Annotated in this window: 40 protein-coding genes and 1 pseudogene (1 of these 41 cut by a window edge); 10 read left to right on the top strand and 31 right to left on the bottom strand. The window is 72.8% G+C overall.

Annotation, left to right across the window (positions count from 1 at the left end; genetic code table 11):
- Positions 1 to 362: 362 nt before the first annotated feature.
- The 10 genes from tyrS to argC form a co-directional block, all read right to left on the bottom strand.
- Positions 363 to 1,622 (bottom strand): tyrosine--tRNA ligase, encoded by a 1,260-nt coding sequence (gene tyrS / locus ACFOWE_RS19120; protein ID WP_377289633.1) that lies wholly within the window; start codon positions 1,620 to 1,622, stop codon positions 363 to 365.
- Between the two features lie 190 nt (positions 1,623 to 1,812).
- Positions 1,813 to 2,658, bottom strand: a complete 846-nt coding sequence (locus tag ACFOWE_RS19115) for a DNA-3-methyladenine glycosylase (RefSeq protein ID WP_377289631.1) — start codon at positions 2,656 to 2,658, stop codon at positions 1,813 to 1,815.
- Positions 2,640 to 4,037 carry an argininosuccinate lyase gene (gene argH, locus ACFOWE_RS19110; protein WP_377289649.1) on the bottom strand — a complete coding sequence of 466 codons (1,398 nt, stop codon included), beginning with the start codon at positions 4,035 to 4,037 and terminating at the stop codon, positions 2,640 to 2,642. Before argH ends, ACFOWE_RS19115 begins: the two co-directional genes overlap by 19 nt.
- A gap of 117 nt (positions 4,038 to 4,154) precedes the next feature.
- Entirely contained in the window at positions 4,155 to 5,354 is a 1,200-nt protein-coding gene (locus ACFOWE_RS19105; protein ID WP_377289629.1) for an argininosuccinate synthase, read from the bottom strand.
- Between the two features lie 76 nt (positions 5,355 to 5,430).
- On the bottom strand, positions 5,431 to 5,940 hold the full coding sequence (locus ACFOWE_RS19100) for an arginine repressor (RefSeq protein ID WP_377289627.1): 510 nt from the start codon (positions 5,938 to 5,940) through the stop codon (positions 5,431 to 5,433).
- The gene (argF, locus tag ACFOWE_RS19095) at positions 5,937 to 6,869 is read right to left on the bottom strand and encodes an ornithine carbamoyltransferase (RefSeq protein WP_377289625.1); all 933 of its coding nucleotides are present in this window, start codon (positions 6,867 to 6,869) and stop codon (positions 5,937 to 5,939) included. The genes ACFOWE_RS19100 and argF overlap by 4 nt, the downstream gene beginning before the upstream one ends.
- A complete protein-coding gene (locus ACFOWE_RS19090; RefSeq protein ID WP_377289623.1) occupies positions 6,866 to 8,044 on the bottom strand; it encodes an acetylornithine transaminase in 1,179 nt (392 codons plus the stop codon). The genes argF and ACFOWE_RS19090 overlap by 4 nt, the downstream gene beginning before the upstream one ends.
- Positions 8,041 to 8,994, bottom strand: a complete 954-nt coding sequence (argB, locus tag ACFOWE_RS19085; protein ID WP_377289621.1) for an acetylglutamate kinase — start codon at positions 8,992 to 8,994, stop codon at positions 8,041 to 8,043. Before argB ends, ACFOWE_RS19090 begins: the two co-directional genes overlap by 4 nt.
- Complete coding sequence (gene argJ, locus ACFOWE_RS19080) at positions 8,991 to 10,145, bottom strand: bifunctional glutamate N-acetyltransferase/amino-acid acetyltransferase ArgJ (RefSeq protein WP_377289619.1); 1,155 nt, start codon at positions 10,143 to 10,145, stop codon at positions 8,991 to 8,993. Before argJ ends, argB begins: the two co-directional genes overlap by 4 nt.
- A complete protein-coding gene (argC, locus tag ACFOWE_RS19075; protein ID WP_377289617.1) occupies positions 10,142 to 11,164 on the bottom strand; it encodes an N-acetyl-gamma-glutamyl-phosphate reductase in 1,023 nt (340 codons plus the stop codon). The genes argJ and argC overlap by 4 nt, the downstream gene beginning before the upstream one ends.
- Positions 11,165 to 11,435: 271 nt before the next feature.
- On the opposite strand from argC, the gene ACFOWE_RS19070 reads away from it, so the two are divergent.
- From ACFOWE_RS19070 to ACFOWE_RS19060, 3 genes are all read left to right on the top strand, one after another.
- The gene (locus tag ACFOWE_RS19070) at positions 11,436 to 13,097 is read left to right on the top strand and encodes a class I adenylate-forming enzyme family protein (protein ID WP_377289615.1); all 1,662 of its coding nucleotides are present in this window, start codon (positions 11,436 to 11,438) and stop codon (positions 13,095 to 13,097) included.
- Between the two features lie 80 nt (positions 13,098 to 13,177).
- On the top strand, positions 13,178 to 14,494 hold the full coding sequence (locus tag ACFOWE_RS19065) for an MFS transporter (protein ID WP_377289613.1): 1,317 nt from the start codon (positions 13,178 to 13,180) through the stop codon (positions 14,492 to 14,494).
- A gap of 159 nt (positions 14,495 to 14,653) precedes the next feature.
- Positions 14,654 to 15,232 carry a Uma2 family endonuclease gene (locus ACFOWE_RS19060; protein ID WP_377289647.1) on the top strand — a complete coding sequence of 193 codons (579 nt, stop codon included), beginning with the start codon at positions 14,654 to 14,656 and terminating at the stop codon, positions 15,230 to 15,232.
- A gap of 77 nt (positions 15,233 to 15,309) precedes the next feature.
- On the opposite strand, the gene ACFOWE_RS19055 is transcribed toward ACFOWE_RS19060, so the two are convergent.
- From ACFOWE_RS19055 to infC, 8 genes are all read right to left on the bottom strand, one after another.
- A complete protein-coding gene (locus ACFOWE_RS19055; protein WP_377289611.1) occupies positions 15,310 to 15,558 on the bottom strand; it encodes a hypothetical protein in 249 nt (82 codons plus the stop codon).
- A gap of 140 nt (positions 15,559 to 15,698) precedes the next feature.
- Entirely contained in the window at positions 15,699 to 18,236 is a 2,538-nt protein-coding gene (locus ACFOWE_RS19050) for a phenylalanine--tRNA ligase subunit beta (RefSeq protein ID WP_377289609.1), read from the bottom strand.
- Complete coding sequence (gene pheS / locus ACFOWE_RS19045; protein WP_377289645.1) at positions 18,236 to 19,276, bottom strand: phenylalanine--tRNA ligase subunit alpha; 1,041 nt, start codon at positions 19,274 to 19,276, stop codon at positions 18,236 to 18,238. The genes ACFOWE_RS19050 and pheS overlap by 1 nt, the downstream gene beginning before the upstream one ends.
- A gap of 251 nt (positions 19,277 to 19,527) precedes the next feature.
- Complete coding sequence (locus ACFOWE_RS19040; RefSeq protein WP_377289607.1) at positions 19,528 to 20,610, bottom strand: sensor histidine kinase; 1,083 nt, start codon at positions 20,608 to 20,610, stop codon at positions 19,528 to 19,530.
- Positions 20,611 to 20,660: 50 nt separating this feature from the next.
- Entirely contained in the window at positions 20,661 to 21,494 is an 834-nt protein-coding gene (locus tag ACFOWE_RS19035; protein ID WP_377289605.1) for a TrmH family RNA methyltransferase, read from the bottom strand.
- A 156-nt stretch (positions 21,495 to 21,650) separates the two neighbouring features.
- A complete protein-coding gene (gene rplT, locus ACFOWE_RS19030; protein ID WP_344862576.1) occupies positions 21,651 to 22,031 on the bottom strand; it encodes a 50S ribosomal protein L20 in 381 nt (126 codons plus the stop codon).
- Between the two features lie 24 nt (positions 22,032 to 22,055).
- The gene (rpmI, locus tag ACFOWE_RS19025) at positions 22,056 to 22,250 is read right to left on the bottom strand and encodes a 50S ribosomal protein L35 (protein ID WP_344862574.1); all 195 of its coding nucleotides are present in this window, start codon (positions 22,248 to 22,250) and stop codon (positions 22,056 to 22,058) included.
- A 132-nt stretch (positions 22,251 to 22,382) separates the two neighbouring features.
- Complete coding sequence (infC, locus tag ACFOWE_RS19020) at positions 22,383 to 22,982, bottom strand: translation initiation factor IF-3 (protein ID WP_449301220.1); 600 nt, start codon at positions 22,980 to 22,982, stop codon at positions 22,383 to 22,385.
- Positions 22,983 to 23,354: 372 nt separating this feature from the next.
- On the opposite strand from infC, the gene ACFOWE_RS19015 reads away from it, so the two are divergent.
- Positions 23,355 to 23,726: a PadR family transcriptional regulator gene (locus ACFOWE_RS19015; protein WP_377289602.1), complete on the top strand. Its 372-nt coding sequence runs from the start codon at positions 23,355 to 23,357 to the stop codon at positions 23,724 to 23,726.
- Entirely contained in the window at positions 23,723 to 24,676 is a 954-nt protein-coding gene (locus ACFOWE_RS19010) for a hypothetical protein (protein ID WP_377289600.1), read from the top strand. Before ACFOWE_RS19015 ends, ACFOWE_RS19010 begins: the two co-directional genes overlap by 4 nt.
- On the opposite strand, the gene ACFOWE_RS19005 is transcribed toward ACFOWE_RS19010, so the two are convergent.
- Complete coding sequence (locus tag ACFOWE_RS19005; protein WP_377289598.1) at positions 24,609 to 25,478, bottom strand: shikimate dehydrogenase; 870 nt, start codon at positions 25,476 to 25,478, stop codon at positions 24,609 to 24,611. The two genes, ACFOWE_RS19010 and ACFOWE_RS19005, sit on opposite strands and share 68 nt — an antisense overlap.
- 2 nt (positions 25,479 to 25,480) lie before the next feature.
- On the bottom strand, positions 25,481 to 26,494 hold the full coding sequence (gene mltG / locus ACFOWE_RS19000) for an endolytic transglycosylase MltG (protein ID WP_377289597.1): 1,014 nt from the start codon (positions 26,492 to 26,494) through the stop codon (positions 25,481 to 25,483).
- 928 nt (positions 26,495 to 27,422) lie between these two features.
- Between mltG and ACFOWE_RS18995 the strand changes: the two genes are divergently transcribed.
- Entirely contained in the window at positions 27,423 to 27,614 is a 192-nt protein-coding gene (locus ACFOWE_RS18995; protein ID WP_377289595.1) for a hypothetical protein, read from the top strand.
- A gap of 43 nt (positions 27,615 to 27,657) precedes the next feature.
- On the opposite strand, the gene ruvX is transcribed toward ACFOWE_RS18995, so the two are convergent.
- From ruvX to ACFOWE_RS18965, 6 genes are all read right to left on the bottom strand, one after another.
- Complete coding sequence (gene ruvX, locus ACFOWE_RS18990; protein ID WP_377289593.1) at positions 27,658 to 28,122, bottom strand: Holliday junction resolvase RuvX; 465 nt, start codon at positions 28,120 to 28,122, stop codon at positions 27,658 to 27,660.
- 53 nt (positions 28,123 to 28,175) lie between these two features.
- Positions 28,176 to 30,848 carry an alanine--tRNA ligase gene (gene alaS, locus ACFOWE_RS18985; RefSeq protein ID WP_377289591.1) on the bottom strand — a complete coding sequence of 891 codons (2,673 nt, stop codon included), beginning with the start codon at positions 30,846 to 30,848 and terminating at the stop codon, positions 28,176 to 28,178.
- A 1-nt stretch (position 30,849) separates the two neighbouring features.
- The gene (locus ACFOWE_RS18980) at positions 30,850 to 31,104 is read right to left on the bottom strand and encodes a hypothetical protein (protein WP_377289589.1); all 255 of its coding nucleotides are present in this window, start codon (positions 31,102 to 31,104) and stop codon (positions 30,850 to 30,852) included.
- Positions 31,101 to 31,523, bottom strand: a complete 423-nt coding sequence (locus tag ACFOWE_RS18975; RefSeq protein ID WP_377289587.1) for a DUF948 domain-containing protein — start codon at positions 31,521 to 31,523, stop codon at positions 31,101 to 31,103. The genes ACFOWE_RS18980 and ACFOWE_RS18975 overlap by 4 nt, the downstream gene beginning before the upstream one ends.
- Before the next feature lie 88 nt (positions 31,524 to 31,611).
- Complete coding sequence (locus ACFOWE_RS18970) at positions 31,612 to 33,096, bottom strand: isoprenylcysteine carboxylmethyltransferase family protein (protein WP_377289585.1); 1,485 nt, start codon at positions 33,094 to 33,096, stop codon at positions 31,612 to 31,614.
- 100 nt (positions 33,097 to 33,196) lie between these two features.
- The gene (locus ACFOWE_RS18965; RefSeq protein ID WP_377289583.1) at positions 33,197 to 34,093 is read right to left on the bottom strand and encodes a hypothetical protein; all 897 of its coding nucleotides are present in this window, start codon (positions 34,091 to 34,093) and stop codon (positions 33,197 to 33,199) included.
- A gap of 77 nt (positions 34,094 to 34,170) precedes the next feature.
- On the opposite strand from ACFOWE_RS18965, the gene ACFOWE_RS18960 reads away from it, so the two are divergent.
- Positions 34,171 to 34,854, top strand: coding sequence for a TetR/AcrR family transcriptional regulator (locus ACFOWE_RS18960; protein ID WP_377289581.1), 684 nt, complete (start codon positions 34,171 to 34,173; stop codon positions 34,852 to 34,854).
- Here the strand turns inward: ACFOWE_RS18960 and ACFOWE_RS18955 are convergent.
- Both ACFOWE_RS18955 and ACFOWE_RS18950 read right to left on the bottom strand, forming a co-directional pair.
- Entirely contained in the window at positions 34,851 to 36,170 is a 1,320-nt protein-coding gene (locus tag ACFOWE_RS18955; RefSeq protein ID WP_377289579.1) for a replication-associated recombination protein A, read from the bottom strand. The two genes, ACFOWE_RS18960 and ACFOWE_RS18955, sit on opposite strands and share 4 nt — an antisense overlap.
- Positions 36,171 to 36,200: 30 nt before the next feature.
- Positions 36,201 to 36,671 (bottom strand): DUF2231 domain-containing protein, encoded by a 471-nt coding sequence (locus ACFOWE_RS18950; protein WP_377289577.1) that lies wholly within the window; start codon positions 36,669 to 36,671, stop codon positions 36,201 to 36,203.
- Between the two features lie 206 nt (positions 36,672 to 36,877).
- Here ACFOWE_RS18950 and ACFOWE_RS18945 point away from each other — a divergent pair, with 206 nt between their 5' ends.
- A complete protein-coding gene (locus ACFOWE_RS18945) occupies positions 36,878 to 37,771 on the top strand; it encodes a peptidylprolyl isomerase (RefSeq protein WP_377289575.1) in 894 nt (297 codons plus the stop codon).
- Between the two features lie 202 nt (positions 37,772 to 37,973).
- Here the strand turns inward: ACFOWE_RS18945 and aspS are convergent, their stop codons facing one another.
- Genes aspS through ACFOWE_RS18930 form a run of 3 tightly spaced genes read right to left on the bottom strand, consistent with a single transcriptional unit; the run spans position 37,974 to position 41,697 of the window.
- Positions 37,974 to 39,737, bottom strand: a complete 1,764-nt coding sequence (gene aspS, locus ACFOWE_RS18940; protein ID WP_377289573.1) for an aspartate--tRNA ligase — start codon at positions 39,735 to 39,737, stop codon at positions 37,974 to 37,976.
- Positions 39,734 to 40,996 (bottom strand): histidine--tRNA ligase, encoded by a 1,263-nt coding sequence (gene hisS, locus ACFOWE_RS18935; protein WP_377289571.1) that lies wholly within the window; start codon positions 40,994 to 40,996, stop codon positions 39,734 to 39,736. The genes aspS and hisS overlap by 4 nt, the downstream gene beginning before the upstream one ends.
- Positions 40,997 to 41,001: 5 nt before the next feature.
- The gene (locus ACFOWE_RS18930) at positions 41,002 to 41,697 is read right to left on the bottom strand and encodes an MBL fold metallo-hydrolase (protein WP_377289641.1); all 696 of its coding nucleotides are present in this window, start codon (positions 41,695 to 41,697) and stop codon (positions 41,002 to 41,004) included.
- Between the two features lie 147 nt (positions 41,698 to 41,844).
- Between ACFOWE_RS18930 and ACFOWE_RS18925 the strand changes: the two genes are divergently transcribed.
- Together ACFOWE_RS18925 and ACFOWE_RS18920 are read left to right on the top strand one after the other, a co-directional pair.
- Positions 41,845 to 42,663, top strand: a complete 819-nt coding sequence (locus ACFOWE_RS18925; protein ID WP_377289569.1) for a peptidylprolyl isomerase — start codon at positions 41,845 to 41,847, stop codon at positions 42,661 to 42,663.
- Positions 42,664 to 42,731: 68 nt separating this feature from the next.
- Positions 42,732 to 43,073: pseudogene (locus ACFOWE_RS18920) on the top strand (DUF349 domain-containing protein); it runs 881 nt beyond the window's last position.

Below are 43,073 nucleotides of genomic sequence, written 5' to 3'. Positions count from 1 at the left end.
CCGTTTCGCACGATCCCGGTCCGACCGGAACCGCTCCGTCTCCGGAGCAACCCTTCGAACTTACCGTGACATCCTCTCCGTGTCGAATCAACCGATTTTTCGGTGGCTCAGACACGGCGAAGCGCCGGGGTCCGATGGGGTTCTCCCCGGGGCCCGTCCGCCGATCCGGCGTCCGGTTCGCTCCCGGGGCATCGAGAACTTTATGTCGCCCCCCGGGAGCCGTCAAATCAGCCAGAACGCCCGGATTCGCAGGTCAGAGCGGCGTTCCCCGAGCATGCCGACCCATCGCTACCGGAACGTTACCGTCCAACGACGAACGCCCCGGCCGGAGCCGGGGCGTTCACCGCACGGGCGGACGACGGTCAGACGACCTCGACGGCGCCGAATCTCTTGCCGCGGCGCAGCACCAGGTAGCGCCCGTGCAGCAGGTCCTCGTTGGCCGGCACGTAGGCCTCGTCGGTGACCTTGACGTTGTTGAGGTACGCCCCGCCCTCCTTCACCGCGCGGCGGGCGGCGGACTTCGACTCCACCAGGCCACTCCCGGCCAGCATGTCGACGAAGGGCACCCCCAGAGCCGACACCTCCATGCGGGGCACCTCGGCCAGGGCCGCCCCCAGCGTCGACGCCGGCAGGTCCTGCAGCGAGCCGCGCCCGAACAGCGCCGCCGACGCCGCGATCACCGCGGCGCATTCCTCCGCGCCGTGCAGCAGCGTGGTGAACTCCTCGGCCAGCGCGCGCTGCGCCTCCCGGGCTGCCGGGCGCTCGGCCGCGGCCTTCTCCAGCTCCTCGATCTCCTCGCGGGACCTGAAGCTGAAGATCTTGAGGAACTTCACCACGTCGCGGTCGTCGGCGTTCAGCCAGAACTGGTAGAACGCGTACGGCGAGGTCATCTCCGGGTTGAGCCAGACGGCGCCGCCGGCGGTCTTGCCGAACTTCGTGCCGTCGGCCTTGGTGATCAGCGGCACCGTGAGCGCGTGCACGTGGTTCCCGGTCACCCGCCGGATGAGGTCGGTGCCCGCGGTGATGTTGCCCCACTGGTCGCTGCCGCCGATCTGCAGCGTGCAGCCGTGCCGCCGGTGCAGCTCCAGGTAGTCGTTGGCCTGCAGGATCTGGTAGCTGAACTCGGTGTAGCTGAGCCCCTCACCGCCCAGCCGGGCGGAGACCGACTCGCGCGCGAGCATGCGGTTCACCGGGAAGTGCTTGCCGACGTCGCGCAGGAAGTCGATCGCGGACATGTCCGCGGTCCAGTCGAGGTTGCTGACCAGGATCCCGCCGGACTCGGAGGAGAGGTCGAGGAACTTCTCCACCTGGACCCGGATGCGCGCCACCCACTCGGCCACCACCTCGGAGGAGTTGAGGGAGCGCTCCGTGCTGCGGCCGCTCGGGTCGCCGATCAGGCCGGTCGCCCCGCCCACCAGGCCGATGGCGCGGTGTCCGGCCTTCTGCAGGCGGGCCAGGGTCAGCAGCGGCACCAGGTTGCCGACGTGGAGCGAGGGCGCGGTCGGGTCGAAGCCGCAATAGACCGTGATCGGACCCTCGGCCATCGCCGCCCGCAGGGCGTCGATGTCGGTGGACTGCGCGATCAGGCCGCGCCAGGCGAGGTCATCCAGAATGTCGGTCACGATCCTTGCTTTCCCGTGCTCGTGTTGTGGTTACGGCTTCCCGTACAGCCTGCCTGATCCCCGTGCCATTCCGCCACTTGGAACCACTCGGAACCACTCGGGACCACTCGGGACCACTCGGGACCGCCGTGGCGCCATCGGGCGGACCGGCCGGCCGGGGCGGGACCCGCGGAAGCGGAGAGGCGTGCGCTCACTCCGGCCGGCGGTCCGCCGGAGCCGCGGCGTCCCTCGGGCGGCGGGGGACGTGGACCCGGTACGGCGAGACGGTGGGGTCGCCGTCGATCCAGAAGCGCCACGGGGTCTCCTTGCCCGCCGAGACCCCGGTGCGCGGCCCGGATCTGACCAGGCCGGGCGCGGGCGGCTCCCCCTCCAGCACGGCGAGCCACCCGGCTCCGCCCCGCGCGGCGGCGGGATCGGCACCGTCCGGCGCACCGGGCGAGCAGGCGTCGCGGCCGTTGTCCTCGCGGGCGAAACCGAGCGCCACCGCCAGGCGGGCGGGGCCGCGGGCGAGCTCGCGTCCGGGGACGGCCCGGCCGGTGCCCGCGCCGCGGCGGGCCAGGGCGACCTCGGCTCCGGCGATCACCTCGCCGGCCCGGAGCAGCACTCCCGACCCCGTGCCCTCGGGCAGGCAGACGAGGTTGGCGCAGAAGTGCATGCCGTAGGTGAAGTAGACGTACAGGTGCCCGGGCGGCCCGAACATCACCGCGTTGCGCGGCGTCATGCCGCGGTAGGTGTGGGCGGCCGGGTCCTGCCCCGGCAGGCCGTACGCCTCCACCTCGGTCAGGCGGAGCGCGACCGGCCCGTGCACGAGCACCCGGCCCAGCAGGTCGGGCGCGACCTCGTGCGCGGGCCGGTCGAAGAAGCCACGCGGCAGCGGCGCGGACCCGGTGAGCGGGTGCGCGCCGGAGCCGGCCAGGGCGGCCGCGACCGGCCCGGGGGGCACCCGCCCGCCGGGCCCGTCCGGGACCGCCCCTCCGGCTCCGGGGGACGGACGCCCGCCGGACCCGCCTGGGGCCGTCAGTCCCCGCTCGCCCATGCCGCCTGGGTGTCGACCGTCTCGCGGAGCGCGATCAGCTGGTCGCGGACCCGGTCGGGGGCGGTGCCGCCGTGGGCCTTGCGGGCCGCCAGCGCGCCCGGCACCGACAGGACCTCGCGCGAGTCCGGCGTGAAGTGCGGCGAGACCTTGGCGAGCTCCTCGTCGCTGAGCTCGCCGAAGTCCTTGTCGTTGACCTGGCACCAGACGACCAGGTGGCCGACCGCCTCGTGCGCCTCGCGGAACGGCACGCCCCGGCGGACCAGCAGCTCCGCCAGGTCGGTGGCGAGGGCGAACCCGTCGGGCGCCGACGCCTCCAGCTTGGCGGTGTTGACCCGCATGGTGGCGACGAGACCGGCCATGGCCGGCAGGACCAGCAGCAGGGTGTCGACGGAGTCGAAGACCGGCTCCTTGTCCTCCTGCAGGTCGCGGTTGTAGGTCAGCGGCAGGCCCTTGAGCGTCGTCAGCAGCGACATGAGGTTGCCGATGAGGCGGCCGCTTTTGCCGCGGGCGAGCTCGGCGACGTCCGGGTTCTTCTTCTGCGGCATGATCGACGAGCCGGTGGAGTAGGCGTCGTCCATCTCGATCCAGCGGAACTCCTGCGAGGCCCACAGGACGATCTCCTCGCCCAGCCGCGACAGGTGCGTGCCGATCATCGCCGCGCAGAACAGGAACTCCGCGGCGAAGTCGCGGTCGGCGACCGCGTCCATCGAGTTCGGCGCGGCCCGCTCGAAGCCCAGCTCGGCGGCGACCGCCTGCGGGTCGAGCGGGAGCGACGAGCCGGCCAGGGCGCCGGAGCCGAGCGGGGAGACGGCCGCGCGCCGGTCCCAGTCGCGCAGCCGGTCGGCGTCGCGGGCGAAGGCGTGCACGTGCGCCAGGAGCTGGTGGCCGAAGGAGACCGGCTGCGCGTGCTGCAGGTGGGTCATGCCCGGGGCCGCCGTCTCGGCGTGCTGCTCGGCCTGGCTCATCAGCGCGGTCTCCAGCTCGACCAGCCGGGAGACGATGAGCCGGACGTGGTCGCGGAGGTAGAGCCTCAGGTCCGTGGCGATCTGGTCGTTGCGGCTGCGTCCGGCGCGGAGCTTGCCGCCGAGCGTGCCCAGGCGCTCCAGCAGGCCGCGCTCCAGCGCGGTGTGCACGTCCTCGTCGGCCACGGTCGGCCGGAACTCGCCCGCCTTGCAGGCCCGCTCCAGGTCGTCCAGGGCGCCGAGCATGCGCTCCAGCTCCTCGGCGGTGAGCAGTCCCGCGCGGTGCAGCACGCGGGCGTGCGCCCGCGAGGCGAGCAGGTCGTACGGCACGAGCCGCCAGTCGAAGTGCACGCTCACCGAGAGCCGGGTCAGCGCGTCGGCCGGGCCTCCCTCGAACCTTCCGCCCCACAGCCGCATCGGCTTGCCACCATCAGTCACCGTCTTCTCCCTCCCAGTTCAATCCGCGACCCTACGGGACGTCCGGTGGCTCCCGCGCCCGGGTCGGGCGAGATCCACCGGACATCCGTCATGCGATCAGCCCAGTCGGGAGTCCCGGGCGGCCGCGATCTTCGACGGGAGGCTCCACAGCTCGACGAAGCCCTTGGCGAGGGACTGGTCGAAGGTGTCGCCGGTGTCGTAGGTGGCGAGGTTGAAGTCGTACAGGGACGCCTCGGAGCGCCGGCCGGTGACGGTGGCGCGGCCGCCGTGCAGGGTCATCCGGATCTCGCCGGTGACGTGCTGCTGGGCCTCGGCGATGAAGGTGTCCAGGGCCTTCTTCAGCGGGGAGAACCAGAGGCCGTCGTAGACGAGCTCGCCCCAGCGCTGGTCGACCGAGCGCTTGAACCGGGCCAGGTCCCGCTCGACGGTGACGTTCTCCAGCTCCATGTGCGCGGTGATCAGCGCGATGGCGCCGGGCGCCTCGTACACCTCGCGGGACTTGATGCCGACGAGCCGGTCCTCGACCATGTCGAGCCGGCCGACGCCCTGGGCGCCCGCCCGCCGGTTGAGCTCGGCGATGATCTGGAACGGGGTCAGGTGCCGGCCGTCCAGCGCCACCGGGACGCCCTTGACGAAGCTGATGATGACCTCGTCGGCCTCGCGCGGCTCGGCGGGGTCGGCGGTGTAGGAGTAGACGTCCTCGGTCGGGCCGTTCCAGATGTCCTCCAGGAAGCCGGTCTCGACGGCGCGGCCCCAGATGTTCTGGTCGATCGAGTAGGGGTTCTTCTTCGTGGTCTCGATCGGGAGGTTCTTCTCCTCGGCGTAGGCGATCGCCTTGTCGCGGGTCCAGGCGTAGTCGCGGGCCGGGGCGATGACCTTCAGCTCGGGGAAGAGCGCGGCCAGGCCGGCCTCGAAGCGGACCTGGTCGTTGCCCTTGCCGGTGCAGCCGTGCGAGACGTGCGTGCCGCCGAACTGCTTGGCGGCGGCGGCCAGGTGCTTGACGATCAGAGGCCGCGACAGCGCCGAGACGAGCGGGTAGCGGTCCATGTAGAGGGCGTTGGCCTGCAGGGCGGGCACGCAGAAGTCCGCGGCGAACTCCTCGCGGGCGTCCACCACGACGGACTCGACGGCGCCGCAGTCGATGGCGCGCTTGCGGATGACCTCCATGTCCTCGCCGCCCTGGCCGACGTCGACGGCCACCGCGATGACCTCGGCGCCGGTCTTCTCGGCGAGGAACGGGATGGCCACGGAGGTGTCGAGGCCGCCGGAGTAGGCGAGTACGACCCGGTCAGTCATGATCGATTGCTCTCTTTCGAAACGTTCGGAAGTCTTCTTCTCTGGTTCGCGCCTGGGACCGCCCGCCGGTGGCGGGCTAACTACGTCGGTCGGCCAGGCGCAGGAGGGCCTCGGCGACCGGCGTCCCGCCCGCCGGGTCGCGGGTGACGACGAGGATCGTGTCGTCCCCGGCCACCGTGCCGAGGATGGACTCCCAGTCGGCGTGGTCGATGGCGGAGGAGAGGAACTGCGCGGCCCCCGGCGGGGTGCGGACGATCACCAGGTTGGCGGAGGCCTCGGCGGAGACGAGCAGCTCCTCGGCGAGCCGGCCGAGCCTGGCAGCCGGGCTCTCTCCCCCGGCGCCGATCCGGTGCAGCGGGATCCGGCCGCCGCCCTCGCCCGGCAGGGCGTAGACCAGCGAGCCGTCCTCGGCCCGGAGCTTGAGGGCGCCGAGCTCGTCCAGGTCGCGGGAGAGCGTGGCCTGGGTGACCTCGACCCCGCTCTCGGCCAGGAGCTTGGCCAGCTCGGGCTGGGACCGTACGGCCTGCCGCTGGAGCAGCTCGGCGATGCGGGCCTGGCGGGCCACCTTGGTCATGGGGATCGTCATGTGGTCTCCCGGGTCCGGGTCACCAGCCAGTGCAGCACGGCCTTCTGGGCGTGCAGGCGGTTCTCGGCCTCGTCCCACACCCGGCTCTGCGGGCCGTCGAGCACCTCGGCGGAGATCTCCAGGCCGCGGTAGGCGGGCAGGCAGTGCAGCACGATCGCGCCGGGGTCGGCGGCGGCCAGCACTGCCGCGTTCACCTGGTACGGCATGAGCGCGGCGACCCGCTCGTCCTTGCCGTCCTGTCCCATGGAGACCCACGTGTCGGTGGTGACCACGTGGGTGCCGGCGGCGGCCTCGAGCGGGTCGCCCACCACGGAGACCTCGGCTCCGGTCTCCGCGGCGATCTCCGCGGCGCGGGCGAGGATCGCCGGGTCGGGGCGGTAGCCCTCGGGGGCGCAGATCCGCACGTTCATCCCGGCGGTGGCCCCGCCGAGCAGGTAGGAGTGCGCCATGTTGTTGGCGCCGTCGCCGTAGTAGGTCAGCGTGAGGCCGGCCGTGGCGCCGAACTGCTCCCGGACGGTCTGCAGGTCGGCGAGGATCTGGCAGGGGTGGAAGTCGTCGGTGAGCGCGTTCACCACCGGGACGGACGAGGCGGAGGCCATGGCCTCGATCCTGTCCTGCCCGAAGGTCCGCCACACGATCGCGGCGACCTGGCGCTCCAGGACCCTGGCGGTGTCCTCGACCGACTCGCCCCGGCCCAGCTGGGACGAGCCGGCGTCGATCACCAGGGGGAGGCCGCCCAGTTCGCCGATGCCGACCGCGAAGGAGACGCGGGTCCGGGTGGAGTGCTTGTCGAACAGGACGGCGACGGTCTGCGGGCCGGCGAAGGGGCGGTGGCCGTACCGGTCCTTCTTCATGGCGGCGGCCAGGTCGAGCACCTCGGCCTGCTCGGCCGGGGACAGGTCGTCGTCGCGCAGGAAGTGCCTGGTCATCCGGCGGCCTCCTCGAGGATCGCGGGCAGTGCCGCGGTGAAGGACGCGGCCTGCCCGGAGGTGATGACGAGCGGCGGGGCGAGCCGTACCGCGTTCGGCTGCAGGGCGTTGACCAGGAAGCCGGCCTTCTGCGCGGCGGCCTGGACCTGGGCGGAGCGGTCGGCGGTGAGCACGAGCGCGAGCCAGAGGCCGCGGCCGCGCACGCCGGCCAGGAGCGGGTGGCCGACCGCGGCGATGCCCGCGGCGAGCTCGGCGCCGACCGTGCGGACGTGCTCCAGCAGGCCGTCGCGCTCGATCGTGTCGAGTACGGCGAGCGCGGCGGCGCACGAGACGGGGTTGCCGCCGAAGGTGGAGCCGTGGTCGCCCTTGGCGAAGATCGTGCCGGCGGGGCCGAAGCCGACGCAGGCGCCGATCGGCAGGCCGCCGCCGAGGCCCTTGGCGAGGGTCAGCACGTCGGGCAGGACGCCCTCGTGCTGGTGCGCGAACCAGTGGCCGGTCCTGCCGATGGCGGACTGGATCTCGTCGGCGACCAGGAGCGCGCCGGCCGCCGAGCAGATCTCGCGCGCGGCGGCGAAGTAGCCGTCCGGCGGGGGCACGACCCCGGCCTCGCCCTGGGTGGGCTCCAGGAAGACGGCGGCGCACTCGTCGGTGACGGCGTTCTTCAGCGCGTCGGCGTCGCCGTACGGGACGAAGCGCACGTCGACCGGGAAGGGGCCGAACTGGTCGCGGATCGCGGCCTTGCCGGTCAGCGAGAGGGCGCCGATGGTGCGGCCGTGGAAGCCGTTCTCGGCGGCGACGAAGTAGGTGCGGCCGGTGCTCTTGCCGTACTTGAGCGCGAGCTTGAAGGCGCACTCGTTGGCCTCGGTGCCGGAGTTGGCGAGGAAGACCCGGCCCTCGCCGCCGAGCAGGCCGATCAGGCGCTCGGCGAGCAGCACCTCGGGCTCGTGCAGGAACAGGTTGCTGGTGTGCGCGAGGGTGGCGGCCTGCGCGGAGACGGCCTCGACCAGCGCCGGGTGGGCGTGGCCCAGGGAGCTGACCGCGATGCCGCCGATCAGGTCGAGGTAGGCGCCGCCGTCGGTGTCCCAGACGGTGCAGCCCTCGCCGCGGGCCAGCGCCAGGGGGGGCACGCCGTAGTTGGGCATGAACGCCGCCTCGAAGCGGTCGCGCAGGCTCATGTGTCACTCCCGTTCAGTCTGATGGTGGCGGTCAGCCTGCGCTTGACCAGGTCGGGCGCGGCCACGGCGCGGGCGGAGTCCGGCAGGACCATCGTCCCGATGCCCTCGTCGGTGAAGATCTCCAGCAGGACCGCGTGGGGCACCCGCCCGTCGAGTACGTGGGCCTGGGGCACGCCGCCGCGCACGGCGTTCAGGCAGGCCTCCATCTTGGGCGCCATGCCGCTGGACAGGCTCGGCAGGAGCTTCTCGAGCTCGCCGGCGGACAGCTGCTCGATCACCTCGTCGCTGGCGGGCCAGTCGCGGTACAGGCCCTCGACGTCGGTCAGGACGATCAGCTTGGACGCGCTCAGCGCCACGGCGAGCGCGGCGGCGGCGGTGTCGGCGTTGACGTTGTAGACGGTGCCGTCCTCGCCGCGGGCGACCGAGGAGACCACCGGGATCCGCCCGTCGTCCAGCAGCGCCTGCACGGCTCCGGCCTCGACGGAGACGATGTCGCCGACCTGGCCGATGTCGACCGGCTCGCCGTCGACGACGGCGTGCTTGCGCACGGCGGTGAACAGGTGGGCGTCCTCGCCGGACATGCCGACCGCGAACGGGCCGTGCCGGTTGATCAGGCCGACCACGTCGCGGTTGACCTGGCCGACCAGGACCATGCGGACCACCTGCATGGCCTCGGGGGTGGTGACGCGCAGCCCCGCGGTGAAGGTGGACTCGATGCCGAGCCGGTCGAGGTGGGCGTTGATCTGGGGGCCGCCGCCGTGCACGATGACGGGCTTGAGCCCGGCGTAGCGCAGGAAGACGACGTCGTCGGCGAACTTCTCCCGCAGGTGCTCCTCGGTCATCGCGTTGCCGCCGTACTTGATGACGACGGTCGCGCCGTGGAAGCGGGCCAGCCAGGGAAGCGCCTCGACGAGCGTGGTGGCCTTGGCCAGGGCGTCGGAGGTCCTCATGACGAGTACGCCGAGTTCTCGTGGACGTAGGCCGCGGTCAGGTCGGTGGTGTGGACGGTGGCCGTGTGCGGTCCGGCGGACAGGTCGACGGTGACGGTCACGTCGCGGGGGCGCAGGTCCACCTTGGAGCGGTCGTCGCCGACCGAGCCGCCGCGGCAGATCCAGATGCCGTTGATGGCGACGTTGAGCCGCTCGGGCTCGAAGACGGCGTCGGTGGTGCCGACCGCCGAGAGCACCCGGCCCCAGTTGGGGTCCTCCCCGTGGATGGCGCACTTGAAGAGGTTCGACCTGGCGACGGCCCGGCCGACCTTGACCGCGTCGTCCTCGGAGGCGGCGCCGACGACCTCGATGGCGATGGCCTTGGTGGCGCCCTCGGCGTCCACCAGGAGCTGGCGGGCGAGGTCGGCGCAGACGGCGCGGACCAGCTCGGCCAGGTCCGCGAGGTCGGGGGCGACGCCGGAGGCGCCGCTGGCCAGCAGCAGCACGGTGTCGTTGGTGGACATGCAGCCGTCGGTGTCGAGCCGGTCGAAGGTGACCCGGGTCGCCTCGCGGAGCACCGTGTCGAGCTGCTCGGAGGTCACCTCGGCGTCGGTGGTGATCACGCAGAGCATGGTGGCCAGGCCGGGGGCGAGCATGCCCGCGCCCTTGGCCATGCCGCCGACGGTGTAGCCGCTCTCGGAGCGCCGGAAGGAGATCTTGGAGACGGTGTCGGTGGTGCGGATCGCGTCGGCGGCGGCCAGGCCGCCGTCCCGGCTGAGCTGGGTGACGGCGGTCTCCACGCCGGACAGCAGGGCGTCCATCGGGAGCCGCTCGCCGATGAGGCCGGTCGAGCAGACCGCGACCTCCCCGGCCGAGTCGTCCAGCGCCGCGGCGGCCTTCTCCGCGGTGGCGTGGGTGTCCTGGAAGCCGAGCGGGCCGGTGCAGGCGTTGGCGCCGCCGGAGTTGAGGACGACGGCGCGCACGCGGCCTCCGGCCAGGACCTGCTGCGACCACAGGACGGGGGCGGCCTTGACGCGGTTGGCGGTGAAGACGCCGGCCGCCGCGCGGGACGGGCCGTCGTTGACGATCAGGGCCAGGTCGCGGGCGCCGCCGGACTTGATGCCGGCGGCGATGCCCGCGGCCCGGAAGCCGAGGGGGGCGGTCACACTCATGGGGCGACTCCGTTGAGGGGAAGGCCGAGCTCTTCGGACAGGCCGAGCGCGAGGTTGGCGCTCTGGACGGCGCCTCCCGCCGTGCCCTTGGTGAGGTTGTCGATGGCGATGACGGCGACGACGCGGCCGGCGCGCTCGTCCAGGGCGACCTGGAGCGCGGCGGTGTTGGCGCCGAGGGTCATCGCGGTGGCGGGCCACTGGCCTTCGGGCAGCAGCCGCCAGAACGGCTCGTCCTTGGTCGCGGCCGCGTACGCCTCGCGCAGGGCCGCCGCGGTGAGGCCGGGGGCGGCGGGGGCGGTGCAGGTGGCGAGGATGCCGCGGCTCATGGGGGCGAGCATGGGGGTGAAGGAGACCGTCACCGGCCGGCCCGCGACGGCGCTCAGGTTCTGCTCCATCTCGGGGGTGTGCCGGTGGACGCCGCCGACGCCGTAGGCGCCGACCGAACCCATGACCTCGCTGCCGAGCAGGCTCGGCTTGAGGGACCTGCCCGCCCCGCTGGTGCCGCTGGCGGCGACCACGACGACGTCGGGCTCGGCGAGGCCGGCGGCGAGGGCGGGGAACATCGCGAGGGTGACGGCCGTGGGGTAGCAGCCGGGGACGGCGATCCTGCGCGCGCTCCGGAGCCGGTCGCGCTGGCCGGGCAGCTCGGGCAGGCCGTACGGCCAGGTGCCGGCGTGGGCGCCGCCGTAGAAGTGCTCCCAGGCGGCGGGGTCGGCGAGGCGGAAGTCGGCGCCGCAGTCGACGATCAGCGTGTCGCCGCCGAGCTGCTCGGCGAGGGCGGCGGACTGCCCGTGCGGGAGGGCCAGGAAGACCACGTCGTGGCCGGCGAGGTTGCCGGCGGTGGTGTCGAGCAGGATCCGGTCGGCCAGCGGGGCCAGGTGGGGCTGGTGCGCGCCGAGCGCGGTGCCCGCGTTGGACCCGGCGGTCAGTGCGCCGACCTCGATCTCCGGATGGGACAGGAGCAGGCGCAGGAGCTCACCTCCGGCGTAGCCACTGGCGCCGGCGATCGCCGCTCTCATCGCGCCCCCACTCTCTGCATATTCATGCATAGACTCTCATGCACTTGCAGGATAGATTATGCATGTACGAGGATTTTCATGCAACCTCACGTGATCCCCGTCTCACCCTTCGGACAGGGCGTCTTCCACTGCAGGGCGCAGGCACACCCACGCCTTCGGCTGCATAACGATTCACGTCGGATGCATCGTGATATTTCGCCCCTGTTGCGCGTACCTACCGGTCGGTATCGTGACGCTTCCCGGTTCTCCACACCCTGGGAGTCACGAACGCATGACTGTCACCAACGCCGAGGTCCAGGCGCAGCTCACCGGTCCCGGGCAGCTTTTCGAGATGGAAGAGGCGCCGGGTCTCGGCGGCACGATCAGAACCTGGAAGCACGCCCCGGGCACCTTCCGGACCCTCCTTGAGAACAGCCGCTTCCACGGGGAGAACGTGTTCCTCGTCTACGAGGACGAGCGCATCACCTACGAGGAGCACTTCCGCCGGGTGGCGACGCTGGCCCGGCGCCTGGTGGAGGAGTACGGCGTCGCCAAGGGCGACCGGGTCGCCATCGCCATGCGCAACTACCCCGAATGGGTGATCTCCTTCTCCGCCGCGCTGGCCGCCGGGGCGGTCGCCGTGCCGCTCAACGCCTGGTGGACCACCCCGGAGCTGGAGTTCGGCCTCTCGGACTCCGGGGCCAAGGTGCTGATCGCCGACGGCGAGCGCGCCGAGAAGCTCGCCGGGACGTCCGTACCGCTGATCGTGACGCGCGGCGAGGCGCCCGAGGGCGCCCGCTCCTTCGCCGACGTGCTCGGCGAGGTCCGCCCGGACGTGACGCTCCCGCAGGTCGAGCTCTCCCCCGAGGACCCGGCCACGATCTTCTACACCTCCGGCACGACCGGCGTGCCGAAGGGCGCGCTCGGCAGCCACCGCAACGTCGGCCAGTCCCCGCTGACCGTCGCCTACAGCCTGCTGCGCAGCGTGGTGCGGACCGGCAAGGACCCGGCCGCGGCCGCCGGCCAGCGCCGCATCACCCTGCTGACCGTGCCGCTCTTCCACGTCACCGGCTGCTTCGCCGTGATGACCACCACGATGTTCAGCGGCGGCGGCCTGGTGCTGATGTACAAGTGGGACGCCGGGCGGGCCCTGGAGCTGATCGAGCGCGAGAAGGTCACCGTCTTCAGCGGCGTGCCCACCAACGTCTGGCAGCTGCTGTCCCACCCCGACCTCGACAAGTACGACATCTCCAGCCTCAACTCCCTCGGGTACGGCGGCGCCCCCGCCCCGCCCAAGCTGCTGGAGCGCATCACCGAGCAGCTCCCGGCCCGCCAGCCCTCCAACGGCTACGGCATGACCGAGACCACCGCCCTGGCGATCAACAACAGCGGCCCGGACTATCTGGCCAAGCCCGACAGCATCGGCCTGCCGATGCCCGTGGTCGACGTCAAGATCGCGGACCCGCTCGGCGAGGAGCTCCCCCGCGGCGAGGTCGGCGAGCTGTGCATGCGCGGGCCGAACGTCATCCTCGGCTACTGGAACCGCCCCGAGGCCACCGCCGAGACCTTCGTCGGCGGCTGGTTGCACACCGGCGACCTGGCCCGGATGGACGACGAGGGCTTCGTCTACATCGTGGACCGGGCCAAGGACATGGTCATCCGCGGCGGCGAGAACGTCTACTGCGCCGAAGTGGAGGCCGCGCTCTTCGAGCACCCGGCGGTGGACGACGCCGCGGTGATCGGCATCCCCCACGACGAGCTGGGCGAGGAGGTCGGCGCGGTCGTGCGGCTGAAGTCCCCGGCCTCCCCCGAGGAGCTCCAGGCGTTCCTGCGCGAGCGGATCGCGCCCTTCAAGGTGCCGGTGCGGTTCTGGGTCCGCGAGGCCGAGCTGCCCCGCAACCCCGGCGGCAAGATCCTCAAGACCCACCTCCGCAAGGAGGTCCTGGGCTCCTGACGGGGAGCCACCGGGTCAGCGCCCGGACCGTCCGGAAACCCGTTTGCCTCCGGGCGGTCTGGGCCTGAGACTTACTGTCCGTGCCAGAAAATCCCGATCGACCGTTCCTGCGCCTGCTCCGCCACCTGCGGATGGACCTGAGCCCGCTCCGCGACTCCCGTGACTTCCGGCTGCTCTTCGGCTCCGGGGTGGTCACGATGTTCGGCACCTTCCTCACCCTGGTCGCGGTCCCGCTGCAGATGAAGCAGCTCACCGACTCGCCGCTGGCGGTCGGCCTGGTCAGCGCGGCCGAGTTCGTGCCGATGGTGGTCTGCGGCCTGTGGGGCGGGGCCATCGCCGACGCGCTGGACCGCAGGAAGATCATACTCTGGACCGAGGCGGGGCTCTGCCTCACGGTCCTGATCCTGCTGGTGAACGCGCTCCTGCCCGACCCCCAGGTCTGGGTGCTGTACGTCGTCGGCGCGCTCTCGGCCGGCTTCGGCAGCCTGCAGCGGCCCAGCATGGAGTCGCTGATGCCGCGCGTGGTCCGGCACGACCAGCTCGCCGCCGCCGCGGCGCTGAGCGGCTTCCGCTGGAACCTCGGCGCCATCGTCGCCCCCGCCCTCAGCGGCCTGATCGCCGCCTCGTACGGCGTCGCCGCCGCCTACGCGGTCAACGTGGCCACCTTCCTGATCTCGCTGGCACTGCTCTGGCCGGTGCGGGCCCCGGCCCAGGCGGAGGACGCCCCCCAGGAGGCCTCCCTGCGGGCGCTGGCCGACGGCGTGCGCTACGCCGTGCGCCGCCCCGACCTGATGGGCACCTACCTGGTGGACGTCGCGGCGATGGTCTTCGCCTTCTCCACCGCGCTCTACCCGTTCCTCGCCGACCAGGTCGGCTCCCCCGGCGCGCTCGGCCTGTTCTACTCCGCCGCGGCCGTCGGCTCGCTCATCGCCTCGCTCACCTCCGGCTGGACCGGCCATGTCCACCGGCACGGCCTGGGCGTGATCATCGCCGCTCTCGTGTGGGGCGTCGCGGTGGCCCTGGCCGCCGTCATGCCGAGCATGTGGGGCATCCTGGCCTTCTTCGCCGTGGCCGGGGCCGCCGACATGATCAGCGGCGTCTTCCGGGCCACCATCTGGAACCAGACCATCCCCGACGCCTACCGCGGCCGCCTGGCCGGCATCGAGCTGCTCTCCTACACCAGCGGCCCGATGCTGGGCAACGCCCGCGCCGGGCTGATGGACCACCTCGGCGGCACCCGCTTCGCCCTCGGCGCGGGCGGCCTGCTCTGCGTCGGCGCCGTCGCCGCCCTGGCCGGGCTCCTGCCGAAGTTCCGCGACTACGACGCGCGCACCGACGAGCACGCCGTCCGGGAGCGCGCCCGCCGCGAGGAGCTGACCCGGGTAAAGGCCGCGTGACCGGCGGCCCTCCCCCACCCGGAGGACTCGCGGGTGTCCCGGCCGGAACGCGCCGCACGGCCCTGGACGCGCCATGACCGCTCCGTGATGCCCCTGACGCGCTCCGTGCCGGTTGCTACGCTGGACGCCATGACGGCCGTTGAGGTTCGGAGCGTGGAGATGACCCATCCTTCGCTGCCCGAGTGGGTGTTCCCTCCCCCCGGGGGCTTCTCGGCGGAAGACCTCGATCGCATTCCGGATTTGCCTGCGCACACAGAGTTGATTGATGGAAGCTTGGTCTTCGTGAGTCCCCAGGCTTCCTTCCACACCCGGGCGGTGGACCTTCTTGTATCCGGCCTGCGCCGGACCGTCCCCGCCGAGCTGCGGGTACGTCGCGAGATGAGCGTCGTCCTGGGCCGGGACCAGCGGCCGGAGCCGGATCTCAGCGTCGTGAGGGCCTCGGCCGAGCAGAGCCCGGAGCAGACCTTCTACCGGGCCGAGGACGTCGTGCTCGTGGTCGAGGTCGTCTCACCCGAGTCGAAGACCCGCGACCGCAAGCGCAAGCCGTCGCTCTACGCCTCGGCGGGCATCCCGCACTTCTGGATCGTGGAGAGCGACGACGGCCGGCCCGTCGTGCACGCCTACGAGCTCGACGAGGTCACCGGCGGCTACGTGATCACCGGCATCCACCACGAGCTCCTCAAGGTCTCCTCCCCCTTCACCGTCGACATCGACCTGACGGAGATCGACCTGCTCTGAGGCCGCCCGGGACCGTCCGGGGCCGCCGCAGGGGCCCCGCCCGCCGAGGCCCCGGGCCGCCCCGAGCCGGCCGCCGCTCAGTCCTCCGTCTCGCGCCAGCCGCCGTACTGCTCCGCCAGCTCGTCCATCCAGGCCCGGTCGTCGGCCGTCAGGACGCCGTCGGGGTCCTCGACCGCCACGACCCACTGGGCGTCCTCCGCGTCGTCCTCCCCCGCCAGGGTCTCCCGCACCACGGCGGGCGCCTCCAGCGCCGGGAACTCCTCCGCCACCGCCTCCGCGACCTCGTCGGCGTCGTCGCGGCCGGCGAACACCAGCAGGTGCCTCATCTCGTTCCTTCTCTCGCTTGCGTCGTGGGGGGCGGGCGCCGGGATCGCCGGTCACCGCCCCGCAGACCATGATGATGACCGTCCGGGCGCATGCGAAGGCCCCGGCGGGCAACGCCGCCGAGGCCCTCGTCAGGTGTCCGTCAGGCTCCGCGGAGCCGGGCTCCGGTCCGCTCGGCCGCCAGGGCCACCGCCGCGTCACGGGCCGCGGTGGTCTCCTCGACGGTCAGCGTCCGGTCCGGCGCGCGGAAGCGCAGCGAGTAGGCCAGGGACTTCTTGCCCTCGCCGACCTGCGCGCCCGTGTAGACGTCGAACAGCCGGATGGCCTCCAGCAGCTCGCCGGCCCCCGCACGCAGCGCCGCCTCGACCTCGGCGACCGGGACCCCGGCGTCGACGATCAGCGCCACGTCCTGGGTGGCCACCGGGTAGCCGGAGATGGCGGGCGTCTGCGCCGGGCCGCCGAGCAGGTCCTCCAGCCGGGTCAGCTCCAGCTCCATCGCGCAGGTGCGCGGCGGCAGGCCGTACGCCTCGACGACGCGGGGGTGGAGCTCACCGGCGTGGCCGACGAGCGTCTCACCCGCGTACAGCGCGGCGCAGCGGCCCGGGTGCCAGGGCTCGTGCCGGTCGGCGCGGACGTCGAGGGCGACGCCGGCCTCGCGGGCCACCGTACGGGCGGCCTCGACGGCGTCCGCCCAGGTGGCCGGGCGGCCCTTGCCCCACCAGCCGGAGCGCTCGAACTCCCCGGCCAGCACCACCGCGACCCGCCTCGGCTGGCCGGGCAGCGCCCGCTCGATCGAGGCCAGCTCGGCGTCGGTCGGCCGCCGCTCCACGCCCAGCACCGGGGCCTTGGCCGGCGCGTCCGGCGCGGGCCGGTAGACCAGGCCCGTCTCGAACAGCGCAACGTCGCCCGCGCCCCGGCCGACGTTGCGGACCAGGGTCTTCAGCAGGCCCGGCAGGAGCGTGGTCCGCATCAGCGGCTCGTCCTCGCTGAGCGGGTTGGCCAGCCGTACGGCGTGGCGGCGCGCGTCGCCGGCGGGCAGCTGCAGGGCGTCGAAGTCGCGCTCGCCCACGAACGGGTAGGCGAGCACCTCGGCGTATCCGGCGGCGGCCAGCGCCCGGCCGACCCTGCGGCGCAGCCGCTGGCCCTCGGTGAGACCGGCCCCGGCCGGGGCGGCGGGCAGGACCGAGGGGATCCTGTCGTATCCCTCGAGCCGGATGACCTCCTCGGCCAGGTCGTTCGGGTCGGTCAGGTCGGGCCGCCAGGAGGGCGGGACCACCGTCAGCATGTCGTCGCCGGTGACGGCGAGCCTGGCCGCCGTCCCGTCCGCCGCGGGGGCGCCCTGGGCGCCCTGAGCTCCCGCGCCCTCGGTGACCGTGCAGCCGACCTGCTCCAGGCGGCGGATCACGGTCCCGCGGTCGTAGCGCACGCCGGCGACCCGGCCGGGGTGGCCGCTCGGGATGGCGATGCGGACCTGCTCGGCCTCGGCCTCGGCGCAGGTCACGCCCGGCTGGACCGTGCCGCCGCCCAGCTCCGCCAGGAGCGTGGCGGCGCGCCAGGACGCCCGCAGCGGCAGCTCCCGGTCCACGCCCCGCTCGAAGCGCTTGGAGGCCTCGCTGACCAGGTTGTGGCGGCGGGACATCCGTGCGATGCCGGTGGCGGAGAAGTGCGCGGCCTCGATGACGATGTCGGTGGAGTCGTCGGAGATCTCGGTGTGCAGCCCGCCCATGGTCCCGGCCATCGAGATCGCGCCCGAGGCGTCGGTGATCAGGATGTCCTCCGGGTGGAGCTTGCGCACGACGTGGTCGAGCGTCTCCAGGGTCTCCCCCGGCTCGGCCCGGCGGACCACGATCTCGCCGCTCAGCCTGCTCCGGTCGAAGGCGTGCAGCGGCTGGCCGAGCTCGAGCATCACGTAGTTGGTGACGTCGACCGCCAGCGAGACCGGGCGCATGCCCGCCCGCGTCAGCCGGGCCCGCATCCACGGCGGGCTCGGCGCGTGCGGGTCGAACCCGTGGATCTCCCGGAGCACGAAGCGGTCGCAGGCGGTCGCGTCGGCGATCGAGGCCGGGTAGGACGGGCCGGGCTCCGCCGGCGGGAAGACGTCGGCCGGGTCGCGGAACGGCACCCCGAAGGCGGTGGCGACCTCGCGGGCCACACCCCGGATGGACAGCGCGTAGCCGATGTCCGGGGTGATCTCCAGCTCGATGACGTCCTCGCGCAGGCCGAGCAGCTCGACCACGTCGGCGCCGATCGGGGTGCCGGAGGGCAGCACCATGATGCCGCCGTGGTCCTCGCCCAGCCCCAGCTCGCGCTCGGAGCAGATCATGCCCTCGGACAGGCGGCCGTAGGTCTTGCGGGAGCCGATCTCGAACCCGCCGGGCAGCACGCCGCCGGGCAGCACGACCGCCACCCGGTCGCCGACGGCGAAGTTGGTCGCGCCGCACACGATCTGGCGCGGCTCGGCCTCGCCCACCTCGACCCGGCAGTGGCGGATGGGCTTCTTGAAGCCGGCCAGCTCCTCGATGGAGAGCACCTCGCCGACGACCACGTTCTTGACGTCGTGGCCGTGGGAGGTGATCGACTCCAGCTTGAGCCCGGCGGCGGTGAGCTCGTCGGCGATCTCGTGGGCGGTGGCGGCGGGGAGATCGACGTACTCCCGCAGCCATGAGAGCGGGACCTTCATCAGACCTCCGTTCCGAACGGGAGCGTGAAGCGCACGTCCCCTTCGATCATGTCGCGCATGTCCTCGGCGTTGTGGCGGAACATCAGCGTGCGCTCGACGCCCATGCCGAACGCGAAGCCGCTGTAGCGGTCCGGGTCCACCCCGCAGGCGATGAGCACCCGCGGGTTGACCATGCCGCAGCCGCCCCACTCGATCCAGCCCTCGGACTTGCAGGTGCGGCAGGGCGGGTTGCCGGGGACCGCGGAGGCGCCCCGGCAGACGAAGCACTTCAGGTCCATCTCGGCCGACGGCTCGGTGAACGGGAAGTAGTTGGGCCGGAACCGGGTGGTGATGCCCTCGCCGAACATGACCTCGGCGAAGCGGTCCAGGGTGCCCTTCAGGTGGGCCATCGTCAGGCCCTCGTCGACCGCCAGCCCCTCGACCTGGTGGAAGACCGGGGTGTGGGTGGCGTCGAGCTCGTCGGTGCGGAACACCTTGCCGGGAGAGATCACGTAGACCGGCAGCTCACGGCTGAGCAGGGCCCGGATCTGCACCGGCGAGGTCTGGGTGCGCAGCACCTTGCCCGAGTCGGTGGACTCCACGAAGAAGGTGTCGTGCTCCGAGCGCGCCGGATGGTCGGGCGCGATGTTGAGGGCGTCGAAGTTGAACCACTCGCCTTCCAGCTCGGGGCCCTCGGCCACCTCGTAGCCCATCGCGACGAACGCGTCGGCGATGCGCTCCTGCAGCGTGGTCAGCGGGTGGCGGGCGCCGCGCGGGGCGCGGTCCCACGGGAGCGTGACGTCGACGGTCTCCTCCACGAGGACCCGTTCGTCGCGCTCGGCCTCCAGCTGGGCCTGGCGCTCGGCGAGGGCGTCGGCGATGGTCCTGCGGGCGCCGCCGACGCGCTTGCCCGCCTCGGCGCGGGCCGCCGGGGGCAGCACGCCGATCTCGCGGTTGGCCAGGGCGAGAGGCGAGCGGTCGCCGGCGTGGGCGAGCCGTACCTGCTTCAGTTCGTCGAGGTCGCGCGCAGCCTTGACGGCTTCGAGCGCTTCGGCCTGCATGCGCGCCACCTCGTCGGCGTGCAGCGGCGTCACCTCGACCGGGTCGTAGTTAGACAAGAGAGCTCCCAATCCAGGGCTTGAGCGGCCACGAGTCTAGTCGCTGAAGCGGTCGGGCCCGGCCCGGGAGCGCCGCGGGAATCCCGGCTGGTCCGGGGATTCCGGCACAGGGCCGCGGATGGGTCCCGGGAGCGCGGCGCGGGCGGGCTCGACCGACGACAGAGTGCCCACCGGGGCGCTTCGCCTCCGCCGTCTCAGGCGAAGTCGGGCGTGCCGGTGGGCACGGTAAATCGGAACTCCGCCCCGCCTTCGGGGCCGCGCTGCACGGAGATCGTGCCTCCGTGGGCCTCCACCAGGCCCTTGACGATGAACAGGCCGAGTCCGGTCCCGCCGCGGCGGCGGGCGTTGCCCCGCCAGAACTGCCGGAACACACGCGTGGCCAGCTCGGGCGGGATGCCCTCCCCCTGGTCACGGACGGACACGGTGACTCCCCATTCGTTTGGTTCCATGGCTATTGTCACCGTACCCCGGCCGTGGCGCACCGCGTTTTCCAGCAGGTTGGACAGAACCTGGTCGATCTTGTCCTGGTCGAGCCAGGTCTCGGGCAGCTCGCCGCGGACCGCCAGGCGGAAGCGGTCCTCCGGCTCTCCCGCGGCGATCCGCCCGGCGATGATCTTCCTGGCCCGGGCGGGGAGGTCGACCACCTGCCGGTGGATCTCCAGCCGCCCGGACTCGATGCGGGAGACGTCGAGCAGCTCGGTGATCAGCCGGGTGACCCGGTCGGCGTCGGCGTTGACCGTCTCCAGCATGACGAGCTTCTGGTCGTCGGTGAAGCGGGTCCACTTGGCCAGCAGCGTCGCGGTGAAGCCCTTGACGCTGGTCAGCGGGGAGCGCAGCTCGTGGGCGACGGTGGAGACCAGGTCGGCGCGGCTGCGCTCCAGACGGGCCCGGGCCCCGGCGTCCCGCAGGGAGACGACCACGCGGACGACCTCACCGGCCCTCTCGGGCCGGCGCACCAGCCGGGCGGTGACGAGCAGCTCGTGCCCGGCCGGGGTGCGCAGCGGCAGCTCCGGCTGGCGGGTGCGGGTGGGCAGCCCGCCGTAGGGGTCGAGCCACTTCCACCAGTCGCGGCCGTCCTGGTCCCGCAGGGAGAGGGCGTCCCGGATGTGGCGGCCCTCGGCCTGCTCCCGGGTGACGCCGGTCAGCCGGGCGGCCGCCCGGTTCACGGCCAGCACATGGCCGTCCCGGTCGGCGACCACGAGGCCGTCCGGAAGATCGTCCACGTCGACCACCCATGGGGAGCCAGCGCCCCGCTCGTCGGTGTGTTCGCCGTGCACGACCCCGCCTCCTCGGACTCCACCGCCGACAATAGCGGGTTTCCCTCCCCCTACGGCAGCCTCGGAGCGGGGCCGGACTCGGAACCGGCCCGCTGGGACCGGGCGGACGCGTACAGGCACACCGCGGCGGCGGTGGCGAGGTTGAGACTCTCCGCCCGGCCGTAGATCGGCACCTTGACGACCTCGTCGGCCAGGCGCAGGAGCTCCGGCGGCAGCCCCCACGCCTCGTTGCCGAAGATCCAGGCGGTCGGCCCGGACAGGTCCACGTCGTCCAGCGTGCGCTCGCCGGCGCCGTCGGCGGCCAGCACGCGCAGCCCGGACTCCTTCAGCCGCGCCACGGCCTGCGCCGCCGGCGTCCCCACGGTGACCGGGAGGTGGAACAGGCTGCCCGCGCTGGCCCGCACGCACTTTCCGTTGTAGGGGTCCACCGAGGCGTCGGTGAAGACGACCGAGTCGGCGCCGGCGGCGTCGGCGGAGCGCAGCACCGTGCCGGCGTTGCCCGGGTCGCGCACGTGCGCCAGGACGGCCACCAGGCGCGAGCCCGCGGTCACGGCCTGCTCCAGCGGCACGTGCAGGAAGCGGCAGACGGCCAGCAGGCCCTGCGGGGTGACGGTCTGCGCGAGTTCGGACATGACCTCCCCGCTGACCCGGAAGACCGGCACTCCGGCGTGGGTCGCCGCGAAGAGGATGTCGGCGTGGCGCAGCTCGGCCTCCGCCGTGGTGAACAGCTCGGCGACGACGCCCTCCAGCGCGAGCGCCTCGCGGACCGCCTGCGGCCCCTCGGCCAGGAAGGACCGGTCACGGTCGCGGAAGGCCCGCTTGGCCAGCCGCCGCGCGGCCTTGACCCGCGGCGACTTGATGTTCGTCAGCTCGGAACCCGCCATAACCGTCCTTTGCAGAAACCCCGGGCACCCCGGGAACCCCGGGAACCCTGCAATCTCATAAACCCTCGGAATGCGAACGCGGCCCGCAGCGTGATCGCTGCGGGCCGCGTTCTGCGCCGGAGCCGGCCCGGCACCGGCGGCGCGTACGGCCGTCCGTTAGGCGACCGGCGCGTTCACGTCGGCCGGGAGCGCCTTCTTGGCGGCCTCCACCAGCGTCGCGAACGTGGCGGCGTCGTTCACCGCGAGGTCGGCGAGGATCTTGCGGTCGACCTCGATGGAGGCCAGGCGCAGACCCTGGATGAGCCGGTTGTAGGTGATGCCGTTCTGGCGGGCAGCGGCGTTGATGCGCTGGATCCAGAGACGGCGGAAGGCGCCCTTGCGGTCCTTGCGGTCGCGGTAGGCGTAGGTCATCGAGTGGAGCATCTGCTCCTTGGCCTTGCGGTACAGACGCGACCGCTGGCCCCGGTAACCGCTCGCCCGCTCGAGAACGACCCTGCGCTTCTTCTTGGCGTTGATCGCCCGCTTCACGCGTGCCATGTGTATCTATCTCCCCGGGATCGGTTACTTGGCGAGCAGCTTCTTGATCTTCTTGGTGTCGGCGTCGGACAGCACGACCTCGGGCTTGAGACGGCGCGTCAGAGTGGACGACTTCCACTCGTTGTAGTGCGCGCGGTTGGCGCGGCGGCGCTTGATCTTGCCGGAACCGGTGAGCCGGAACCGCTTCTTCGCACCACTGTGCGTCTTCATCTTCGGCATCTCAGCCGTCTCTCCCTCGATCGTGCCGATGTCCCGGGCCGGTGACCCGAGTCAAGGGCATGCCTGACTGCGAGACCGGACCCGGTCCCGGATTCTCATCTCGCGGCTGCCTGAGCGTTCAGGCTATGCGAGTCACTCCTGCGGAGCGGCCGCCTCGTCGGAGACGGGCGCACTGCCCTCCGCCGGCTCCTCGTCTCGCCGCGCCTTGGCCGCGGCCTTCTCGGCCTTGGCCTCAGCCTTCTTCTTGTGCGGGCCGATCACCATGATCATGTTACGGCCGTCCTGCTTGGGCTGGGACTCCACGAACCCGAGGTCCTTGACGTCCTCCGCCAGCCGCTGCAGGAGCCGGAAGCCCAGCTCGGGACGGGACTGCTCCCGCCCGCGGAACATGATCGTGACCTTGACCTTGTCTCCCGCCTTGAGGAACCGCACCACGTGACCCTTCTTGGTCTCGTAGTCGTGCGGGTCGATCTTCGGCCGGAGCTTGATCTCCTTGATGATCGTGTACGCCTGGTTACGGCGCGCCTCGCGTGCCTTCATGGCCGACTCGTACTTGAACTTGCCGTAGTCCATGAGCTTGCACACAGGCGGGCGAGCCGTGGCCGCGACCTCGACCAGGTCGAGGTCGGCCTCCTGAGCCAGCTTCAGAGCATCGCCGATGGAGACGATGCCCACCTGTTCGCCGTTCGGGCCGACGAGGCGCACCTCGGGCACACGAATACGGTCGTTGATGCGGGGCTCGGCGCTGATGGGGCCTCCTAGGTTGCGATCCGCTGCCGCCCTCGCGGGCGGCCGCCACGTGCTCGATCGTGCCGGGAGGTCACGCGGCCCGCTCCCCTCAACAGGGTGCGAAACGCGAATTGCCCCGCACGTCGCGCATGCGGGGCCACTTGAGCTCACAGACCCTAGGCCGTAAGCCCTGCCGGAAAGATCCGGCGTGATCCTTGACCTGCCGACCCAGCGGTCGACCAGGTGGGAGGAAGACCTCCGCTTGCGCGTCCGGCAGGCATGCCGGACCGATCGAGTAGTCACACTACCACGCCCGTGGACGGAAGCCGAATCTCCCCCTTGTCCATATACAGATGGTCGATATATAAAGATCACATGAGTGAACGCCCGATGCAGGAACCCACGTTCCTCATCCTCACCGCCCTGGCCGCGGGCCCTCAGCACGGCTACGGGGTCATCGCCGACGTGGCGGAGATCTCCGGCGGCCGGGTGCGGCTGCGCGCCGGGACCCTCTACGCCGCCCTGGACCGGCTCCGCTCCGAGGGCCTGATCGCCGACGACCGCGAGGAGGTCGTGGACGGCCGCGTCCGGCGCTACTACCGGCTGACCGACGCGGGCGGCTCCCGGCTGGCCGCCGAGGCCGAACGGCTGCGCCGGCACGCCGAGGCCGCCTCCGCCCGCCTGCGCGCCCGCCCTGCCCACGGCAGCACGCTCTCCCGCCGCGGTCTCGCGGGAGGCGCGGCATGAGCGGCCTGGAGGACCGCTACCGCAGGCTCCTGGCCTGGTATCCGGCCGACCACCGGGCGCGCCACGGCGAGGAGATGATCGGGGTGCTGCTCGCCGGCGCGCGCCCGGGGCAGCGGCGTCCCGGTCCGCGCGACGTCCTGGACGTGGTCCGCGGCGGGCTCCTGATCCGCACCCGCCGTCTTCTCGGGCCCGGGTCCGCTCCGCTCTGGCGCGACGCGCTGAACGTCGCCGCGGTCACCGCCCCGCTCTACTTCCTCATCGTGCACACCGGCCCCGCGGTCATCACGCTGCTGAACGACGGAATGCATCCGGCCCACCGGCCGGCCGTCGCGGCGGTGACGCTGGCGCCGGACGCGCTGACCCTGGCGCTGGCGCTGCGCGGGCCACGCCGGGCGGCGATGACCTGGGCATGGCTGTGGGCGCTCTTCGGCCTGATGGTGTACACCGCCACGATCACGGCCGTGCTGGGCGAGGGCGCCTTCATGGCGGAGTGGTTCGGCGCCGCCAACATCGCCCTCCAGACGGCGCCGGCGGTGATCATCGCCCTGCTGCTGACCTTCGCCCCGGAACCGGCCGCGGGCGCGGAACTCATCGGACGCGGGACGCTGCTGCGCTGGACGGCGGCGGCCCTGGCGGTCCTGGCCGTGGCCAACGTCCTCTGGTTCGCGTTCATGCTCGACTTCTTCGTCGAGCAGCTGGCCGTCCCCGCGCTGCTCGCCATGGCCTGCGGCGCCGGCAGCCGGACCCCCGTCGGCCGCCGCACGCTGCTGCTCCAGCTGCCGCTGGTGGCGCTGCTGTACGGTCAGCAGCTCCCCCGGCACCTGGAGGCGCGGGGCTGGTTCCCCCTCCTCGTCGAGGTGCTCCTCGTCGCGGTCGTATTCATCACCGCCCGGCGCGGTTTCCGGCCGTACGGCTCGGGGACGGCCGGCTCTCCCGAGCGGCTCGTCTGAGGATCTCCGCCTCCCCGGCCGCGCGCATCGCCTCCACCGGCACGTCCGTGCGGCCGGTCATCAGCTCGACCTGGCGGACCGCCTGGTGCAGCAGCATCGCGAAGCCCCCCACCACGGTCCCGCCCGCCTGCCGTACGGCCTGCGCGAGAGGGGTCGGCCAGGGGGCGTAGACCACGTCGAAGAGCGCGGGCGCCCGGGAGGCCACCAGGCCGGCGAAACCGTCGGCCGCCCCGGACGGCAGGGTGGAGACGACCAGGTCGGCGTCGAGCACCGTCTCCAGCTTGTCGAAGGTCTGCACCGTCAGGGCGGTGCCCAGCCGCTCGGCGGCCTCGGCGGTCTCCCCCGCGCGGGACGGGTCGCGGACCACCAGGGTGGCCTCCGTCAGGCCGAGCTCACGCAGGGCGGCCAGCGCGGAGGCCGCCGTGGCTCCCCCGCCGAGCACGGTCGCGCTCCGCGGCGGGGCCGCCCCGGCCTCCTCCAGCGCCGCGACGATGCCGTACACGTCGGTGTTGTCGCCGTGCCGGGCGCCGTCGGCGAAGACCACGGTGTTGGCCCCGCCCACCGCGACGGCCAGCTCGGTGACCGTGTCGAGCAGCGGGATCAGGGCCCGCTTGAGCGGCATGGTCAGCGAGAGCCCCGCCCAGCCGGGCCCGAGCCCGTCGAGCAGGGCGGGCAGCCCCGCCTCGTCGCACTCGATCGCCTCGTAGCTCCAGTCGTCCAGCCCCATCGCCGCGTAGGCGGCACGGTGCAGGTACGGCGAGAGCGAGTGGGCGATCGGAGAGCCGAGAACCGCTGCCTTCATCATCATCCCGTCCGGGTCTTCTCGAACTTGGCCTTGAGCCGGAGGAAGTCCGCCTCGGTGCTGGCGAACTCCGTGACACCGCGTTCCGGGTCGGTGGCCACGAACCAGCGCCAGTCTCCCGCGGGCGGGTTGAGCGCCGCCTGGATGGCCTGGTCACCGGGGTTGCTGATCGGCCCGGGCGGCAGTCCCGTCCGCCGGTAGGTGTTGTAGGGGGAGGTGCTCTGCAGGTCGGCGTTGGTCGCGGCGATGCCGTACTTCTTCAGCCCGTAGAACACCGTGCTGTCCATCTCCAGCTTCCGCCCCTCCTCGAGGCGGTTGTAGATGACCCGGGCGATCTTGCCCATGTCGTCGGCCTTGCCGGACTCGGCCTGGACGATGCTGGCGATCGTGATGATCTCGTGCGGGGTGCGGCCGAGCGCCTTGGCCCCGGCGACCAGCTTCTCCTTCTCCGCGGTCTCGTTGAAGCGGTCGACCATCGCGGTCAGGATGTCGGTGGCCGACATCTTGGGCGTGATGTCGTAGGTGGCCGGGAACAGATAGCCCTCGAGCCTGCCCCTGGCGTAGGACGGCAGCCCCAGGGCCTCGGTGTCCCGCGCGGCCTTCTGGAACTCCGCCGCGGCCATGCCCGTCGACTTGGCCAGCGTCGTGATCGTGTCGGACAGGCGCAGCCCTTCCTTGAGGGTGACCCGTTCCATCAACTGCTTGCCCGGGTCGAGCAGATCGACCGCCGCGGCGGCGGACATCTGCTTGCGCAGGCGGTAGACGCCCGGCTGGAGCGAGGAGCTCTTGCCCGCGGCGGCGACGGCGTTGGTGAACGCCTTGGCGCTCTTGACCACGTCCTGCTCCACCAGGGTCTGCGCGACCTCGGTGGCGGTCTGCCCCGTCTCGATCTCCACGGTGACCTCGCCGCTGCCCTGGCCGGCGTAGTCGTCGGGGGTCATCACGTCGCTCAGCCAGGTGTAGCCGTAGTAGCCGCCGGCGCCGAGGCCGCCCACCAGGATGAGCACCGCGAGCATCGGAGCCAGGAAGCCGCCCCGGTTCCGGCGCCGTTTCCGGCGGCGGCCGCGCCTCCCGGCGGAGCCGCGGCCGGAGGACGCGCGTGACCGGCGCCGTGATCGACCGTCGTCGTCCTCGGCACCGGCCAGGAAGTCCATATCAAGGTCATTCATAGATTCGCTGGCCAATCTCCCGGCGCGGATGCCCCGGCGTCAAGTCAGGATGTCGAACCATGGGGATTCACCGGGCCGGACATGCCCGCGAGCCGGGCTCCTCCGCCCGGCCTGAGGGTGCTGAGCGCCGCGCCGGGCGGGACGGGGGAACACATCGCCACTCATCACCACACCTCAGCGGCATGTTCGGTTCTTCCCGATATTTCACGAACCCACTCTCTTAGTCATGGAATTTCGCGATTCTACGCGCTGGGACACCGGCGCCGGACCTCCGTCAGCTCCCTCCCGCACCGTGCGGCGCCACCTCCAGCGTTCCCGCTCCGGGCCCGCCGCCACCACCCCGCGGCGGCACGCCACGGGGCAGGCGACCCGCTCCAGGAGGTCCGGCCGCACCGGCGGGAGCAGGCGCCACCGGATGATCGCCGCGAGGATCATCATGCCATCCGGGTCGATACTTCACATCGGCCCCATTTGCTCATATTCCGGTCTTGGAGGTGGAGCCGTCGTCCCGGACCCGAGCCGGCGTCCCGGCGTCCTGACGTCCTGACGGCCGCCATCCGACCAGGGGCACTCGGCCGGGCCACGCCGTACGCGGCGATCACCACGGCGGTGGTCCCCGCCCGCCGCCTGGTTCCAATATCGTGATCGCGTGACCGGAGTCTGCACAGTGTTCCCGGCCTCCGCCGGTGACGGGAACGTCGTGGGTTAGATCCACGCGGCGTCATGGGAGGCCGCCTGCGCCGGTTTCTTCGCCCCGGAGTTCTTCGCCGAGGCCGTGAGCCACCGGCGGGGCAAGTGGCACGGCGTGCTCGCCGGGGGCGAGGGCGCCGTCCTGCCGGCCGCGCTGGACGGGCGGCCGCCGGCCTTCTCCTACTACGGCCCCTCGCCGGCGAGGCCCGGGTCGGCGGAGATCTTCGGCGACGGCGACCCGATCGACCAGGTCGAGCACGAGCTCGTCCACCGCTGACCGCCGCCGGGGCCCGGCGCCGCTTCCCGGCCCCTCGCCCGGGTCACTTCCCGGGCTCGTCGCCCACCGGCCGCCCCGGCGGCCTGCCGGTGGCGCGTTCGGCGTCGAGGGCCGCCTGGAGCAGCACGATCGCCGCGGCCTGGTCCACCACGCCGCGCTGGTTCTTCGCCTTCACTCCGCTGGCCCGCAGGCCCTGCTGGGCGGTGACCGTGGTGAGCCGCTCGTCGAAGAGCCGGACCGGGACGGGCGTGAGCCGGGCGGCGAGCCGGCCCGCGAACTCACGGGCGAGCGCGGCCGCCTGGCCCTCCCGGCCGGAGAGCGAGGTGGGCAGGCCGACCACGACCTCGACCGCCTCGCACTCCGCCGCGATCTCCGCGATCCGGTCCAGGTCGCCCCTGCCCCGCCGTACCGTCTCGACCGGGGTGGCCAGCAGTCCCGAGGGGTCGCTGCGGGCCACGCCGATGCGGACCGAGCCGACGTCGACGCCCAGCCGTGTGCCGTGTCTCATGGAGGTCTCCTCCGCCCGCGGGCCGCCTCCCGGCCCGCGGGCGTCTCTCGCCGTCAGGCGAGCGTCTGCGCGATCGCCTGCTCGACGGCGCCGAGCGCGTCGCCGATCGCCTCCGGACGGGCGCCGCCGCCCTGGGCGATGTCGTCCTTGCCGCCACCGCCGCCGCCGAGCGCCTTGGCGGCGACGCCGACGAGGGCGCCCGCCTTCAGCTTGCGCTCACGGCCCGCCTCGTTGACCACGGCGACGACGACCGGACGGTCGCCGGGGACGCCGGCCACGACGACGGCCGCGGCGCGGTCGGCCGGGAACCGGCCGCGCACGTCGAGGGCGAGCTTGCGCAGGTCGTCGGCGGAGGTGCCGTCGGGCGCGCGGTGCGTCACGACGGAGACGCCGTGCACGTCGCGGGCCCCGGCGGCCAGCTCGCCCGCCACCGCGAGCACCTGGGCCGAGCGGAGCCTCTCCAGCTCCTTCTCGGCGGTGCGCAGCCGGGTGACGATGCCCTCGATGCGCTCGGGCAGCTCCTCGCGGCGCGCCTTGATCTGCTCGGACAGCTGCGCCACGAGCACGCTCTCGCGGGCCAGGAAGCGGAAGGCGTCCAGGCCGACCAGGGCCTCGACCCGGCGCACGCCGGCGCCGATGGAGGACTCGCCGAGCACCTTGACCAGGCCGAGCTGGCCGGAGCTGGCGACGTGGGTGCCGCCGCAGAGCTCGCGGGAGTAGTCGCCGACCTCGACGATGCGCACGACGTCGCCGTACTTCTCGCCGAACAGGGCCAGCGCGCCCATCGCCCGGGCCTCGGCCTGGGAGGTGTGGAAGGCGTTGACCTGCAGGTCGTTGATGAGGACGGCGTTGACCTCGTCCTCGACGTCGCGCAGCACGCTCGGCGGGACGGCCCCGGCCGCGGTGAAGTCGAAGCGGAAGCGGCCTGGGGAGTTCTCCGAGCCGGCCTGCGCCGCGCTCTCGCCCAGCGCGTTGCGGAAGCCGCGGTGCACCATGTGGGTGGCGGTGTGGCTGCGGGAGATGGCCCGGCGGCGCTCGACGTCGATCTCCGCCTGGACCTGGTCGCCCACCCGGATCTCGCCGCCGCGGACCTTGCCGCGGTGCACGACCAGGCCGGCGACCGGCGACTGCACGTCCACGATCTCGACCTCGGCGCCGTCGGCGCGGACGACGCCCTGGTCGGCGAGCTGGCCGCCCCCCTCGGCGTAGAAGGGGGTACGGCTGAGCACGACCTCGACCGTGGTGCCCGCGCCCGCCGCGGGCACCGAGGCGCCGTCGACGAGCAGGCCGACGACCTGGGACTCGGCGCTGACCTGGTCGTAGCCGAGGAACTCGACCTTGCCGGCCTTCTCCAGGATCTGCCCGAAGACCGAGATGTCGGCGTTGCCGGTCTTCTTCGCGGCGGCGTCGGCCTTGGCGCGGTCGCGCTGCTCCTTCATCAGCCGGCGGAAGCCCTCCTCGTCGACCTTGAGGCCCTGCTCGGAGGCCATCTCCAGGGTCAGGTCGATCGGGAAGCCGTAGGTGTCGTGGAGCTGGAAGGCCTGCTCGCCGGGCAGCACGGTCGCGGACCTGCGCTTGGTCTCCTCCACCGCCGCGTCGAAGATCGCGGTGCCGGTGCGGAGCGTGCCGAGGAAGGACGCCTCCTCGGCGTCGATGACGCCGTGGATCTGCGGGGCGTCGGACTTGAGCTCGGGGTACAGCTCGCCCATCACGTCGATCGCGACGGCGGTGAGCTCGTGCATGTAGCGATCCTCGCCGGAGCCGAGCAGCCGCAGGTTGCGGATCGTGCGGCGCAGGATGCGGCGGAGCACGTAGCCCCGGCCCTCGTTGCCGGGCAGCACGCCGTCGGCGACCAGCATGGTGCCGGTGCGGACGTGGTCGGCGACCACGCGCAGGCTGACGTCGGCGCGCTCGTCGCGGCCGTAGCGGGTCTTGGTCAGCTCGGCGGCGCGGTCGAGGATCTTGTAGGTGGTGTCGATCTCGTAGATGTTGTCGACGCCCTGCAGGATCGCGGCCATGCGCTCCAGGCCCATGCCGGTGTCGACGCTCTTGGCGGGCAGGTCCCCGAGGATCGGGAAGTCCTCCTTGCCGCTGCCCGGGCCGCGCTCGAACTGCATGAAGACGTTGTTCCACACCTCGAGGTAGCGGTTCTCGTCGGCGACCGGACCGCCCTCGCGGCCGTACTCCGGGCCGCGGTCGTAGTAGATCTCGGTGCAGGGGCCGCAGGGGCCGGGCACGCCCATCGACCAGAAGTTGTCGGCCATGCCGCGGCGCTGGATGCGCTCGGCGGGGACGCCGACCTTCTTGTTCCAGAGCTCGGCGGCCTCGTCGTCGTCGTGGTAGACGGTGACCCAGAGCCGGTCCTCGGGGAAGCCGAACCCGCCGTCGGCCTCGGAGCGGGTCAGCAGCTCCCAGGCGAACGGGATCGCGTCGTCCTTGAAGTAGTCGCCGAAGGAGAAGTTGCCCAGCATCTGGAAGAAGGTGGCGTGCCGGGTGGTCTTGCCGACCTCGTCGATGTCCGGGGTGCGCACGCACTTCTGCACGCTCGCCGCCCGCTTGTAGGGGGGCGTGCGCTGGCCCAGGAAGTAGGGCTTGAAGGGGACCATGCCCGCGGGGACCAGAAGGAGCGTCGGGTCCTCGGCGATCAGGCTGGCCGAGGGCACGACGGTGTGCCCACGCTCCTCGAAGAAGCGCAGGAAGCGGCGGGCGATCTCTGCCGACTCCATGTCAGCGGCCATCCTTTACGTCGTAGTTGTAGATGTCTTCCAGCCTGTCGAGGCCGAACCGGGACCGCAACTCGCTTTCCCGCACGGCCGCGTCGTCCAGGGCCTCGGCGGCCGCGTCCCTGGCCTCCGCCAGCAGGCCCGCGGCGCCCCGCGCCGCGCGCCGCGCCAGGTGGTCGGGGTGCAGCTCGGCCAGCCTACGCCTCGCCCACAGCGCGCAGAACGCGCCCAGCGACATGTAGAACAGCCGCCGGATCACCGCGGCCGCCTCTCCAGCGCCCGGGCCTCGACCTGGCGGGCCGTCAGGCGCCGGGAGCGGGACCCGGCGGGCACGCGGGCGCCGATGGCCCGGTAGAGGCCGTGGCCGAGCGCCGCCACCTTGATCATAGGACCGGTCACCAGCACCTGGGTCACGTTGCTGACCCGGGCCACGTGCCCGCTGATCTGCTTGACGTCGCGGACGACGGCCTCGACGGCGACGAGCTGGCGGTTCGTCTCGGTGACGGTGACGGCCGCGTCCTCCAGCAGCGGCACGGCCCGCTCGCTCAGCTCGGAGACCATCTTGGTGGTCTCGGTGAGCAGCCGGGACAGTTTGAGCAGGACCATGGCCAGAAAGCAGACCAGGACCACCCACGCCACGGCCACGATCAGTCCGGCGACCTCTCCCGCGGTAAGCATGCGCAGATCTCCCTGTCTCACCCGGCTCCGGAATGGCAAGACCCTACCGTGTCCCGCCCCGTTCCCCCGGCATGCCGCACGCGGCGGGCTATCTCCGGATATGCGGAGCCGGTCCACCGGATGTCGCGGTGCTCCCGCCTCGACCGGGTCCTGCCTGCACGTCCGGGGCCGCGTACCCCCGCGCCCCCGTCTGAAACACCCCGTCCGGTCCCGCCTCCGGGACGGTCTCCGGAGCGCCGTGCGGCTCCCGCTGCGCCCGACCGGCCCCCGGCATCTCACCCGCCTTCAGCGCCTCACCCGCCTTCAGCGCCTCACCGGCCCCCGCCGCCCGCGGCCCGGCCCCGAAGGCGTCGGCGCACAGCTGCGCGAACCGGGTGACCCCCGGCAGCAGGAGCGCCCAGCCCACCAGGGCCCAGCCCAGGTGGATGTGGACCAGGGCGTGCGCGAGCGCGGCCACCCCCTCCGCCGTGCGGCCGTCCGCCGCCTCGTAGGTGATCCGGCGCGTCCCGGAGCGGGTCTCGGCCGCCAGCACCCGGAGCCCCGCCGGGGAGCGCCTCCTGATCCAGGCGCCCACCTGGGAGCACTGGCCGCAGACGGCCGAGACGTACACCGCCGCGCCCGGCCCCGGCATCCGGGCCGGGCGCGGCCTCGGCAGCCAGGGCCGCACCCGGCGGCGGTACTCCTCCCACTCCGCGCCGAAGCGCCCCGTCAGCTGCTCCCCCTCGTGCCAGGCCGCCAGCCCCGCGCCGTAGGTGAAGGCGACGGCCGCGGCGGCGAGGAAGACCGGCTCGAAGGGGGCGAGCACGAGGTAGCCCGCCGTCATGGAGACCTGCATCGGGTTGCGCACGTAGGCGTAGGGCCCACCGGTCACCAGGCGCTCCGGCGGGTCGTACGGCAGCGGCGTGCCCCCGCCGGCGGCCGCGAACTCCCGGACCGCGGCCACCCCGAGCAGCAGCGGCACGGCGAGCACCTGGGCGAGCAGGCCGAGCGCCCACTCCGGCTGCCGCCACACGCCGGTCAGCGCGACCGGCAGGACCAGCCCGAGCCCGGCGGCCAGCACGACCTGCATGCTGGCCCGGGCCCGGAGCCGGGCGCCGGCGGCGGTCCAGCGGGCCAGCAGCAGGCCGGGCACCAGGCCGGCCGCGACGGCGACGGCCTCCCCGGTGAGCCAGTCGCCGCCCAGGGCGACGACGGGGGCCGCCAGCGGCATGAACGCCAGGTCCAGCCAGACCAGGACGGCCGCCGTGGCGGGCAGCGGGACGGGACGGGCCGTGCGCGCGGTGGCGAGCGCGGGGACCGCGCCCCACAGCAGCGCCCAGCCCAGCAGCAGGTCCACCGGGAGGCCGTGCACGACGGCGCCCTCGGCCGCGAAGCGCCACCAGCCCGTCGCGCCGGCGAGGAGGTTCACTCCGGTCAGCGCCAGCAGGTTCCACGCCGTGGCGAGGATCGCGGCGGCGATGTCGCGCTCCGCCGGGCCGCGGAGCCGGGCCGCGACCGCGACGGCCAGCAGCGGCGCCATGATCGCCACTCCGCGGACGAGAGCCGGATCCGCCGCGTATCCCGTGGCGTTCACCCGGCCTCTCCCCTCCGGGCGGTTCCCCGCCCGCGCCGCACGCCGTCCATCCGGTCCACAGGGTCCACCGGGTCGGCCAGGCTCACGGGGTTCACGGGACTCATCTGGCGAACGTCTCGGCGAGGTACCCGGCGGCCTCGCCGGCGGCGTACCGCTGGAGGGGACCGAAGTACCAGCCGGGGTCGAAGGTGCGGCGGTAGCGCAGCGTCACGGTGAGCCGGTCGCCGCTCCAGGCGAACTCGGCCTCGCGCAGGTCCATCCAGCGCGCCAGAGTGGTGTCGCGCACCACGGCGAAGGCGACGCGGCCGGGGCCGCGCCCGGTGACCTTCAGGGTCATGGCGCGCGCCTCCGGGACGGCGCCGATGCCCAGGGAGCGGCGCGGGGTGAAGGTGATCTCCCGGGTGTCCCCGACCTCCAGGCCCTCGCCCGCCGAGCGCACCGGCCGGGGGAAGCCCAGCCTCAGGAACGTCGATCCGACCGGCCCGAACTCCGGGACGCCGGCCAGGGCCCGCTCCACGTCCGCTCCGGCGACCTGGCGGGTGGCGGTCACCTCGGTGTCGCGGGGCGGGGCCGTCAGCTCCGCGCCGCCCGCGGCGAGGGCGAGGAGCACCAGCGGGGTGGTGAGCGCGTGCGTCCCCCGGTCGCGCAGGGAGTCGGCGACGAGCCCGATCACCAGGCCCACCAGGTAGAACAGCGGGGCCGCCATGACCAGGCAGACGATCCCCTCGCCGAGCAGCGGTCCGGCGAGGGCGAGCCCGGCGGTGATCGCGGCCATGACCGTCCCGGTGGCGCTGCGCGGCCGGGCCCGCAGCACGACCGTGATCGCGATGACGGCGGGCACGCCGACGTAGAACAGGGCGGTCTGCTCCAGGTGCCCGGCGTGCAGCGTCCGGTAGAGCAGGAAGGCGGCGAACAGGGCGAGCAGCAGGCCCGCGAGGGTCCGCCGCGCCCGGCTCCGGTGCCGCGGATCGGGGAGGGGGCCGGTGTCGTCGTCCATGGAGTCCTCTTCACCAATCGGTTTAATCACTTGATTAAACCGTATGATTAGCGCAAACGAGACGCAAGGGGGTCCCGGTGGGGAAGCAGACCGGTGAGGAGACACGCCGGCGGCTGGTCGAGGCCGCGGCGGAGGTCCTGCTGGCCGACGGATACGCGGGCACCAGCGCCCGCGCCGTCGCCAAGGCGGCGGGAGTGAACTCGGCGCTGGTCTTCTACCACTTCGGCGGGGTCGACCAGCTGCTGCTGGCCGCGCTGGACCGCTCGTCCGAGCAGCGGATGACGGCCTACCGGGAGGCGGTGGCCGGCGCGCGCACGCTGGAGGAGCTCGTCGAGGCCGCCAACGCGATCTACCGGGCCGACCTGGAGGGCGGGCACATCACGCTCTTCTCCGAGCTCGTCGGGGCCGGCATCGCCAAGCCGGAGCTCCGCGCGGAGATCACCAGGCGGGCCGAGCCGTGGATCGAGTTCGTCGAGCAGACCCTGGAGCGGGTCATCGGCGGCTCGCCCCTGGCCCGGCTCCTGCCGCCCCGCGAGCTGGCCTACGCCGCGATCACGTTCTACCTCGGCGTCAACCTGTTCACGCACCTGGACGCCGACCGGTCCCGGACCGAGGCGGTGTTCGACCTGGCCGCCCGGGTCGCCCCCCGCGCCCGGCTGCTGACCGTACGGCTCCCGCGCCGCCGCTCCAGGACGGCGGAGCGGCCCGGTTCCGCGGCCGGGGAGGAGACCGGGCCCACGGCCGGGGAGGAGCCCGCCTAGTCTCCCTGGCCGCCGCGGAGGAAGGCGCGGATCCTGGCCCAGCGGTCCGCGAAGCCCGCCTCGGCGCCGTGCCGGGTGGGCCGGTAGTAGCGGCGGCCGCGCAGCGGCTCCGGGAGGTGGTCCTGGCGGACCAGGCCGTGCTCGAAGTCGTGCGGGTACTTGTAGCCCTTGCCGTGGCCGAGCCCGGCGGCCCCGGGGTAGTGGGCGTCGCGCAGGTGGCCGGGGACCTGTCCGATGTCGCCGCGCCGCACGTCGGCCGCGGCCGCGTCGACGGCGGTGATCACCGCGTTGGACTTGGGGGCCAGCGCGCAGTGGATGACCGCCTGGGCGAGGTTGATCCGCCCCTCGGGCAGGCCGATGAACTCCACCGCCTGGGCCGCGGCCACCGCGGTCTGCAGGCAGGTGGGGTCGGCCATGCCGACGTCCTCCGAGGCGAAGATCACAATGCGCCGGGCGATGAAGCGGGGATCCTCCCCCGCCTCGACCATGCGGGCCAGGTAGTGCAGGGCGGCGTCGGCGTCGGAGCCGCGCATGCTCTTGATGAAGGCGCTGACCACGTCGTAGTGCTGGTCGCCCTGGCGGTCGTAGCGGACCGCCGCCTTGTCCACCGCGCGCTCCACCACCTCGACGGTGACCTCACCGTCGGCGATCAGCGCGGCGGCCTCCAGATAGGTGAGCGAGCGGCGGGCGTCTCCCCCCGCCAGCCGGACGAGGTGGCCGGCCGCCTCGGGCGTCAGGCGGACCTTCCCGTCCAGGCCGCGGGGGTCGGCGACCGCCCGCTCCAGCACCGCGCGGACGTCGTCGTCGGACAGGGGCTCCAGGGTCAGCAGCAGGGAGCGCGACAGCAGCGGCGAGATGACGGAGAAGAACGGGTTCTCCGTGGTCGCGCCGATGAAGGTGACCCAGCGGTTCTCCACCGCCGGCAGCAGGGCGTCCTGCTGGGCCTTGTTGAACCGGTGCACCTCGTCGACGAAGAGCACGGTCTGCCGGCCGGACATGCCCAGCTCGCGCCGGGCCTGCTCGATGGCCGCGCGGACCTCCTTGACCCCGGCCGAGACCGCGGACACCTCGACGAACCGGCGCCGGGTCACCCCGGCCACGACGTAGGCCAGGGTGGTCTTGCCGGTGCCGGGCGGCCCCCACAGGAACAGGGACATCGGCGCCTCGGCCTCGACGAGCCGGCGCAGCGGCGTGCCCTGGCCCAGCAGGTGCCGCTGGCCGATCACCTCGTCCAGGCTCCGCGGGCGCATCCGGACCGCGAGGGGCTCCTGGCCGCGGTGGGCCTCCTGGGCCGCCGAATCGAACAGGCTCTCCACGCCCCCGACAGTACCGCCGCCCGCGGGAGATCAGCTTCCCCAGACGGCCTCGGCGCCACTGTGCCCGGCGCGCGCCACGTAGTAGGCCGCCACCGCGGCCGCCACCACGGCCAGGCCGCTCACCGCCAGGGAGACCGGCCGGCCGTACCGGTCGGTCCCGCCGGGCCGGGCGACGTGCACCAGCCCCAGCGAGGCCAGGCCGAGGACGAGCGCGGCCAGCGCCAGCGGCGTGCCGAAGCCCTCGTGCTCGGCGATGCGCTCGCCCAGCCGCCCGCTCGCCGAGGAGAACCGGGCGTCCTTCAGCGCGGCGCCGCTCTGCCGGGCGGCGAGGGCCGCGACGGGTCCCGCCACGGCCAGGCCCAGCAGCGCCCAGGCCAGCGCGGCGCGCGTGCGCGGGGCCAGTGCGTAGACCACCGCCGCCACCGCCAGCAGCGGCGTCAGGACCACGGTCGCGTGGACGATCAGGGGGTGGGCCGGCAGGCCCAGGATCTCGTCGAGCACGGGGGGACTCCAGTCGTGCGGGCTATGTCGTCACCAGGGACGAATCCCATCACGCGGGGGATCTGGAACGCGTAAAGAGCACCCGGCTCGTCCCCTCTGCCCCATCCGTAAGCCTGCGCCACTTACATTCAGCACACGCCGGGGCCGGTACGCTTTCGCACAGTTGGTTGACAGTCACACAGACGGTGATCCTGGAGGACATTGCGGTGAGCGGCGAAGACCGCCAGAGCCAGCTGGCGCGGGAGCACAGGGAGCGGCAGGCCCAGCGTGCTGAGCAGGCGAGCAAGGCGAAGCGGAACACCTTCATCGGAGCCGGCGCCGCGGTGGTGGTCGTGGTCGGAGGCGTGGTCGCCGCCTCGGTCCTGCTCGGCGCGGAGGACGGCACGCGGAACGCGGCCGCGACGAGCTCGCCCAGCCCGTCGCAGAGCGCCTCGCAGAGCGCTTCGCCGGCTCCCTCCCCCTCGCTGAAGCCGGGCGCCGTCACCTGCGAGTACCGCAAGGACACCAGCGACATCCCCGTCAAGTTCGTGGGCTACCCGTCCAAGAAACCGAACCTGGACCTGAAGACGATGACGATCACCACCAACCACGGTGACATCGTGATCGACCTGGCGACCGCGGCGGCCCCCTGCACCGTCAACTCGATGGCCTTCCTCGCCAAGAAGAACTTCTACGACGGCACCAAGTGCCACCGCCTGGCCACCCCGGAGAACTCCGGCCTGGCCCTGCTGCAGTGCGGCGACCCGAAGGCCAAGGCCGACGGCAAGAACTCCACCGACGGCCAGGGCAGCTCCGGCTACGTCTTCAACGACGAGAACCTCGGCGGCATGTCGTACGGCAGGGGCACGGTCGCCCTGGCCCAGGCCCCCGACGCGGCCAACCAGAACGGCAGCCAGTTCTGGATCTCCTACGCCGACGACACCACGCAGCTCGACTCGGGGGCGGCCTACACGCCGTTCGGCACCGTCTCCAAGGGCATGGAGATCGTCGACAAGATCGTCAAGGGCGGCTGGATCACCAACCCCGACGACGTCACCGGCGACGGCGGCTCGCACGCCCCGAAGATCCCGGTGCTCATCAAGGACGTCAAGCTCTCCTGAGGCGGGCGCACGCGACGCCCCGGCGGTGGAGCCCACCGCCGGGGCGTCCGGCTTCCCACGGCCTTCCCCAGGCCTTCCCCGGGGCTTCCCGCCAGGTGGACACCCGTCCGTGGACACGGCGGCGCCCCGGCGGGCGTGATGCCCACCGGGGCGCCTGTCACGAGCGAGGGCCGGCCCCGCGGGACCGCAGGCCGGGACGCGATCAGGCCCCGGACGCCTCCGCCTCCTTGGGCTTGGCGTCCACACCGGCCTCCTTGCGCTGCTCGGCCGTGATCGGGGTGGGAGCCCCGGTCAGCGGGTCGAAGCCGGAGGCCGTCTTCGGGAAGGCGATGACGTCGCGGATCGAGTCGCCGCCCGCGAGCAGCATGCAGATCCGGTCCCAGCCGTAGGCGATGCCGCCGTGCGGCGGCGGGCCGTACTTGAACGCCTCCAGCAGGAAGCCGAACTTGCTCTCGGCCTCCTCCTTGGAGATGCCGAGCACGTCGAAGACACGCTGCTGCATCTCGGCGCGGTGGATACGGATCGAGCCGCCGCCGATCTCCATGCCGTTGCAGACCATGTCGTAGGCGTAGGCCAGCGCCTCGCCGGGACTGTCCTGGAAGGTGTCGGCCCACTCGGGCTTGGGCCCGGTGAACGGGTGGTGGACGGCGGTCCAGCCGGACTGGCGGCCGACGTCGTCGTAGACCGGCTCGAACATGGGCGCGTCGACGACCCAGAGGAAGTTCCACGCCGACTCGTCGATCAGGCCGCAGCGCCGGCCGATCTCCAGGCGGGCCGCGCCGAGCAGGTCGCGGGACTCGGCGGGCTTGCCCGCCGCGAAGAAGATCGCGTCGCCGGGCTTGGCGCCCACCTCGGCGGCCAGCCCCGCGGTCTCGGTCTCCGACAGGTTCTTGGCGACCGGGCCGCCGAGCGTGCCGTCCTCGCCGACGAGCACGTAGGCCAGGCCCCGGGCGCCGCGCGACTTGGCCCACTCCTGCCAGGCGTCCAGCTCCTTGCGGGTCTGGGAGGCGCCGCCGGGCATGACCACGGCGCCGACGTACGGCGCCTGGAAGACGCGGAAACTCGTCTCGGCGAAGAAGGAGGTCATCTCGACCAGCTCGCAGCCGAAGCGCAGGTCCGGCTTGTCGGAACCGTAGCGGGCCATCGCCTCAGCGTAGGTCATCCGGGGCAGCGGCATCGGGATCTCGTAGCCGAGCGTCTCCTTCCAGACCCGGCCGACCAGCGCCTCGCCCAGGGCGATGACGTCGTCCTGGTCCACGAAGGACATCTCGATGTCGATCTGGGTGAACTCCGGCTGCCGGTCGGCGCGCAGGTCCTCGTCGCGGTAGCACTTGGCGAGCTGGTAGTAGCGCTCCAGGCCGGCGACCTGCAGCAGCTGCTTGAACAGCTGCGGCGACTGCGGCAGGGCGTACCAGCTGCCGGGCTGCAGGCGGACCGGGACCAGGAAGTCGCGGGCGCCCTCCGGGGTGGAGCGGGTCAGCGTCGGGGTCTCGACGTAGACGAACCCGTGCTCCTTCATCACCTCGTGGGCCAGGTAGGTGGCCTGGGAGCGGATCCGCATGGCCTGCGCGACCTGCTGGCGGCGGATGTCGAGGTAGCGGTACTTGAGCCGGGCTTCTTCGGAGATGCCCGCAGCGCCTTCGATGGGGAACGGGAGCGGGGCCGACTCGCTCAGCACCTCGACCTCGGCGGCGACGACCTCGATCTCGCCGGTCGGCAGGTCGGGGTTCTCGTTGCCCGCGGGGCGCACCCGCACCTCGCCGACGACCTTCACGCAGTACTCGGCGCGCAGGCCGTGCGCGTCGTCCTCCTCGCGGAAGACCACCTGGGCCGTGCCGGAGGCGTCCCGCAGGTCGATGAAGACCACGCCGCCGTGGTCACGGCGGCGCGCCACCCATCCGGCCAGCGTCACCTGCTCGCCCGCGTGCTCCTTTCGGAGCGACCCGGCGGTGTGCGTGCGAATCACGAAAGCTTCCCCTTCAGGATTTCGGCGACCTCGGCCAACGGCACCTCGGTCTGCTCTGCGGTGGTCAGGTCCTTCAGCTGCACGGCCCGCGCCTCGAGGTCGCGCTCGCCCAGGATCAGCGCGTAGCGCGCCCCGGACCGGTCGGCGCCCTTCATGGCCCCCTTGACGCCCTTGCCGCCGAACGACATGTCGGCGTCGAGGCCCGCCCGGCGCAGCTCGGTGACGAGCTGGAACATCCGGCGGCGCGCCGCGTCGCCCAGCGGGACACCGTACACCTGGACGCGTCCGCGCGCCTCGTCGCTCTCCAGCAGTCCCTCGGCCTCCATGGCGAGGACGGTGCGGTCCACGCCGAGCGCCCAGCCGACGCTCGGCAGCGCCGGGCCGCCGATCATCTCGCTCAGCCCGTCGTAGCGGCCGCCGCCGCCGACCGCGGACTGCGAGCCCAGGCCGTCGTGGACGAACTCGAAGGTCGTGCGGGTGTAGTAGTCGAGCCCCCGGACCAGCCGGGGGTCGTCGGTGTAGGCGATGCCGGAGGCGGTCAGCAGGGCGCGGACCTCCTCGTGGTAGGCCTTGCACGCCTGGCACAGGTGGTCGACGACCAGCGGCGCGCCGGCGAGCTGCGCCCGCACCTCGGGCCGCTTGTCGTCCAGCACGCGCAGCGGGTTGATCTCGATGCGCTCCCGGGTGGCCTCGTCGAGGTCGAGGGCGCGCAGGAAGTCCTGGAGCGCGGCCCGGTAGGCGGGGCGGCACTCCTTGCAGCCCAGCGTGTTGAGCAGCAGCCGGACCCCGGTCAGGCCCAGGCCGGCGAAGCCGTCGTGGGCCAGCAGGATCAGCTCGGCGTCCAGCGCCGGGTCCTCGGCGCCGACGGCCTCGGCGCCGACCTGCGAGAAGTGCCGGTAGCGGCCCTTCTGCGCGCGTTCGTAGCGGAACTGGCTCCCGGAGTACCAGAGCTTGACCGGCAGCTGCCCGTTGTGCAGTCCGTGCTGGAGCACGGCCCGCATGACCGGGGCCGTACCCTCCGGGCGGAGCGTGATGGAGCGCCCGCCCTTGTCGGTGAAGGTGTACATCTCCTTGGAGACGACGTCGGTCGACTCCCCGACACCGCGGACGAACAGCGCGGTGTCCTCGAAGGTCGGCGTCTCGACGTAGCCGTAGCCCGCGCGGCGGACCGGGGCGACGAGCGTCTCGCGCACGGCGAGGACGCGCTCGGAGCGCGGCGGGAGCCAGTCGAAGGTGCCCTTGGGCGCCTGGAAGGTCATGGTGTCTAGATTCCCCTGGTGGGACCGGCGAACGGGGCGGCCTCCGCGAGGTACGGGTTGGTGGCGCGCTCGGTGCCGATCGTGGTCTGTGGTCCGTGGCCGGGCAGGACCACCGTGTCGTCCGGCAGCGGCAGGCACGTGCCGGCCAGGCTGCGCAGGATGGTCGGGTAGTCGCCGCCCGGCAGGTCGGTGCGGCCGATGGAGCCGGCGAACAGCAGGTCGCCCGAGAACATCACGTCCGGGATCTCGTCCGTGCGGGGCAGCCTGAACGTCACCGACCCCCTGGTATGGCCCGGCGTGTGGTCGACCACCAGCTCCATGCCCGCGAGGCGGAGCACCTCGCCGTCGGCGAGCTCGCGCACGTCGTCGGGCTCGGTGAAGGTCAGCCCGCCGAACAGCTGCTGCCGCGCCATCAGCGACAGCCCCTTGCCCGGGTCGGAGAGCAGATCCCGGTCCTCCGGGTGGATCCACGCCGGGACGTCCCGGGCTCCGCAGACCGGGGCGACCGACCACATGTGGTCGATGTGGCCGTGCGTGACCAGCACCGCGACCGGCTTGAGCCGATGCTCGCGCAGCACGTCGTCCAGGTCGCCGACGGCGTTCTGCCCCGGATCGACGATCACGCACTCCTCGCCCGCGGCGGGAGCGACGACGTAGCAGTTGGTCTGGAAGGACCCTGCGGGGAAGCCGGCGATCAGCATCTGCCTCAGCTGTCTCGTCAAGAATGCGGATGGGAATGTAACCGAAGGGTACCGGTGAGGGTCTGCGGGCTGCGAACCATGACCCTCCGGCCGATACGATTCGCCCACCTCGATATCGATACTTCAGGCTCCCGGGAGGGCTGAGCTGTGAGCGGCAAGGACCGCCAGAAGCAGTTGGCGCGCGAGCACTACGAGCGGCAGATCCAGCGGCGCACGGAGCGCGAGGCCAGGGCCAAGCGGATGACGATCATCGGCAGCGGCGTGGCGACGGTCGTGGTCGTGGGAGCCGTGATCGCCGCGACGGTCCTGCTCGGCGGGGGGGACGACGCCCCCGCCACCACCGGCCAGCCCACGGCCTTCGACCCCGCCAGCGGCACCTGCGGCTACGCGGCCGCCACCGAGGGCCAGGTCAAGGACGTCGGCATGCCGCCGGCCAAGGTCGACACCTCGCCGGAGACGATGACCCTGAAGACCAACCTCGGCGACATCGTCATCAAGCTCGACCCGGCGAAGACTCCCTGCACGGTCAACTCCTTCGCCCACCTGGCGGGCAAGGACTACTTCGACGGCTCCAAGTGCCACCGCCTGGGCTCCGACCGGTTCCCGATCCTGCAGTGCGGCGACCCGCTGGCCAAGGCCGACGGCGAGGGCGCGACCGACGGCCAGGGCGGTCCCGGCTACCGCTTCGTGGACGAGAACCTCGCCGGCGCCAAGTACACCCGCGGCGTGGTGGCCATGGCCAACAGCGGCCCGGACACCAACGGCAGCCAGTTCTTCATCGTCTACGGCGACGCCTCCAGCCTCACCGCGAACCCGAACTACACGCCGTTCGGTACGGTTACCAAGGGTCTGGAGATCGTCGACGAGGTGAACAAGGCCGGCGTCATCGGCGACGGGGGCGACGGAACCGGAGCCCCCAAGAAGACAGTCGAGATCAAAGACGTGACAATATCCGCCAAGGGCTGACGTAATACAACCGAACACATCCGGGGCCGAGGGCTCCGGAAGGGCTGACGAAAGTGCGGGAGGACACGGTGAGCACCGACCCGTGGGGCCGGGTAGACGACGACGGCACCGTCTACGTGCGTACGGCTGAGGGAGAGCGGGCCGTCGGGTCCTGGAAGGCCGGCGAGCCGGAGGAGGCCCTGGCCTACTTCCGGCGCAAGTTCGACGAGCTGGCCGGTCAGGTCACGCTGCTGGAGCAGCGGGTGCGCGGCACCGACCTGGCTCCCGCCCAGGCCGAGGCGTCCATCGCCAAGATCCGCGAGTCCGTCACCGACGCGCACGCGGTCGGCGACCTCGACGCGCTGCTGAAGCGGCTGGACGCGCTCAGCGAGCTGGTCGCCCAGCGCCGCGAGGAGGTCAAGGCGGGCCGC

Origin of the sequence: Planomonospora corallina (assembly GCF_042650625.1) — a bacterium.
In the GTDB taxonomy this organism is placed as follows: Bacteria; Actinomycetota; Actinomycetes; order Streptosporangiales; family Streptosporangiaceae; genus Planomonospora_B; species Planomonospora_B corallina.
The sequence above is the reverse complement of the archived record's forward strand: the minus strand, read 5'-3'. Positions and strand labels throughout refer to the sequence as shown.

Excerpts from the sequence above, each read along its gene's own strand:
- ACFOWE_RS19115 (WP_377289631.1), bottom strand. The coding sequence starts at position 2,658 with ATGGGCGAGCGGGGACTGACGGCCCCAGGCGGGTCCGGCGGGCGTCCG.
- argH (WP_377289649.1), bottom strand. The coding sequence starts at position 4,037 with ATGCGGCTGTGGGGCGGAAGGTTCGAGGGAGGCCCGGCCGACGCGCTG.
- ACFOWE_RS19105 (WP_377289629.1), bottom strand. The coding sequence starts at position 5,354 with ATGACTGACCGGGTCGTACTCGCCTACTCCGGCGGCCTCGACACCTCC.
- ACFOWE_RS19100 (WP_377289627.1), bottom strand. The coding sequence starts at position 5,940 with ATGACGATCCCCATGACCAAGGTGGCCCGCCAGGCCCGCATCGCCGAG.
- argF (WP_377289625.1), bottom strand. The coding sequence starts at position 6,869 with ATGACCAGGCACTTCCTGCGCGACGACGACCTGTCCCCGGCCGAGCAG.
- ACFOWE_RS19090 (WP_377289623.1), bottom strand. The coding sequence starts at position 8,044 with ATGAGCCTGCGCGACCGCTTCGAGGCGGCGTTCATGCCCAACTACGGC.
- argB (WP_377289621.1), bottom strand. The coding sequence starts at position 8,994 with ATGAGGACCTCCGACGCCCTGGCCAAGGCCACCACGCTCGTCGAGGCG.
- argJ (WP_377289619.1), bottom strand. The coding sequence starts at position 10,145 with ATGAGTGTGACCGCCCCCCTCGGCTTCCGGGCCGCGGGCATCGCCGCC.
- argC (WP_377289617.1), bottom strand. The coding sequence starts at position 11,164 with ATGAGAGCGGCGATCGCCGGCGCCAGTGGCTACGCCGGAGGTGAGCTC.
- ACFOWE_RS19070 (WP_377289615.1), top strand. The coding sequence starts at position 11,436 with ATGACTGTCACCAACGCCGAGGTCCAGGCGCAGCTCACCGGTCCCGGG.
- ACFOWE_RS19060 (WP_377289647.1), top strand. The coding sequence starts at position 14,654 with ATGACCCATCCTTCGCTGCCCGAGTGGGTGTTCCCTCCCCCCGGGGGC.
- ACFOWE_RS19055 (WP_377289611.1), bottom strand. The coding sequence starts at position 15,558 with ATGAGGCACCTGCTGGTGTTCGCCGGCCGCGACGACGCCGACGAGGTC.
- ACFOWE_RS19050 (WP_377289609.1), bottom strand. The coding sequence starts at position 18,236 with ATGAAGGTCCCGCTCTCATGGCTGCGGGAGTACGTCGATCTCCCCGCC.
- pheS (WP_377289645.1), bottom strand. The coding sequence starts at position 19,276 with ATGCAGGCCGAAGCGCTCGAAGCCGTCAAGGCTGCGCGCGACCTCGAC.
- ACFOWE_RS19035 (WP_377289605.1), bottom strand. The coding sequence starts at position 21,494 with ATGGCGGGTTCCGAGCTGACGAACATCAAGTCGCCGCGGGTCAAGGCC.
- rplT (WP_344862576.1), bottom strand. The coding sequence starts at position 22,031 with ATGGCACGCGTGAAGCGGGCGATCAACGCCAAGAAGAAGCGCAGGGTC.
- rpmI (WP_344862574.1), bottom strand. The coding sequence starts at position 22,250 with ATGCCGAAGATGAAGACGCACAGTGGTGCGAAGAAGCGGTTCCGGCTC.
- ACFOWE_RS19015 (WP_377289602.1), top strand. The coding sequence starts at position 23,355 with ATGAGTGAACGCCCGATGCAGGAACCCACGTTCCTCATCCTCACCGCC.
- ACFOWE_RS19010 (WP_377289600.1), top strand. The coding sequence starts at position 23,723 with ATGAGCGGCCTGGAGGACCGCTACCGCAGGCTCCTGGCCTGGTATCCG.
- ACFOWE_RS19005 (WP_377289598.1), bottom strand. The coding sequence starts at position 25,478 with ATGAAGGCAGCGGTTCTCGGCTCTCCGATCGCCCACTCGCTCTCGCCG.
- mltG (WP_377289597.1), bottom strand. The coding sequence starts at position 26,494 with ATGCTCGCGGTGCTCATCCTGGTGGGCGGCCTCGGCGCCGGCGGCTAC.
- ruvX (WP_377289593.1), bottom strand. The coding sequence starts at position 28,122 with ATGAGACACGGCACACGGCTGGGCGTCGACGTCGGCTCGGTCCGCATC.
- alaS (WP_377289591.1), bottom strand. The coding sequence starts at position 30,848 with ATGGAGTCGGCAGAGATCGCCCGCCGCTTCCTGCGCTTCTTCGAGGAG.
- ACFOWE_RS18975 (WP_377289587.1), bottom strand. The coding sequence starts at position 31,523 with ATGCTTACCGCGGGAGAGGTCGCCGGACTGATCGTGGCCGTGGCGTGG.
- ACFOWE_RS18965 (WP_377289583.1), bottom strand. The coding sequence starts at position 34,093 with ATGGACGACGACACCGGCCCCCTCCCCGATCCGCGGCACCGGAGCCGG.
- hisS (WP_377289571.1), bottom strand. The coding sequence starts at position 40,996 with ATGACCTTCCAGGCGCCCAAGGGCACCTTCGACTGGCTCCCGCCGCGC.
- ACFOWE_RS18930 (WP_377289641.1), bottom strand. The coding sequence starts at position 41,697 with ATGCTGATCGCCGGCTTCCCCGCAGGGTCCTTCCAGACCAACTGCTAC.